The sequence below is a fragment of the Pseudoflavonifractor sp. AF19-9AC genome (assembly GCF_003478995.1).
Taxonomy (GTDB): Bacteria; Bacillota; Clostridia; order Oscillospirales; family Oscillospiraceae; genus Lawsonibacter.
The window spans coordinates 48720-106199 of the sequence record NZ_QUGI01000001.1 but is presented as its reverse complement, the minus strand read 5'-3'; the positions used below and the strand labels follow the sequence as shown (position 1 = coordinate 106199).

Genomic DNA, 57480 nt, shown 5'->3' with positions numbered 1-57480 from the left:
GCCCGCCGCCTCCAGCTCCGCCAGCTTCCGGTGGGCGGGGTTGGGCTGGGCGTCCAGGCAGAGCATCTTGTCCCGGTAAAAGCGGTAAAACTCTCCCGGACGGGCGTCAAAGAAGCTGCGGCTCAAAATCTCCTCAGGCGGGTAGTCGTACTTCTGGTGATACAGCCCATCCACGCTGCGGAAGTCCGGAATCCCGCTCTCTGTGGACACGCCTGCCCCGCCGAAAAAGACAATGGCCCGGCTGTCGTCAATCCACTGCTGTAAAATTTTTTGTTCCCCTTCCATTTCCTTCCCACTCCTTTCAACAGGTCTCACCAGGCAGCCAGCAGCTCCTCCCGCTGCCCCTCCAGCCGCTTGCTCTCCTCCTCCAGCCGTTTTCCCTCCAGGTCCAGGCTACTGAGGAGCCAATTCACCTGCTCCAGGCTGTGGTTCACTCCGGCCTGGGCATCGGAAATCTGCCCCTGGATGTAGAGATCGGCAAACAGTCCGTCAAGCAAATAATCCGCCATGGCGGCAAAGCCTCCCAGTTCCACATCGGGCACTTCCACTGCCGACACGTCGGCCAGCTCCGTGCGGAACCGGCTCAGTGCCTGCCGGGCCTGGTCTCCAAGCCGCTGAGCGTCATCCAGCGCACTGTGCTTGGCCATGGTAGCCAGCATGCCGCCCCCCAGAATATCCCAGGTGCCCCACCCGGAGGCACTGTCCAGGGCGGAGGCCATCTCCTCCAGCGCCCACCGGGCGTTGGTGCCCGCCGAGACCGCCTCCTGGACCTCCCGCATCTGCCGCCGGACCTCTCCGGCGCTCTCCTCCAGCTGAATCAGCGCCCGGGCCTTTTCCCCTCCGGTCCGGCGCAGCAGATCCTCCTTCTCCTGCAGCAGGTCCCGGTAATGGTCCTCTTGGAGCAGCAAGCTGTCCCGCTCCTGCCGGGCCGAAGTCAGGCGGCGCTCCAAATCCTCCCGGTCCCGCCGGGCCGCGTCGTAGCGAGCCTTGGCCGCCAGTGCCTCCCGGCGCTCCTGGTCCAGCCGCTCCTCCCGGTCTCCCTTCAGGCGGGCCCAGAAGGAGGCCAGGGACACGCCCTCCAGCTCCTCCACATTCGCCTGCTCCCGGGCCAGCACAACCCGCGTCTCGTCCTCCGCCTGGCCGCACTGGGCCAACTGTGCCTCCAGCTCCGGAAGTTCTGCCTCCAGCTTCCGGATCCGCGCCAGGGCCTGCCGGGTCTGCTTCAACTCCCGATCCAGTTCCTCCAATGACCGCATCGCCGCTTCCCCTCTCCCGGCGGACCTGCCGCCTCTATTTGCCGCCATTATAGCACGTTTTTTCCCGGGACGCAATTTGGAGCACCCCCTCCCCGCTGGACATTTCTCCCGTTTTCCGCTACACTGTCAGGGATATCATGTTCACCAAGGAGACTGCTATGGACATCATTGTTGAGACACTGGCCCGGGAGCTGGGACGCTCCCCGGAGCATGTACAAAATGTGGTCACCCTCCTGGATGAGGGCGCCACCATCCCCTTCATCGCCCGCTACCGCAAGGAGTTCCACGGCTCCATGGACGACCAGCTGCTGCGCCAGCTCTACGATAGGCTTCAGTACCTGAGAAACCTCCAGACCCGGAAGGAGGAGGTCAAGTCCTCCATTCAGAACCAGGAGAAGCTCACCGACGAGCTGGCCGCCGCCATCGACGCCGCCGCCACTCTGGCGGAGGTGGAGGACCTGTACCGCCCCTACAAGCCCAAGCGCCGCACCCGGGCCACCATCGCCCGGGAGAAGGGCCTGGAGCCCCTGGCCCGGCTGCTCTTCGACAAGGGGCCCGCCGTGGTTCCCCAGGAGGCGGCAAAAGACTTTGTGGACCCAGAGAAGGGGGCTGAGACGGTGGAGAACGCCCTTCAGGGGGCCAGCGACATCATCGCCGAGGAAATTTCCGACGACGCGGACATCCGCAAGGACCTGCGCCAGCTCTATTTGCGCCGGGCCCTGCTGGTGTCCCAGGCTGCGGACAAGGAGCCGGAGGACACGGTGTACCGCCTCTACTACGACTTCAAGTGCCCGGTGCACAAGATTCAGGGTTATCAGGTGCTGGCCGTCAATCGTGGCGAGCGGGAGGGCGTTTTGAAGGTCTCCGTGGCTCTGGACCCCGAGACCGCCCACGTGGCGGTGCGCCGGGGCGCTGTACCCGGGGCGGCGGCCATGGACTTCGTCCGCGCCGCGGCGGATGACGCCTACGACCGGCTCATCGGCCCCTCCATGGAGCGTGAGATCCGCGCCCACCTCACCGAGCAGGCCGACGAGGGGGCCATCCACATGTTCGCCCTGAACTTAAAGCCCCTGCTGATGCAGCCCCCGGTGAAGGGCAAGGTGACTATGGGACTGGATCCGGGCTACCGCATGGGCTGCAAGGTGGCCGTGGTGGACGGCACGGGCAAGGTGCTGGACACGGCGGTAGTCTACCCCACCCACGGAGAGCGTCAGAAGCAGGAGGCTATCGCCAAGCTTTCTCAGCTGGTGCGCCGCCACGGGGTGGAGCACATCGCCATCGGCAACGGCACCGCCAGCCGGGAGACCGAGCAGATGACGGTGGAGCTCATCCGCCAGCTGGGTGGCAAGCTCAGCTACATGATCGTCAGCGAGGCGGGGGCCTCGGTGTACTCCGCCTCTAAGCTGGCCGCAGAGGAGTTCCCCCAGTACGACGTGAACCTGCGCTCGGCCGTATCCATCGCCCGGCGCCTTCAGGATCCCCTGGCAGAACTGGTCAAAATTGACCCCAAGGCCATCGGCGTGGGCCAGTACCAGCACGACATGCCCCAGGCCCGGCTGAGCGAGGCCCTGGACGGGGTGGTGGAGGACTGCGTCAACGCGGTGGGTGTGGACGCCAACACCGCCTCCCCCTCCCTTCTCCAGCGGGTCAGTGGTCTCACCGCCGCCACCGCCAAAAACGTGGTGAAGTACCGGGAGGAAAACGGCCCCTTCACCGCCCGCAAGCAGCTTCTGAAGGTGCCTAAGCTGGGCCCCAAGGCCTTTGAGCAGTGTGCGGGCTTCCTGCGAGTGCCCGAGAGCAAGAGTGTGCTGGACAACACCGGCGTCCACCCGGAGAGCTACGCCGCGGCGGAGCAGCTGCTCTCGGCCTGCGGCTTCACCCTGGAGGATGTGAAGGCGGGGAACATCGCCGGACTGAAGGAGAAGGCGGAGGAGATGGGTCTCGACCGCCTGGCGGAGACCTGCGGCGTGGGCGCCCCCACCCTGGCGGACATTCTCAAGGAGCTGATGAAGCCGGGCCGGGATCCCCGAGACGAGCTGCCCGCCCCCATTCTCCGCACCGACGTGCTGGAGGCCAAGGATTTGAAGCCGGGTATGGAGCTCAAGGGCACGGTGCGCAACGTCATTGACTTCGGCGTATTTGTGGACATCGGCGTCCATCAGGACGGCCTGGTCCACATCAGCAAGCTTCCCCGGCGAGTGCAGCACCCCTCGGAGCTGTTAAGCGTAGGCGACGTGGTCACCGTCTGGGTCATTGACGTGGATGAGAAGAAAAAGCGCATCAGCCTGACCATGAAAAAGCCGCAGTAAGCTGGTTCCATTTCCATTCCGCAGGACATACAATACGGTAATGTTGAATTGGAGGAGGCCCCCACATGCCCAGCTGTACTGTCTTCGATCTCCACTGCGACACCCTAACCGCCTTTATGGATCCCACCCGCTGCCCGGATACGCTCATCGACCCGGCCTCCGCTTTCGCCCTGTCCCGAATCCCCCGTGGGGTACGCTGGTGTCAGTGCTGCGCGGTGTTTATCCCCGACGGTTTAACGGAGGAGGAGGCCTGGGGGTACTACCGCTTCCACCGGGACCGTTTCTTCCGCCAGATGGAGCTTTTTTCCGCCTGCGCCCTCCCCTGCCGCACCGCGGAGGACGTGGAGCGGGCCTGGGCAGAGGGGAAAACCGCCCTCATCCTTACGGTGGAAAACGCCTCCTTCCTGGGCGGCGGCCTCAGTCGGGCAGAGGAGCTCCGCCGGGACGGCGTGCGCATCGCCTCCCTCACCTGGAACGGGCCAAACGCCCTGGGCTCCGGCCATGAGACGGAGGAGGGGCTCTCGCCCCTGGGCCGGGATGCGATAGGGGCCCTGGAGGACTGCGGCATTTTCCTGGATGTGTCCCATCTCAACGACGGCGGGCTCCGGGATGTGCTGGATGTGGCCCGCCGCCCCTTTCTGGCCACCCACTCCAACGCCCGGGCCATATGTCCCCACCCGCGGAACCTCACCGACGAACATTTGAGGGAGCTCATCGCCCGTGGCTGCCTCGTGGGCCTCAACTACTACTCCCCCTTCCTGCGCTCGGAAGGCGAGGCCAGCTTTGACGACCTGCTCCGCCACGCCCGGCATATTCTGGACCTGGGCGGGGAATACTCCCTGGGACTGGGCTCCGACTTTGACGGGGCCGATTTGCCCCCCTGCCTGGACGGCTGCGAGAAGGTACCCCAACTGGGCGCCGTTCTGGCCAATCAGCTGGGTTACGGGGCGGCGGAGCGGATTTTATGGCGCAATGCCCTGGACTTTTTCGCCAAAAATTGAACCGTGCCCTTGCAGCTCCCTTCACCCCGGGCTATACTGGAAAAAAGGGGGCGATTGCTGTGCGGGACACGCTGGATACACTGGATTTTCTGTCCGATTACCGGGAGGACAACCGCATTGAGGCCAAACGGGCCCAGGGCGGCCTGCCCCACAGCCTGTGGGAGACCTACTCCGCCTTTGCCAACACCCTGGGCGGTGTCATTCTGCTGGGGGTGGCGGAAGGGGACGACAAATCCCTCTATTCCGTTCCCCTCTTCGACCCTCAGGAGCTGGTGGACGAGTTCTGGTCCATGGTGAACGACCCCAAGGTGGTCAGCACCAACATTCTTCAGCCCGAGGACGTGCAGATTGTGAGCAGCGGGCACAATCCGATTGTGGCCATTTTTGTGCCCCGGGCGGACTTCCGACGCCGGCCGGTCTACCTGGGGGAGGACCCCTTTACCGGTACCTACTACCGCCGGGGCGAGGGAGACTGCCGCTGTCCACGCCACGAGGTGGAGGCCATGCTCCGTGACCGGACCGACCCCAATCCCCTGGCGGGACTGGGCCCCGTTTCCCGCTGAACCCCGGCCGTTCCGGTCCGGAAGCCTTTTTTCGGGCTTCCGGACTTTTTTCATCAAATTTCTTCTCCTTTGGCAGCATTTCCAACCCATTTGATTCTTTACGGTCATTTCTCTTTCTGTTATACTAAGGTGAAACTTGAGGTCTGGAGAGGGGGCGCAGGACGTGATTCGAATTGCCATTGCGGAGGATGAACCTTCGTACGCCAAACAGCTGCAGGGCTATATTCAGGATTTCAGCCGGGAGTCCGGCCTGGCCGTGGAGGTCACCTCCTACTCCGACGGGGATGAGCTGGTCGAGAGCTACAAGGCCCAGTTTGACATCATCCTTCTGGACGTGGAGATGCCCTTCCTAGATGGAATGACAGCCGCCGAGCTCATCCGCCGCCAGGACCCCGAGGTGGTCATCATTTTCATCACCAACATGGCTCAGTACGCCATCCGGGGCTACGCTGTGGACGCCATGGACTACGTGCTCAAGCCCGTGAGCTACTTTGCCCTCTCCCAGCGGCTCTCCCGGGCCATCCGTCGGATGAAAACCCGTCAGCGGCACTTCATCACCGTCCCCATCAAGGGCGGTGCGCTGAAACTGGACGCGGGTGAGCTCTACTACCTGGAGAGTCAGGGCCACCGGCTTGTCTTCCACACCGCCGGCGGTGACCATGTCTCCGCCGGTTCCATGGGGGAGTGGGAGGAAAAGCTGGTTCCCCTGGGCTTCTTCCGCAGCAACAAGGGCTATCTGTTGAATCTGGAGCATGTGGACGGCTTTCAGGATGGCTGCGCCCTGGTAAAGGGGGAGCGGCTGGTGGTAAGCCGCCCCAGAAAGAACGCCTTTCTGGAGGCGCTGGCCGGCTATGCAGGCGGGGTGAGCAAATAATGGAGGACCTTTTTCCCAACATTCCCCGGCTCTTTACCGCCCTGGCCGAGTGGTTGTCCTGTCTGCTCTTTATTCTCTCCTCTCCCCGGCGGCTGTCCGGCGGACGGCTGGCGCTGGCCTGCGGGGGCGCGCTGGTGGTCCAGTGCATCTTCCTGGAGGTGACCGACCCCCTGCCGGTTGTCTTCTGGATCCCGGCCATGGCAGCGGCGGTGGGCCTCATGTATCTGCTCATTTGGGTGTGCTCCGACCTGTCCCCCCTCTCCGCGGGGTACTGCACGGTGCGTGCCTTCCTTCTGGCGGAGTTTGCCGCCTCTTTGGAGTGGCAGCTCTATTTTTACACTGCTTATCGGCTGAACCGGTACAGCACCGTCCTGTCCTGGGTCTTCATGGCCGCCACCTACCTGGTGGTGTTTGCTCTGGCCGGGCATCTGGAACGGCGTATGTCCTCTCCTGTCCCTCTGGCCGTCACCCCGGTGGAGCTGAGCTCCGTGGCCCTCATCGCCCTGAGTGCCTTCTTTGTGAGCAACCTCAGCTTTGTCTACTCCAACACTCCCTTCAGCTCCTCCCTGGTCCCGGAGATCTACAACATCCGCACTCTGGTGGATCTGGCCGGCCTGGTGATTCTCTGCGCCTACCACCTGCAGCGCCAGCAGTTCCACACCCGCCGGGAGCTGGACGCCATCCAGAACATTCTCCAAACCCAGTACGCCCAGTACCAGCAGTCCAAGGAGAGCATCGACCTCATCAACCGAAAATACCACGATCTGAAGCACCAGATCGCCCTGTTGCGGGCGGAGAACGACGCGGACCGACGCACTGCCTTCCTGGACCAGATGGAGCAGGAGATCCGCACCTACGAGGCCCAGAACAAGACGGGCAGCTCGGTGCTGGACACGGTGCTCACCAGCAAAAGCCTCTCCTGCGTTCAGGACCATATTCAGCTCACCTGCGTGGCCGACGGCTCCCTGCTCTCCTTTCTGGAGGTCATGGACCTGTGCACCATCTTCGGAAACGCCCTGGACAACGCCATGGAGTGCGTCCGCTCCATCCCCCAGGAGGAGAAGCGGCTCATCCATGTGACCGTGTCCGCCCGGAAGGGATTTGTGCTGCTGCGCTTTGAAAACTACTGTCCGGACGAGCCCACCTTTGCCGACGGACTCCCCGTCACCACCAAGGGGGACACCAGCTATCATGGCTATGGTCTCAAATCCATCCGCTACACCGCCCAGAAGTACGGCGGTTCCATCTCCGTCAGTGTAAAGGACCACTGGTTTGAATTGGACGTGCTTCTCCCCCAGCCCCAAGTCACAGCGGGATAGCAGAAAAACCCGTGTTGTTTGATTTGTCAAATGGCACGGGTTCTTTTTGTGTAAATCGCAGTTATCTGGATACAATTTACGGTGGAAATCGGACAGTTTGCGAGAAATGCGTTCACCGAGGTAAAAAACAGGTTAAAATCCGGTACAGAACTCAGCCCGGACGCGCGTATGCCGGCTGAACTTACACTGCAGGAGGATTGATGAAATGTTAGCCATCAACATTGAGGACGTCTTAAACGTCCTGAACACCGTCAAGCCCTATCTCATCGGGCTGGGCGTGGTGCTGATTCTGGCCATCGCAGCCATGATCGGTGCCAGCAAAATGTCCCGCTCCAAGAAGTTCCTGGTCCGGGGTGAGGCCGCCCTGGCCATGGTGCTGGCCATTGCCGTCACCGTGAACCTCATCTGCTTCGGCCCCATGAGCAGCCTCATCTCCCTGGCTATGGGCGACGGCTCCGTCACCGAGGAGACCGCTGCCTCCGCCAACGAGCTGTGCCAGACCATCGCCGAAGAGGGCATCGTCATGGTGAAGAACGAGGGTGCCCTGCCCCTGAGCAACACCAAGCTGAACGTCTTCGGCTGGTCCTCCACCAACCCCGTCTACGGCGGCACCGGCTCCGGCGGCCTGTCCGACTCCTATCCCACTGTCTCTCTGCTGGAGGGTCTGAGCAACGCCGGCATTGAGTACAACACCACCATCTCCGATTTCTACACCCAGTTCCGCGACTCTCGGCCCACCGTGGGCATGTGGGGCCAGGACTGGACCATCCCCGAGCCCACCATGGAGGAGTATGACGCCGCCGGCATCTTCGAGAATGCCAAGGAGTTCTCCGACACCGCGCTCATCGTCATCTCCCGCTCCGGCGGTGAGGGCGCCGACCTGCCCACCAGCTACGACGGCGAGGACACCTTTGAGGAGGGCGGCACCTGGGGCGCCTCCGGCGTGCGCCTGAGCTCCCAGACCGACGACCTGGACGCCAGCAAGCACTACCTGGAGCTCTCCAACCGTGAGATCGCCATGGTGGAGCGCGTCACCAGCGAATTTGACAACGTCATCGTGGTCATCAACGCCGCCAACGCCATGGAGCTGGGCTGGCTGGACCAGTACGACTCCATCAAGGGCGCTCTGGTGATGGCCGGCCCCGGCCAGACCGGCTTCAACGCCCTGGGCGAGATCCTGGTGGGCAATGTGAACCCCTCCGCCAAGATGGTGGACACCTATGTCTATGACCTGACCGCTACCCCCACCTGGAACAACTTCGGCCACTTCGCCTATGACAACGTCAGCGAGTTTGAGATCGAAGGCGCCACCCCCACCTTTGTCAACTACAACGAGGGTATCTATGTGGGCTACAAGTTCTATGAGACCGCCGCTGCCGAGGGCCTCATTGACTATGACGCCACCGTCCAGTATCCCTTTGGCTACGGCCTGAGTTACACCACCTTCACCCAGGAGATGGGTGCCATCTCTGAGAGCAACGGCACCATCACCTTTGATGTGACCGTCACCAACACCGGCGATGTGGCCGGCAAGGACGTGGTCCAGGTCTACTACAATCCCCCCTACACCAACGGCGGCATCGAGAAGGCCAGCGCCAACCTCATCGCCTTCGACAAGACCGACCTGCTGGAGCCCGGCGCTTCCCAGACTCTGACCCTCTCTTTCAACGTGGAGGATATGGCCTCCTATGACACCTACGGCGCCGGCGCTTACGTGCTGGAGGCCGGTGACTACGTCATCTCCATCAACTCCGATTCCCACACCATTATCGATTCCCAGACCTACAACGTCGCCGATACCATCACCTACGGCGAGGACAATGCCCGCTCCACCGACGCGGTGGCCGCCACCAATCAGTTTGCCGCTGCCGAGGGCGACGTGACCTACCTCAGCCGTGCCGACGGCTTTGCCAACTATGCCGAGGCCACCGCTGCTCCCGCCAGCTACTCCATGAGCGACGAGGCCAAGGCCACCTTCCTCAATAACAGCAACTACGACCCCAACAACTTCAATAACCCCGACGACGTCATGCCCACCACCAGCGCCAAGAACGGCCTCACCCTGTCCGACCTGCGCGGCGTGGACTATGACGACCCCCAGTGGGACTCCCTGCTGGACCAGATGACCGTGTCTGAGATGGACACCCTCATCGCCATCGGCGGCTACCAGACCTCCGCCATCTCCAGCATTGGCAAGGTGCAGACCATCGACTGTGACGGCCCTGCCTCCATCAACAACAACTTCACCGGCAAGGGCTCCATCGGCTTCCCCGCCGCCGTGATGATTGCCGCCACCTGGAACGTGGATCTGGCCAACGACTTTGGCGAGCGCATCGGCAAGATGGCCGACGAAATGGGCGTGTCCGGCTGGTACGCCCCCGCTATGAACACCCACCGCTCCGCCTTCGCCGGCCGTAACTTCGAGTACTACTCCGAGGACGGCATTCTGGGCGGCAAGATGGCGGCCAGCGCCATCCTGGGTGCCCAGGAGCACGGCGTGTACGCCTATATGAAGCACTTCGCTCTCAACGACCAGGAGACCAACCGCGACGTGATGCTGTGCACCTGGTCCAATGAGCAGGCTATCCGTGAGATTTACCTCAAGCCCTTCGAGATCGCTGTGAAGGAAGGCGGCTGCCAGGCGGTCATGTCCTCCTTCAACTATATCGGCACCGTCTGGGCCGGCGCCTGCACCGAGCTTTTGAACAACGTCCTGCGGGACGAGTGGGGCTTCCAGGGCTTCGTCCTCACCGACTACTTCGGAAACTCCACCTATATGGACTCTGACCAGGCCATCCGCGGCGGCACCGACTGCATGCTGGTTGCCTATGACACCGCCACCAACCATGTCACCGACACCACCAGCGCTACCTCTGTGCTGGCCATGCGTCAGGCCTGCAAGAACATCCTGTACACCACCGTGAATTCCCGCGCTTATGACCCCGCCAATCTCTCTGGCGGCGGCCTCCAGGGCTGGCAGATTGCCGCTATCGTCATCGATGTAGTGGTTGCCGCCGCTCTGCTGCTGGGTGCCGTGGCGATCCTGAAAAAGTCCCGCACCATCGCTCAGTCCGAGCCCGTCATTCCCACCGAGACGGATGACACCCAGAATTAACACCCACCCCTATTTTCACCGGCAGGTCCCTTCCTCAGGGGCCTGCCGGCCAATCACAAGGAGGACGCCATGAAGCATCCGGAACTCATTCAAGCCCTCACGTTAAAACAAAAGGTGGCCCTCCTGTCCGGGCGGGACATCTGGAGCACCTACCCCATTCCCCAGCAGGACATCCCCGCTATGTACCTCTCTGACGGCCCCCACGGGGTTCGAAAGCAGCTGGGGGCCTCCGATCACTTGGGCCTCAATGCCAGTCAGCCCGCCACCTGCTTCCCCACTGCCGCCGGCGTGGCCAACAGCTGGAACCCCGACCTGGCAGAAGAGATCGGCCGGGCCATCGGCAAGGAAGCCGCCTGTCAGCAGGTCAACGTGCTGCTGGGCCCGGGCCTGAACACCAAGCGCAACCCCCTGGGCGGACGAAACTTTGAGTACTACTCCGAGGACCCCTACCTCTCGGGCAAGATGGCCGCCGCCCTCATCCGGGGCATTCAGGAAAACGGCATCTCCGCCTGCCCCAAGCACTTCGCCGCCAACAGCCAGGAGCTGCTGCGCATGGCCAGCGACAGCGTGGTGGATATGCGGGCCCTGCGGGAGCTGTACCTCACCAACTTTGAAATTGCGGTGAAGGAGGGCCACCCCAAGTCCATTATGTCCTCCTACAACCGCATCAACGGTACCTACGCCAACGACGACGCCTGGCTGCTCACCGATGTACTGCGGAAGGAGTGGGGCTTTGACGGCTTTGTGGTCACCGACTGGGGCGGCTCCAACGACCACGCCCAGGCGGTCCGGGCGGGCGGCAACCTGGAGATGCCCGGCACCGGCGGCGACAGCGACCGGGAGATCTTTGCCGCCCTGGAGTCCGGTACCCTCACGGAGGCCGAGGTGGACCAGCGGGTGGATGAGCTGCTGGACGTGGTTCTCTCCACCCACGCCGCCACCGGCGACGGCCCCAAGGAATTTGATGTGGAGGCCCACCACGCCCTGGCCCGCAAGGCCGCCGCGGAAACCGCCGTACTGCTGAAAAATGAGGAGGACATCCTCCCCCTGGCCCCCGGCACCCGGGTAGCCGTTCTGGGCGACATGGCCCTGGAGCCCCGCTATCAGGGGGCCGGCTCCTCGGTGGTCAATCCCACCAAGCTGGATAAGCCCATCGACTGCCTGCGGGCCTGCGATCTGGAGATCACCGGCCAGGCCCAGGGCTACCGCCGGGACGGCAAGGAGGACCAGGCGCTGCTGGACAGCGCGGTATCCGCCGCCCGGAACGCCGACGTGGTGCTGCTCTACCTGGGTCTCACAGAGATCAGCGAGAGCGAGGGCATGGACCGCCAGCACATGCGGCTGCCCGCCAACCAGGAGAAGCTCCTGTACGCCGTGGCCGAGGCCAACCCCAACCTGGTGGTGGTCGTCTCCGGCGGCAGTGCGGTGGAGCTGCCCTGGGTGGACCAGTGCAAGGGCCTCATCCATGGCTACCTGTCCGGCCAGGCCGGGGCGGGCGCCATAGCCGACCTGCTCACCGGAGCGGTCAATCCCTCCGGCAAGCTGGCGGAGAGCTTCCCCATCTGCTATGAGGACACCCCCAACCATACCTACTTCCCCGGCCGCCAGCGCACCGCGGAATACCGGGAGTCCATCTATGTGGGCTATCGCTATTACGAAACGGTGGGCAAGGCTGTCCGCTTCCCCTTCGGCTTCGGCCTGAGCTACACCACCTTTGCCTATTCCGACCTGAAGGCCTCCCGTGACGCTGTCTCCTTCACCCTCACCAACACGGGGAAGTGCGCCGGTGGGGAGATCGCTCAGGTGTATCTCTCCGCCGTGAACAGCGGCATTTTCCGCCCCGCCCGGGAGCTCAAGGGCTTTGCCAAGGTGTTCCTGGAGCCCGGCGAGAGCCGCACCGTCACCATCCCCCTGGACGACAAGGCCTTCCGTTACTTCAACGTGAAGACCAATTCCTGGGAGGTGGAGGGCGGCGAGTACTCCGTCCAGGTGGGCGCCAGCGTGCAGGACATCCGCCTCACCGCTTCCCTCACCGTGGAGGGCACCGGCGCCCCCCTGCCCTACGACTCCAAGGAGCTGCCCTCCTACTTCAGCGGCCACGTGGAGACCGTGGGCAGCCAGGAGTTTGAGGCTCTGCTGGGCCGTCCCCTGCCCGAAAGCCACTGGGACCCCAAGGCCCCTCTGGGCTGGAACGACGCCCTGCTCCGCCTGCCCGACGCCAGAAATCCCCTGGCCCGTCTGGCCGGCAAGATCATCGTGGGCAAGATGGAAAAGAGTCTGGCAGGCCGCTCGGCTGACCTGAACATCCTCTTCGTGTGCAACATGCCCTTCCGGGGCATCGCCAAGATGACCGGCGGCATGGCCACGGAGAAGACCGCCCGCTCCATCCTGCTCATCGTCAACGGACACTTCTTCCGGGGACTGGGCGGCGTCATCCGCGGCCTGCGGGACGGCCGCAAGCTGAAACATGAGAGGAGAAATGGGATCTGATGGAAGCCTTTCGCAAGTGGAAGAAGGAGCATCCCGACCTGTGGGAGTTCATTCTGTTCAATATTTTGTCAAACTGCGCCACGGTAACCAACTTCGTGGTTCTGTGGCTCTCCTCCGCCTTCCTGTTCGGCTCCATGACCGAGCCCTTCCAGTTTTTTATCTTTGACTACACCTCCTCCGCCTCCGGGGGGCTGGGCGGCTTTTTGGCCTTCCTGCTGGCCTATGTATGCGCCCAGATTGTCAACTATATTGTCCAGCGCAAGCTGGTCTTCGGCGCCACCATCGACATCAGCAAGACCATCGGCTGGTATATTCTCACCGTGGTGGTGGCCGGCATCATCAGCGTGGCCCTGCCCGGCTACCTGGTCCCCGTGCTGACCCCCTATCTGGGCGGCTTTTCCGCCACGGTGGCCAATGTGGTGAACATCGTACTGCAGGTGGCCATCAACTACCCCATGATGAAGTTCGTCATCATGAAAAAGAAATAACACAAAAGGACCCCGGATCACACGTCCGGGGTCCTTTTTTATCCCTCCATGTGGCGGCCCAGAAAGCCGGCAATGGACTGGGCCAGCTTGTAGTCCACCTCGCCGCCCTCGGGCTCCTCGCCCTGGCTGGCAAACACCACGCAGCCCAGCACATCGCCCTCTGACAAAATGGGGGCCGCTGTGGACAGGGAAAACCGTCTGTCCTCCGCCAGCAGGGGAATGGCGGTCTCCCCCGCCTTGTGCTGATAGATCTGCCGTCCCTCCATCAGCCGCTCCAGCTCCGGGGAGATGGCCCGCTCCAAAAGCTCCCGGCGGGGCGCTCCCGTGGCGGCGATACAGTTGTCCCGGTCGGTAATAATGGTCAGGTGGCCGGTGGTCCGGTTCAGGGTGTCACACAGTTGACCGGCAAACTCCGTGATTCCCCCCATGAGGGAATACTTTTTAAAAATAACGCCGCCGTCCTTGTCCGTGTAGATCTCCAGCGGGTCGCCCTCCCGGATCCGCATGGTTCGCCGGATCTCCTTGGGGATGACGACCCGGCCCAGATCGTCAATGCGGCGCACAATGCCTGTTGCCTTCATATCATAAATTCCTCCAATGGCTGTGAATTTTAGGAAGCAGAGTTTAGTATCCGCAGGAAAAGATGGGATATGCAGGAATTTGTCTGGATTTGTTTCCCAGCTGACAAGATACGCCGGTTTATTCCCCCATCCGCTTTCGGCCCTCTGTCCTGCTTCCTCCCCCCGGCTCCAGCTCCTCCGGCGGCACGCCTAGCAGCAGCAGGGCCCCGGCTATGGCCAGAGCGGACAGCGCCCGGGTCCCCTTGGGGACCTCCAAGGGAAACTCCTGCCGCTCCACCACCTGTCCGTCCACCGTCACCAGCTCCCGCTGCAGCGCTGCCCACAGCCGGTCTCCCTCCCGGCTGGAGATGGTCAGGCTGTCCCGGGGGGATGCGCCGTAGCTCACCGCGCTGGCCGCCCGCACCCCTTCCAGAAGCTGCCCCGCGTCCCCCGGCAGCAGCACCGTCCGGCAGGCCGCCGGCAGCTGCAGACCCCGCCGGGCCGCCTGGGGCGACACCACCAAAAGGGTGGGATGGCTGGCACTGACGCCGCCCCGGCCCGTCCGTCCCCGCAGGCCCTGCCGGATGGCCCGGCCAATTCCCTCATCCTCTTCCACCACACAAAATTGTTCCATACCGAGCCCCCTTACATAGGGACAGTGTTTGAATTTTTTCCCGATTTATACTCCCGCCTCCCCGCTCCCATCCCCCAATTCCTTGACTTTCGACCTCATCTTTTGATATCATTATGCTGTATAGTTGCGCACATTGCACATGTTTGAAAGAGTGAGGAAGGAACAACATGGCCCAGAAGAAAACCACCTACGACAACGAATCCATCTCCGCCCTGAAAGGCGCTGACCGCGTCCGAAAGCGCCCGGGCGTTATTTTTGGCTCCGACGGCCTGGAGGGTTGCGAGCACGCGGTCTTTGAAATTCTGTCCAACGCCATCGATGAGGCCCGGGAGGGCCACGGACAGCTCATCACCGTCACCCGCTACCTGGACAAGTCCATCCAGGTGGAGGACCAGGGCCGGGGCTGCCCGGTGGACTGGAACGAGAAGGAGCAGAAGTACAACTGGGAGCTGGTCTTCTGTGAGCTGTACGCCGGCGGAAAGTACGGCGGCGACGGCGACAATTACGAGTACTCCCTGGGTCTCAACGGCCTGGGCTCCTGCGCCACCCAGTACGCCAGCGAATACTTTGACGCCACCATCCGCCGGGACGGCTTTAAATACTCCCTCCACTTCGAGAAGGGGGAAAACATCGGCGGGCTCCAGAAGGAGCCCACGGACCGGGGCAAAAAGACGGGCTCCACCTTCCGCTGGAAGCCCGACCTGGAGGTCTTTACCGACATTGACATCCCCGTGGAGTACTACCAGGATGTGCTCAAGCGCCAGGCCGTGGTCAACGCGGGCGTGGTGTTCCGCCTGAAGGTGGAGACCACCCCCGGCAAGTTTGAGACCACCGACTTCTGCTATGAAAACGGCATCGTGGACTACGTCACGGAGCTTGCCGGAGAGGACGCCCTCACCACCCCCGTGTTCTGGCAGACCGAGCGCCGCGGCCGGGACCGGGCGGACAAGCCGGAGTACAAGGTGAAGCTGTCCGTATCCTTCTGCTTCTCCAACCGGGTCCAAATCATCGAACACTACCACAACTCCTCCTGGCTGGAGCACGGCGGCTCCCCGGAGAAGGCCATGCGCTCCGCCTTCGTCTCCGCCATTGACGCCTGGCTCAAACAGCAGAACAAGTACACCAAGACGGAGAGCAAGGTCACCTTCAACGACATTCAGGAGTCCCTGGTGCTGGTGAGCAACAACTTCTCCACCCAGACCTCCTACGAAAACCAGACCAAGAAGGCCATCAACAACAAGTTTGTTCAGGAGGCCATGACCGAGTTTCTCCGGGCCCAGCTGGAGGTCTACTTCATCGAAAATCCCCAGGACGCCCAGAAGATCGCCGAGCAGGTGCTCATCAACAAGCGTTCCCGGGAGACGGCGGAGAAGGCCCGGCTGAACATCAAGAAGAAACTCACCGGCTCCATGGACATCTCCAACCGGGTGCAGAAGTTCGTCCCCTGCCGCACCAAGGACGTGACCCGCAGCGAGCTCTATATTGTAGAGGGCGACTCGGCTTTGGGCAGCGTGAAGCAGGCCCGGGACGGGGAGTTCCAGGCCATCATGCCCGTGCGGGGCAAGATCCTCAACTGCCTCAAGGCCGACTACGGCAAGATCTTCAAGAGCGAGATCATCACCGACCTTCTCAAGGTGCTGGGCTGCGGCGTGGAGGTAAAGGACAAGCGGGCCAAGGATATGGCCGCCTTCGACCTGTCCGCCCTGCGGTGGAACAAGGTGGTCATCTGTACCGATGCCGACGTGGACGGCTTCCAGATCCGCACCCTCATCCTCACCATGCTCTACCGCCTCACCCCCACCCTCATCCAGGAGGGCTACGTGTATATCGCCGAGTCTCCCCTCTATGAGATTACCTGCAAGGAAAAGACCTGGTTTGCCTACTCCGACAAGGAGAAAAATGACATTGTGGCCACCCTCCAGGGCAAGAAATACGACGTCCAGCGCTCCAAGGGTCTGGGCGAGAACGACCCGGAGATGATGTGGCTGACCACCATGTCCCCCGAGACCCGCCGTCTCATCAAGGTCATGCCCGAGGACGTGGAGCGCACCGCTCAGGTCTTTGACCTGCTGCTGGGCGACGATCTCACCGGGCGGAAGAATCATATTGCCGACAATGGGTATAAATATCTGGACCTGGCAGACATCAGTTGACCGCCTGCTTTCCCTTATTTGCTTTGGTAAGGAGTGTGTCCATGAACCTCTTTGACATTCTGGGGCCCGTGATGGTGGGCCCCTCCAGCTCCCACACCGCCGGGGCTGTGCGCATCGGCCGGGTGGCCCGGGCCCTGCTGGCCCAGAAGCCCATTCGGGCCCAGCTGCTGCTCCACGGCTCCTTCGCCTCCACCGGCAAGGGCCACGGCACTCATCAGGCCCTCATTGCCGGCCTTCTGGGGCTGGCCCCCGACGACAGCCGGGTGCCGGACAGCTTTGCTCTGGCCAAGGAGCAGGGACTGGAATTCTCCTTCGGCACCTGCACCCTGCGGGACGTCCACCCCAACAGCGTGCTCATCACCCTGGAGGGTGCGGAGGGGGGACGGCTGGAGGTAGGCGCCTCTTCCCCCGGCGGCGGACGCATCCGGGTCTTTCAGGTGGATGGGCTGGACACCTCCTTCAGCGGGGAACTGCCCACCCTGGTGGTCCACAACAGCGACCAGCCCGGCTGCGTCAGCCAGGTCACCGGCGTGCTGGCAAACCGTGGCATCAACGTGGCTACCCTTCAATTAAACCGGGGCGGTCGGGGCGGCAGCGCCGTCATGGTCATCCAGTGCGACCAGCCCATTCCCCAGGAGGCCGCCGGGGAGATCCGGGCTCTGCCCGGCATCCTCCGGGTGAGCCGCTACACCCCCACGGAGGAGGCTGCCCAATGATTGAGTTTACGTCCATTCACCAGATGCTGGAATCCGCCCGGGAGGAAGGGCTTCCTCTGTGGGAGGCCATCCTGCAGGCCGACTGTCAGAGCCAGGGCATTTCCCGGGAGGAGTCCCTCTCCAAAATGGCTGGGATGCTCCGGGCCATGAAGGAGGCCGACGGGAACTACCGCGCCCAGGACCGCTCCCAGAGCGGCCTTGTGGGGGGCGACGGCGGCAAAATGGCCGACTACGCCCGGCAGGACAACACCCTGTGCGGCCCCTTTCTCTCCGAAGTGATGGCCGGGGCCCTGCGCATGGGGGAGTGCAACGCCTGCATGAAGCGCATTGTGGCCGCCCCCACAGCGGGGGCCTGCGGCGTACTGCCGGCGGTGCTGCTGCCCTACGCCCGCCACTTCGGTGCTGAGGATAACAAGCTCATCGAGGCTCTGTATGTGGCCTCCGGCTTCGGCATGGTCATCGCCGCCCGGGCCTCCATCTCCGGAGCCGAGGGCGGTTGTCAGGCGGAGATCGGCTCCGCCGCCGCCATGGCCGCCCCCGCTCTGGTCCATCTCCAGGGGGGCTCGCCGGAGCAGATGGCCAACGCCTGCGCCATGGCGGTGAAAAACCTGCTGGGGCTGGTGTGCGACCCGGTGGGCGGTCTGGTGGAGGTTCCCTGCGTCAAGCGAAATGTCATCGGGGCCATGGACGCCCTGTCCGCTGCCCAGATGGCTCTGGCAGGCATTGAAAGCCGGGTACCCCCCGACCAGGTGCTGGACGCCATGGCCGAGGTGGGCCGTTCCCTCCCCCACACCCTGCGGGAGACGGGCAAGGGCGGCCTGGCCGCCACCCCCTTCGGGCAGCAGTATATGCACAGGGAGGAATAACCCATGGAGCGACTCATGCCAACATTGTTTGGAATTTTTACCGCCATCATGTTTCTTAACGTGCTGTGGGATGGGTTTCCCACCCTCCCGGTGCTGTATGGCGTCATCACCGCCGCCTCCCTTCTGTTTGGCCGGGCCTGCCTGATGTCCCGGGCGCTGCCCGACTCCCAGGCGAGCAAGCAGGTCCCGGCGGAAGTGCGATGGAAATGGTGCCGGGTGCTTGGGATCCTGTATTTGCTCAACGCCGCCCTGTGCCCCCTGGGATTTCTGCTGTGGTACGTTGTGCGCTTCGATTCGGATTTGATTCTGGGCGCTCAGATGCTGGGCTTTTTTATCATTTGTTTCGCGAGCCTGATTCCCACCTTCCATCGGGCGCGGGCTTAGCTCTGCACGCACAGCATCTCTGCCTGCCCATGCAACCTGACTTCTCAACTGGAAATAGATAAGGACTGATACCAATGGCTAAAAAAAAGAACCCGGAGGACGCTAAGCCCCGGGTAGACAGCAGCAACGTGATGGGCCTGCGGGCCGAGGTGCTGGAGCAGCCCATCACCGAGACGCTGGAACTCAATTACATGCCCTACGCCATGAGCGTCATTGTCTCCCGGGCCATCCCGGAGATTGACGGCCTCAAGCCCTCCCACCGCAAGCTTCTCTACACCATGTACCAGATGAAGCTGCTGGGCGGGGCACGCACCAAGAGCGCCAACGTGGTGGGCCAGACCATGAAATTAAACCCCCACGGCGACGCCGCCATCTACGACACTATGGTGCGCCTCTCCCGGGGCTATGGTGCCCTGCTCCACCCCCTGGTGGACTCCAAGGGTAACTTCGGTAAGGTTTACTCCCGGGATATGTCCTGGGCCGCCAGCCGGTACACGGAGGTGCGGCTGGACGCCATCTGCGCTGAATTCTTCCGGGATATCGACCAGGACACCGTGGACTTCGTGGACAACTACGACGGCAAGATGAAGGAGCCCACCCTCCTGCCCACCACCTTCCCCAACGTGCTGGTCTCCGCCAACCAGGGCATCGCCGTGGGCATGGCCAGCAACCTGTGCGGCTTCAACCTGGGGGAGGTGTGTGACACCACCATCGCCTACATCAAGAATCCAGGCCACGACATCATGACCACCCTGAAAGCCCCCGATCTGCCCACCGGCGGCGAGCTTCTTTACGACGAGGCCGCCCTGGCGGACATCTACCGCACCGGCCGGGGCTCCTTCAAGGTGCGCTCCAAGTGGCGCTATCTCAAAAGCGAGAACCTCATCGAGGTCTACGAGATTCCCTACTCCACCACCACTGAGGTCATTATCGACAAGGTGGCCGAGCTCATCAAGGCGGGCAAGGTGCGTGAAATTGCCGACATCCGGGACGAGACCGACCTCTCCGGTCTGAAGCTGACCATCGACCTGAAGCGGGGCACCGACCCGGACAAGCTCATGCAGAAGCTCTTCCGCCTCACCCCCCTCATGGACAGCCAGTCCTGCAACTTCAACATCCTCATCGCCGGCATGCCCCGGGTGATGGGGGTGCGGGAAATTCTGGAGGAGTGGGTGGCCTGGCGCATGGAATCGGTACGCCGGCGGATATACTACTCCATGACCAAGAAGAAGGAGAAGCTGCACCTGCTGAAAGGTCTGCGGCGCATCCTGCTGGACATTGACCGGGCCATCAAAATTATCCGTGAAACCGAGGAAGACGACCAAGTGGTCCCCAACCTGATGATTGGCTTCGGCATCGACCAGGTCCAGGCGGAGTACGTGGCCGACATCCGCCTGCGCAACATCAATAAGGAGTACATCCTCCGGCGCACCCAGGAGGTGGACGCCCTGGCGGATGAGATCGCCGACCTGGAGGATACCGTCAACTCCCCCAAGCGCATCCAGAAAATCATCATCTCCGAGCTGGAGGACGTGAAGAAGAAGTACGCCCAGCCCCGGCGCACGGACATCCTCTACGACGTGGAGCAGGAGACCGCCGCCGTGGAGGAGGATGAGACCCCGGATTACCCGGTGACGGTGTTCTTCTCCCGGGAGGGCTATCTGAAAAAGATCACGCCCCAGTCCCTGCGCATGGCCAGCGACCAGAAGTACAAGGAGGGAGACGGGCCCTTCCTCCAGTGGGAAGCTACCAACCGGGACGAGCTTCTGGTGTTCACCGACAAGCAGCAGTGCTACAAGACTCGGATGAGCGACTTCGACGACTCCAAGGCCAGCGTGCTGGGCGACTACCTGCCCACCAAGCTGGGCATGGAGTCCGACGAGCGGGCCATCTGGGCCTGCATCCCCGGGGACTACTCCGGCAGCATTCTCTTCTGCTTTGACAACGGCAAGATCGCCCGGGTGGAGGTAGCCGCCTACCAGACCCAGACCAAGCGGAAGAAGCTCACCGGCGCCTACTCGGACAAGGCCCCCTTGGTGGCCGCCTATTTGGTGAAGGAAGACTTTGAGGCCGCCCTCATCTCCACCGAGGGCCGCTGCCTCATCTTCCACACTGCCAGCCTCAACCCCAAGACCACCCGCACCACCCAGGGCGTCAACGTCATGACTCTCAAGCCCAAGTACCGGGTGGAAAAGATGCTGCCCCTGACGCAGACCCCCATCGTCAACACCGCCCGCTACCGCTCCCGCTCCCTGCCGGTGGCCGGAGCCCTGCTGAAGGAGGAGGACCGAGGCGAGGAGCAGATGACCCTTCTGTAACAGGGGAAAGGAGTGAGTCCCTTTGCTGCGGAATCTTCTTCGGCGCTATGCCATCATTACTCTGGGCTGTCTTGTCTACGCCCTGGCCTTTGACTGGTGCTATGCCCCCAACGACATCGCCTACGGAGGCTTCACCGGTGTGGCGCAGATTCTCAACAGCCTTGGCGGCTTTCTCTCCGTGGGCACGCTGGTGTTTTTTCTCAACCTGCCCCTGTTCCTGCTGGGCTGGAAGCTGCTGGGCGGACAGCTGCTCCTCTCCTCCCTGTACGCCATGACCCTCTCCTCCCTGTTCATTGATCTTTTGGCGGCACTGGTCACTTTTTCCCCTATGGAGCCCCTGCTGGCCTGCATCTACGGAGGCGCCCTGCTGGGGGTGGCGCTGGGGCTCATTCTGGGCCAGGGTGCCACCACCGGCGGCACGGACCTGCTGGCACGGCTTTTAAAGCTGCCCCTCCCCTGGCTGCCTATGGGCAAGCTGCTGCTGGGCCTGGACCTCATTACCATCGTCGCCTGCGCTCTGGTGTTCCAGAACCTGAACACCGCCCTGTATGGTCTGGTGGCGCTCTACCTGTCCACCACCGTCATGGATACGGTGCTCTACGGCCTGGACACCGCCAAGGTGGCCTATATCATCACCAGCCAGCCCGGCCCCGTGGCCCAGGCGCTTACCCAGAAGCTGGAACGGGGCGTCACCCTCCTCCACGGAGAGGGTGCCTGGTCCGGGGAGGAGCGCCCGGTCCTCATGTGCGCCTTCAAGCAGCGCCAGATCGTCTCCCTAAAGGAACAGGTCAAGGCACTGGACCCCGACGCCTTTCTCATTGTATGCAACACCCACGAGGTACTGGGCAACGGCTTCCGCCGCTACCACAGTCAGGATATTTAACTATGAGGTGACGTTTTATGGCTGACCTTACAAAAACCGTACAAAATCTGGAGCAGCGCGGCTTTGTAGTCCACTGCTTTGACACCGCTGAGCAGGCTGCCGACTATCTGGACCAGCAGATCGATCAGACCTCCGTGTCCTTTGGCGGCTCCATCACCGCCCAGCAGATGGGTCTTTATCCCCGGCTGGCCGCCCACAACCAGGCCATCTGGCACTGGGAGGGCGGAAGTGCCCTGGATGCCATGACCACAGACGCGTACATCACCTCGGTCAACGCCCTGGCGGAGACGGGGGAGCTCATCAACATCGACGGCACCGGCAACCGGGTGGCCGCCACCTTCTTCGGCCACCGCCGGATCTATTTCGTGGTGGGCATCAATAAGCTGGCCCCCGACTACGATGCCGCCCTGTGGCGAGCCCGCAACATTGCCTCCCCCAAAAATGCCCAGCGGCTGGGCCGCAAGACCCCCTGTGCCGCGAAGGGGGACCGCTGCTACGACTGCCAGAGCCCCGAGCGCATCTGCCGGGGACTGAGCGTACTGTGGGGCCCCCTGATGGGCGCCCAGGTCACTGAGGTCCTGCTCATCAACCAGGAGCTGGGCTACTGATTATCTACTGCTCGGGGACCTACTCCCTGCTTCCATCCTCTTCGCCCAAAGGAGGCCTCTATTTCTATGAAGCGACAACTGCTGGCGGGTATGACCGCCCTGACCCTCCTGCTTACGCCGGGCTGCTCCCTTATGCTCAGCCGGGACTATGTGGATGTTTCTGCCCACAATACCACTGCCCCCACCGCCGAGGGTGATCCCTCCATTCTGCGGGCGGAGAGCTATCAGGAGCTGGTCAACGCCCTCATCTACCTCATCAGCCAGGGCGTGGAGACAGGGGCCATCCGCCTCTACATGGACACCGAATCCATGGAGAAGGAACTGGAGGAGGCCTGTCTGGAAGTGCAGGAGGACCCTCTGGGGGCCTACGCGGTGGAGTACATCAAGTACAGTGTCAGCCCGGTGGTCACCTATCACCAGGCTGATGTACAGATCACCTACCGCCGCAGCAAGGAGCAGATTGCCTCCATCGCCTCGGTCACGGGCATTACCGCCATCCGCAGCGAGCTCAAATCCGCGCTCACCGAGTTTGCGCCGGAGCAGGTGCTGCGCATCAGCTACTTTGACGGAGACGAGGACTACATTCAGGAGCTGGTGCGGGAGGCCTACTACGACGCCCCGACCGCCGCCCTGGGCATGCCCCAGGCAGAGGTACATATCTACCCCGACAGCGGACGGCAGCGGATTGTGGAGATTCTCCTCACCTATCCCATGGAGACATCCGAGCTGGAGAAGCGCCAGGACCTGCTGGAACAGGAAGCGGCCCGGCTCAGTCAGCCTCTCTCCTCCCTGCAGGGCGACGCCGCCTTCCTGGCTGCCGGGAAAGCGGTACTCAACGCCGGGGGCTACCGCGCCTCCGGCGGGAGCACGGCCTATGACGCCCTGCTGGAGGGCGGTGCGGACAGCGAGGGGCTGGCCCTGGCCATGGCCCTGCTGTGTGAGGATCTGGGGCTCTCCTGCCAGGTGATCTCCGGCACGCTGAACGGGCACTCCCATTTCTGGAACGTGGTGGAAAGCAGCTCAGGCCGGCGGCATGTGGACCTCACTACCTTCGCCACCGCAGGCCAGTCCCTCTGGACGGATGAGGAGTTTTCCTCCCTGGGCTATAGCTGGGACAGCACCTTTCCGGCCGGCGGATCTTAATTTAAATTTTTTTCATTTTTCTATTGACATTGCTCGAATATCTGCTATAATAACCTTCGTCGCCGCGAGTGTAGCTCATCTGGTAGAGCGCCACCTTGCCAAGGTGGAGGTAGCGAGTTCGAGCCTCGTCACTCGCTCCAATTTAAAATCCCACCCGTTCCCGGGTGGGATTTTTTTTTGCAGGCAGACCACGTTTGCTTCCCCGTGGATGGGAACAATGGCTTTACGAAAAGAGGAGTTTGTATGGACCTGATTCGCAAATGGAACCGCATTCACCTGGTGATTCGCATTGTGCTGGGCCTGATCTTCGGCGTGATTCTGGGCCTCACCCTTCCCCAGGCAACCGCCATCGGTATGCTGGGCACCCTGTTCGTGGGCGCTTTGAAGGCTCTGGCCCCCCTGCTGGTCTTCTTCCTGGTCATGGATTCCCTGTCCCGGCAGCGGAAGGGCTCCCGAAGCAACATGAGCACCGTCATCGTGCTCTATCTCGTGGGCACCTTCCTGGCCGCCCTCTGTGCCGTGGCGGCCAGCTTTCTGTTCCCCTCCACTCTCATTCTGGCGGAGGGTGCCACCTCCGAGGCCCCCGGCGGCATTGCCGAGGTCTTGACCACCCTGCTGAACAATGCGGTGAGCAATCCCATCTCCGCCATCTCCAGCGCCAACTACATCGGCGTGCTGGTGTGGGCGGTGGTCTTTGGTCTGGCCCTTCGTGAGAGCAGTGAGAACACCAAGCGCATCCTCTCCGACCTGTCCTCCATGCTCTCCACCGCCATCCGCTGGGTCATCCAGTGCGCCCCCTTCGGCATCCTGGGCCTGGTGTTCACCACCGTGTCCACCACCGGCTTTGACTCCTTCAAGACCTACGCCCAGCTAATCTTTGTGCTGGTGGGCTGTATGTTCTTTGTGGCGCTGGTGGTCAATCCCATCATCGTCTTCCTGTGCATTCACCGCAATCCCTATCCCCTGGTGTTCCGCTGCCTCATTCAAAGCGGCATCATGGCCTTCTTCACCCGCAGCTCCGCTGCCAACATCCCGGTGAACATGAACCTGTGTAAGGAGCTGGGACTGGACGAGGAGAAATACTCCGTCTCCATCCCTCTGGGCGCCACCATCAATATGGCCGGTGCCGCCATTACCATCACGGTGCTCACCCTGGCCACCGCTAACACCCTGGGCCTCACGGTGGACTTCCCCACCGCCTTCCTGCTGAGCCTGGTGTCCTCCGTGGCCGCCTGTGGCACCTCCGGCGTGGCCGGCGGCTCCTTGCTGCTGGTCCCCCTGGCCTGCAGCCTCTTCGGTATCTCCAACGACATCGCCATGCAGGTGGTGGGCATCGGCTTCATCATTGGCGTCATCCAGGACTCCTGTGAAACAGCCCTTAACTCCTCCTCTGACGTGCTCTTCACCGCCGCCGCGGAGTTCCGCAGCCGCCGCAAGAACGGTCAGGATATGGGCTATTAAGTCCTGTCCCTTGTGGATAAAAAGCCGCCCCTTCGGATTTGATCCGAAGGGGCGGCTTTTTTTACTCTTAGAGCAGAACCAGGACAAAGTATGTGACATAGCTGGTCAGCAGGGTCAGGCCGCTTCTGTGGGAGAGGCGGGAGTGATGCTGACAGCACAGCAGGAGCAGGACGGCCGCCACCACGGCGATGATCGTATCGCTGAGGAAAGCGTGGGCAAAGGGCACAGGAGTCACCAGAGCGGAGGTGCCCACCACAAAGAGGATATTGAAAATATTGCTGCCCACAATGTTTCCGATGGCGATATCCGCGTTGCCCCGCCGGGCCGCGGAGACAGAGGTGAACAGCTCAGGCAGGGAGGTACCCAGGGCCACAATGGTCAGGCCGATGAGCCGCTCGCTCAGCCCCAGGATGCGGGCAATGTTGGAAGCCGCGTTGACGGTCACATTGCTGCCCGCCACGATGCACACCAGACCCACCACAGTCCAGAGCCCCATCTGCCACAAGGGGCGGTCCGCCTTGATCTCCTCGCTCTCCCCGTTCCCGGCGCGAGCCATGCGGAACAGATAGAAGAGGTAGAGCAGGAAGAAGGCCCACAGAATCACGCCGTCCAGCAGGGAGATGGTCCCGTCCAGGCCCAGCGCCAAAAGCAGAAGGGTGGCAAAGATCATAAAGGGGATCTCCCGGGTGATAGTGGACTTGGCCACGGCAATGGTGGTCAGCGTGGCGGCCAGGCCCAGGATCACCAGAACGTTAATAATGTTGCTGCCCACCACATTGCCGATGGTGATATCCGCGCTTCCCTTCAGGGCGGCGGTAATGCTCACCGCGGCCTCAGGGGCGCTGGTGCCCATGGCCACAATGGTCAGGCCAATGACCAACTGGGGGATGCCCAGCCGGGAGGCCAGTCCGGCGGAGCCGTCCACAAACCAGTCCGCACCCTTGACCAGCATCACAAAGCCCACAACTAAGAAAAGAAGTGAAATTAACATTTCCATTTTATCTCGTTCCCTCCAATATTTACCGCTCAGGGTCCCGTTTGGGCAAACAAAAAACGAGGCCTTCGCTGTATGCAACAGCAAAGTCTCGTCACTGAAATACATGACCGGATGCTCTTGGGGGAACAACGCGATGACGGCCATGCAGACACGGATGACCCGTGCGGACTACTCCCTTTTGCGTCTTTATGCTACCTAAAATCCGTCTCCAATTCAAGTATCAGATTGGACAAAAAAAGTGGTTTTTTCCCCTGGTTCTCTGACGGTTCCTCAGGGAGTTCTCCCCGCAGTCTGGGAAATGGGCAGCGCTTATCAAAATCAGGCCCCAGGCACGCCGAAAAGCGCGTCTGGGGCCTGATCATCTTCTTGCTCACCGGTTCTGCCCGGAAGCGTATTCTGTTTTCACAACTTCCCCGTTGTTCACCGGGCGGAGGGTAAAGAGCCCCTCCAACCGGTCTCCGCCGCCAAAGAGGTTATTGTACTGCACCCTCTGGTAGTCCTCAATGAGGGGGGTGAAGTCGTTGGTTTCCAGGTGGCTGTAGGCCTGGCCCTCCTCGTCCACATAGCCCACAAAGGTGACGGCGGGCAGTTTGCTCTGGAGCTGCCACAGGAAGCTATCATAGGCGGTGGCCTCAATTCCCGCATAGCGCAGCACATACTGCCCCAGGAAATTCAGGCTGGTCACCTCAGGTCCTTCCTCCGGCAGGTCATAGTTGGCCCAGATCACAAAGGGGACATAGTACTTGCCCATGTACTGCTCCATGGTCATCTCCCCCTGGGTGACGCCGTAGGCCTTGTCCAGGAACTCCTGCTCCACAGAGGGCTGGTGGTCCCCAAACATGACGATGATGGTGGGCTCCTCCTGCTGCTGGAAGTACTCCACCAGGGTGCGGAAGGCCTCGTCCGTCTTGTTGGCCAGGGTGAGATACTGCTCCGCCATGGGGTACCGGCCCGGCGCATCGGTGAGGGTCACCTCAGCCGGGTAGTCCTCCACCGTGTAGCCGCCGTGGTTTTGAATGGTGACGTTGAACAGGAAGAGAGGCTGTCCGTCTTCCTTATGCTCAAACTCCCAGATGATCTGGTCAAAATCCGACTGGTCGCTCACATACCCGTGCTCAAAGGTCTGGGGCACGTCCATGAGATCGCCGTACTTGTAGTCGTCAAAGCCCAGATTGGGATAGGCCCGGTCCCGCTGCCAGGAGGTCTGCTCCCCGGGGTGGAAGGCCAAGGTATCGTAACCCAGCTCCTTCAGGTGGGAGGCCAGGGAGGCGGTGGGCCCCAGTACGTACTGCTGATAGGGAATGCTGCCCGAGGGCAGGAAGGCCATGGAATTCCCCGTCAAAAATTCAAATTCACTGGCGCTGGTCCCCGCGCCGAACACGGAGGTATAGGCGTGTCCGAAGATGGCGTTGTCCAGAGAGCGGATGTAGTCGGTGACGCTCTCGCTGAGGGAGAGGGTCCCGTAGTCCTCAAAGTCGGCCCAGGACTCGTTCATAATGGCCACAATGTTGGGCCGGTCCACCGAAACCTCCACCGGCTCCGGCTGCTCCACCAGGGACACGATCTGCTGCAGCCGCTCCACAGAGGTGTCCTCTGGCTCCTCCACCTCCAGAAATTCTGTGTTCCGTAGGAAGGTGGCGAGACACCCTCCCGTTTGGTAGGACCCGGCCTGATCCCACACGTCGGTCTTTACGCCCAAGTTCCCCAGCTTCTGGGTGGGGAGCAGCAGCGCCAGGCAGAGAAGTCCCGTGCCCACACAGGCCAGCCGTACCCCCCACTGCTCTCTGCTCAGATGGAGCATGGCTCTCTGCTTCTTTCTCAGGAGGAAGGCCCCGAGCGCCACAATGAGAGCCAGGGCCCCCAGCATGGAGAGGGTGGGTACAAAGCGGTAGCTCCCCGCCACAGCGGCGGCGGTGCCCAGGGCCGACAGGTCCCAGGGCAGAATGGGGGTGCCCCGAAAGGCGTTGACAAAATAGTTGGCCGCGCCCCAGAGGCCGGCGGCAAGGTGAATGCCGATGCAGCAGGGGGCAATCCGCCCCGTCAGTCCGCACAGCGGCCAGTACAGCAAGGCAATACACAGGGCATTGGCCAGAGCCGCGGCGGGGGACAGGGACCAGGGTGCGGCGCCGTAAGCCAGCTGCGTCAGCCACACAGCCGTCAGCGGCGCCAGCAGCAGAGCCCCTGCCTGCCAAATCCACTTTTTCAAATTATTTCCTTTCATTCGCTCCATATCGTCCATTTCATTCATAAATCCGTTTTCTGCAAGAAACAGTACAGTTGGGCATTATACTCCATTCCTCTCCTTTTGTCAAAAAAAGTCGTTCCCAACCTTTTATTCGGTCCTTCTTCTCCCATTCTATGTTTAATTTTCAGAAAAAGAGACGCTGTCCGGATGATCCGGACAGCGTCTCTTTTTCCATTTTCATTGGATATTCCAGCGGGAGAGCCTGTTTATACCCCCTCGGGTGCTTCGCCGGAATCGCTCCAGGCCTGTGCAGCCCTAGCCGTCTCCTCCCGGCGCTCCTCAATGGCCTCCTTCAGGATCATATCCTTCACCTTCATGAGCCGGATGGTGTTGGCACGCTCGTTCTCGTCCAGCTTCATAGTGATATACTTGATACTCTCCTGCATCTGGGGAATCTTCACGTACTCCAGGGCGTTGACGCGGCGGCGGGTCTTTTCAATCTCCTCCGCCAGCAGCTGGGAGCTCTTTTCCACCTCCGCCAGCCGCAGCATATCCTGAAATACCTTGGACATGGCGTCCACCGCGTCGTCCAGCTCGCCGCTGGTCTGGGCAAAGCCGTAGGGATAGACCTCGCCAGGGTCCTGGCTGCTGGTGTGGAAGCGGTACTGGGGCACATCCACCGACATGACGTTCTGGAAGGTCATCTCCAGCTCCACGCTCTGCTTGGGGTACAGGAGGGACTGCTCCAGCATCTCGGGGGACATGAGGGCCGCAGCCACGGTGAATGAGCCGTGGGCCCGCATGAGCCCTTCCTCCACCCGCTTGCGCAGTGCCCGGTTTTCCCGGACCACGTCCATAAACTGCTTCATCAGCTCGTCCCGCTTGTCCTTCAGCAGCTTGTGGCCCCGCTGGGCGGTCTTCAGCCGGCCCTTCAGCCGGGTCAGCTCCATACGGGTGGGATTTATGGTTGTGGAAGGCATTCAAATCCCCCCTTAATCCTTCTTGGGCAGATACTTGTCAATGAGCTCCGGCTTGATTCGCTTCAGCTCGCTCCGGGGCAGGATGCTCAGCAGATCCCAGCCCAGGTCCAGCGTCTCAAAGATAGAGCGGTTTTCCTCCGTCCCCTGGGCCACGTAGCGCTTTTCAAACTCGTCGGCGAACTTGGCGTAGAGAAGGTCGGTGGGGCTCAGGGCGGCCTCGCCCAGGATGGACATGAGCTCCTTGTTCTCCTTGCCGGTGGCATAGGCGGCGAAGAGCTGGTTCATGGTGCCGGAGTGGTCCTCACGGGTCTTGCCCGCGCCGGTACCCTTATCCTTCAGACGGGACAGGGAGGGCAGCACATCCACGGGGGGATTGATGCCACGACGGTAGAGCTCGCGGGACAGGATGATCTGGCCCTCGGTGATATAGCCGGTCAGGTCGGGGATGGGATGGGTCTTGTCGTCCTCGGGCATGGTCAGGATGGGAATCATGGTGATTGAGCCCTCCTTGCCCATCTGACGACCGGCGCGCTCGTACATGGTGGCAAGGTCCGTGTACAGATAGCCCGGGTAGCCGCGACGGCCGGGGACCTCCTTCTTGGCGGCGGAGATCTCACGCAGGGCCTCGGCGTAGTTGGTGATGTCGGTCAGGATGACCAGCACGTGCATATTCTTCTCAAAGGCCAGGTACTCCGCAGCGGTGAGGGCCATACGGGGTGTGGCGATACGCTCGACGGCGGGGTCGTTGGCCAGGTTGGTGAACAGCACGGTACGGTCGATGGCGCCGGTGCGCTTGAACTCGCTGACGAAGAACTCAGACTCCTCGAAGGTGATGCCGATGGCGGCAAAGACCACGGCGAAGTTGGATTCGCCGTCCAGCACCTTGGCCTGACGGGCGATCTGAGCAGCCAGAGCGGCGTGGGGCAGACCGGAGCCGGAGAAGATGGGCAGCTTCTGACCGCGGACCAGGGTGTTCAGTCCGTCGATGGTGGAGATGCCCGTCTGAATAAACTCGTTGGGGTAGTTCCGGGCGGCGGGGTTCATGGCCAGGCCGTTGATGTCCCGGTACTCGTCCGCCAGGATGGCGGGGCCGCCGTCAATGGGCTGGCCCATGCCGTTGAACACCCGGCCCAGCATATCCTCGGACACACCCAGCTGTAGGGGGTGACCCAAAAAGCGGATCTTGGAGTCCTTCAGGTTAATTCCGGCGGAGCTCTCAAAGAGCTGCACCACGGCGGAATCGCCGTTGACCTCCAGCACCTTACAGCGGCGGATGGTGCCGTCGGTAAGCTGGATTTCGGCCAGCTCGTCGTAGGTGACGCCCTTGACCTTGTTTACCACCATCAGAGGGCCGGAGATCTCCTGGATGGTCTTATATTCCCGAATCACAGCTCATCCTCTCCCTTCTCTGCGATGGCGTTGATCTCGTCCTCCATCTGGGCCGTCAGGTCGGCATAGGCCTGCTTATACTGGTCGGCAGGAACAGCCTTGGCACGGCCGATGCCCTCACGGGAGGGAATGGTGAACAGAGCGTTCAGCTCGCCGCCCCGCTCGGAGGCCGCGCGGCACTGGGTGTCATACTGACGGATCATGGCCAGCATCCGGGCCTGGCGGTCGTACTCAGAGTAGGAGTCAATGTCCACGAAGGAGTTCTGCTGCAGGAAGTCCTCCCGAATCATCTTGGCCACTTCCAGGGTGATCTGGTCCTTGGCGGACAGGGAGTCCTTACCGACCAGCTGCACAATCTCGTTCAGGTTGGCCTCCTCCTGGAGGACGGCCATGGCCCATTCCCGGTTCACCAGGAAGTCCTTGCCCAGGTTCTCATCGTACCAGGGCTTCAGGGAATCCAGATACAGGGAGTAGGAGTTCAGCCAGTTGATGGCGGGGAAGTGACGGCGGTAGGCCAGGGAAGCGTCCAGGGCCCAGAACACCTTAACAATCCGCATGGTGGCCTGGGACACGGGCTCGGACAGGTCGCCGCCCGGAGGGGACACGGCGCCTACAGCGGTCAGGCTGCCCCGGCGGTCCTCGTCGGAGCCGATGCAGGAGACGGAGCCGGCGCGCTCGTAGAACTGAGCCAGACGGGAGCTGAGGTAGGCGGGGTAGCCCTCCTCACCGGGCATCTCCTCCAGACGTCCGGACATCTCACGCAGAGCCTCAGCCCAGCGGGAGGTGGAGTCGGCGATGACGGCCACGGCGTAGCCCATGTCGCGGAAGTACTCGGCGATGGTGATGCCGGTGTAGATGGAGGCCTCACGGGCGGCCACGGGCATATCGGAGGTGTTGGCAATCAGCACGGTCCGCTTCATCAGGGACTCGCCGGTCCGGGGGTCCACCAGCTCGGGGAACTCACGGAGCACGTCGGTCATCTCGTTGCCGCGCTCGCCGCAGCCGATATAGACCACCAGGTCCACGTCCGACCACTTGGCCAGAGCGTGCTGCATGACGGTCTTGCCCGAACCGAAGGGGCCGGGGATGGCGGCGGTGCCGCCCTTGGCCACGGGGAAGAAGGTATCCACAATCCGCTGGCCCGACTGCAGGGGGATAACGGGGGGATACTTGTGCTTGTAGGGACGACCCACACGGACGGGCCACTTCTGCATCATGGGCAGCTCCACCTTGGAGCCGTCCTCCTGCTCCAGCACGGCCACCGTCTCGGTGACGGTGAAGGAGCCGGACTGGATGGAGACAATCTTGCCCTTCATCTTGGGGGGAATCATAATTTTATGGAGAATGGACGCGGTCTCCTGAACGGTGCCGATGATGTCGCCGCCGATGACCTGGGTACCGGGCTCCACCGTGGCGGTGAACTCCCACTTCTTCTCCCGGTCCAGGGCAGGAACCTCCACGCCGCGGGGCAGGTTGTTGCCCTGAACCTTCTCCATAATGACCTCCAGCGGGCGCTGGATGCCGTCGTAGATGTTTTCCACCAGGCCGGGGCCCAGCTCCACGGACAGGGGGGAGCCGGTGGTGACTACCTCCGCCCCGGGGCCCAGGCCGGAGGTCTCCTCATAGACCTGGATGGAGGCCGAATCGCCGCTCATGTTCAGGATCTCGCCAATCAGGCGCTGCTCTCCTACGCGGACCACGTCGGCCATGTTGGCCTCCTCCATGCCGGTGGCAACCACCAGCGGGCCGGAGACCTTGACGATCTTTCCCATAGGCTAAACCTTCTTTCTCGACTGCAGAACGCAGAATCAGTGCCCTTCGGCCCATTCTGCATTCTGCATTTCTGCATTCTGCACTCTTACAGGATGTCCGCGCCCACGGCCCGCTCCACAGCGGTTTTCACGTTGGCCATTCCAATGCCCAGCGAGCCTTCCTTGCCGGGGATGAGAATGATAGCCGGGGTCAGGGCGTCCTTATACCGGGCAATGTCGCTGCTCAGCTTGGCAGCCAGCTGCTCGGTCATATAGATGATGGCGTAGTTCTCCTTGGCCATGCGGTGGAGGGCCTCATGCCCCTCCTCGGGGGTGCTCACCGGGCACACCTCCAGGCCCAGGGCCTTGAAGCCCAGAACGCTGTCCATGTCGCCCATGACGGCAATCTTATACATCTTCCCTCCACCCCCTTACACATAGGTTTCCCGCAGCCGGGCGCGGATGGTGTCGCCGTCCAGACCGGCGGCCCGTCCTGCAAAAATGGTGCGGATGGCGGTCAGCTCTGCCTCCTTGGCGTAGAGGTAGCCGATGACCGTCTGCTCCCCGAAGGGAATCCGCCGGGCGGCGGACAGATAGGCGGTCAAAGCATCGTCGCAGGCCTTCTCAAAGCCGGTCAGCGCTCCGCTGCCCGGCTGGGTCAGCTTGGCGCCCATCTCCGCGGCCTGGGCCAGGGGCCCGGTGCGGAAGACCTCACCCAGGGCGTCCCCCCGGGCGGCGGCAATGGACTGGGGCGAGACGCTGCCGCCCTCCAGCAGAACCTGGCGCAGGAAGTCGCCCTCCTTGCCCATGCGGTACACCCGCACGGCGGCGCGCAGGTTGGCCACATCCACCGACAGGCGGACATAGCCCCGGAGAAACTCGCTGTCCAGCTCGTTAGCCAGCACACCCATCTCGCCATAGCAGGCCTGATCCAGAATCAGATCCGCCTGCTGGGGGTCCCGGGTGTCGGCCAGAACGGCCTGGGCCTGCTTCATGGCCTGCTGGAAGCGCTCCGAGCAGCCCCGAAGTTCCTCCCGGCGCCAGCCGTCCAGCAGCTGCTGGGGGTCGTACCGGCCCCCGGGCAGCAGCAGCCGCTCCGGGTCCGCCCCCACAGCCTTGGCCTTAATAAGCACCTTGGCATTGTGGTAATCATATTTTAGTTGGAAAATCTCCGTCAGCCGACGGTCCGGGGAGGCGTTCTCCATATCCCGGAAGGTGTCTGCCCGGGCCTGGGCCAGCACGGCGTCCAGACTGCCGCCCCCGTCGGGGTAGCCGCACTCCGTCAGCACCTTCATGGCCTCGCTGTTGTCCCGGGCCTCAATCATCCGGTCCATACGCTCCCGGGTCAGAAGCCGGTTCTCCATGGCCCGGATTCGGGCCGAGACGGAGAGATAATCCGTATCTTTGCGGTGGGACAAGATATCCCTCCTTTCGTCGTCGTCGCAAGCTTCATATCCCTCACTTCCGCCTTACGGCGAAAGCTCGCTCATTCCGCTGCTCCTCCTCTCCAAACCGGACCCACTCCGTTGGGCTCCGGTTTGGGGCGGCGTTCCGCCGCCATTTTCTCGCAAGCCTTGTATCCCATGCCTCCGCCTTACGGCGAAGGCTCACTCACCCGGCTGTTCCAACTCCGCACTGAGTGCCGTCGGGGCTTCACAGCTCGGTGGTATGGGACGCAAAGCACTTCTATGTTCCGCTGGGGCTCAGGCCTTGGGGAACAGCACCTGGTCCACTTCCTTCTCCAGCTTTTCACGCTGCAGACGGACCAGGGTCTCAAAGGCACAGTTGACCTCCACGTCTCCGTCTACCAGGACGAAGCCGCCCTTCATGGGCCGGGTCTCCTCACTGAGGGTGAGCATACCCGTGCCGGTGACCATGGCGGTGGTGGAATTCACTACCTTGCCCAGGAATGCCCCCACCTTGGTGTCGGTGATGGCGTCGGGCAGCTCGGGGGCTACCTGCTTGACCATGGCCTCGTTGGCGGCCACGACCACCTGCTTGCCCACCCGGGCGCGGTCCTGGGGAGAGAACACCAGCTGTTCCTTCCCGGTGGTGGAGGCTTCCAGCACCAGGCGGGTCAACAGCTGCACATATTCCTCCTCAGGCAGGGAGCACAGCTTCTCCAAAGCCAGATCGAAGGCCTGGGCCAGCATCTCCTGCCGGGCGGCCAGCTCCAGCTTGCGCTGTTCCATCTTGGCCGCGGACTTCAGCCGCTCCAGACGCTCCTGGGCGGCCCGCTGTCCCCGGGCCAGGGTCTCGGCCGTTTCCTTGTCCGCCTGAGCCTGGGCTGCCTCCGCGATGCTCCGGACCTTCTCGTCGGTCTCCTGGTTCATGCGGGTAATTTCAGCCTGGGCGTCCTGGACAATTTTGGCCGTAATTTTTTCAATACCTTCCATAGAGCCGGTTCCTTTCCCAGCCTTAAGCGCTGATGTTGATGATCATCAGCATGGAGGCCAGCAGAGACAGAATGGCGTAGAACTCAACGGTGATGCAGAGCACCATGCCCTTGGACCAGTCGTCGGGCTTCTTGGCCAGGATGTTGATGGAGCCGGCAGCCACGCGGCCCTGAGCGATGGCGGAGAACAGGCCGCCCAGCGCCATGGGCAGGCAGGCCACGAAGTACTGCATGCCCTGAGCCACGGTCAGATCGGGCAGGGTGCCGGACAGCAGGCCCATGCGGAACACGGCGAAGAACCAAACCACCAGGCCGTACAGGCCCTGGGTGCCGGGGATAACCTGAAGAATCATGACCTTACCAAACTTAGAGGGGTCCTCACACAGCAGGCCGGTGCCCGCCTCGCCGGCGATGCCGGTACCCTTGGCCGAACCGATGCCGCTCAGGACCGCCGCCAGACCGGCGCCCAACAGGGCGATGGCCAGACCGCCGATTGTCTCCAGAAAACTCATGACTATGTCCTCCTTTAATCTTTTACAATGTCGTAATATTTGGTATTCCAGGACAGGGGACGGAAAGGCTTTCCGCCGTCCTGATAAAACTTGCCGAAGTACTCCAGACACTGAAGACGCAGGTCGTGCACGTAGCAGCCCAGCAGGTTCAACGCGAAGTTCAACGTGTTGCCCACCAGGGAAATGATCAGGAAGATGATCACATTCCCGGGGATGGCGCCCAGGGTATTGAACACCTGGGCAATGACCGAGCCGGCCAGCATGAGGGCCATCAGACGGGAGTAGGACAGGATGTCTCCGAAGTAGCCCGTCACGTGGTTATAGAGGGAGCCGAACACGGCCGTCACCTTGCCGAAGCCCTTGGCGTTCCAGCCCGAGCCCACCAGCACCATGACACCGCCCACGATGAGCACCACATTGGTGATACCCAGGATGGCCAGCGCCGCGCCGGCAAACACGATCCACCAGGTCAGCTCCTCCCAGATGGCATCCATCACCTGGCCGTCCCGCAGCTTCTTATAGAAGCTGATGGCCATACCGGTGATGATCTGCACCGCGCCCAGACACATGGCACCCACCAGAATCATCATGGTGTCATTGAGGGGGGTGAAGAGGGCGGGCAGAACGATGGGATTGTCCGGGTTAATGAGGGTGCTGATCTGGGTCAGGAAGTCGCCGAAGAAGCCGCCGGTGAGAATACCCATCACAAAGGTACTCACACCGCACAGACCCAGCAGTCCGAAGAAGTGGGCCATGCCGCCCTTGGGCTTTTTCTTGGTCAGCACCACCACCGAGGCCAACATCATGAGAAGGCCGTAGCCCATGTCCGCCATCATAATCCCGTAAAACAGGATGAAGAAGGGGGCCATGAGGGGGTTGGGGTCCAAAGAGCCATAGGCGGGCAGGGAGTACATCTCCGTGACCATGTTCAGCGGCCGGGTGAACCAGTTGTTCTTCAGCTTCACCGGCACACTGGGGTACTCTTCCTCTGTGGGATCGCTGACCTCCCAGGCACAGGGATAGGGAGAGATGGCCTTCTGAAGGCCGGGCCAGTTTTCCGCCGGCACCCAGCCCTCCAGGTAGAAGGTCTGCCTGGTGTCCAGCAGACGGCCCCGGGCCTCCTCCCGGCTGACCTCCACCGCGGTGCGGTCGGCCAGCCGCCGGAGATCTGCCCGGCGGTCTCCCATGCCGGAGAGCTTCTCCTCCAGAGCTGCCGCCTCCTGGGCCAGCTGCTCCAGTTCCTGGTCCAGCCGGGCGGTGTTCTCCGCCGCCGTGCCGCTCCAGTCCCGGAGATTGGCCCGGGACCAGCCCAGGTCCTTCACCGTCTGGAGGACTGCCTCACTCTGGCTCACATGGCACACCAGAAGCAGATACTGCTGCTCCCGGTCCGTGGAGACCAGGGTGAGCTGGGACAAATCTCCTGCCGCCAGCACCTCCCCCTCCGCCTGAGCGAAGGGCACGTTGGCGGGCAAAGTTCCCAGCTGAATGACCACCTGTCCCGTGGACTGGGTGTCCAGAGGCAGGTCCAGGCTCAGCCAGGGAGCCAGCGTCCCTTTCTGAGCGAGTAATTTCGTTTCTTCTGCGTGGATGGCATTGAGGCGGCGGTCCATCTCGTTGATCTCCTCCGCCTCCCGGAGTGCGGCCTCGGCCGCCCGCTCGTCAAAGAGCTCCTTCTCCGTCAGCCCCGGCTGGGGCTTCAGCAGAGGGTCCTTGGCCGGCGCGCTCCGCTTGAGTACCGCCAGCGCCCGTTCCACGGCACTGTGCCGGTCCCGAGCTACGGACAGATTTCCTGCCTCAGGCCGGGTCAGCCCCGCCCAGGCCGGATTGCTCTCGTCCACCGACGGTTCATCGATCTCCACGCAGCCCATGCGCTGGAGCAGACGGAGCAGGGTATCCCGGTTCTCCCTCATGGCGACCAGACGCAGATGCTTCATTTTGACGATGGCCATCAGCGATTCACAACCTTTTCTACAATCAACTGTGCCGCCTGGTCCAGACGCCGGCGGGCATTTTCCTTCATTTCCTCACACGCCTGACTGGCCTGTGCCATCAGCTGCTGGGCCTCCTGGGCCGCCTCGGCCTCCGCCTGTGCCAGCACCTTGCGGTTTTCGGCCTCCGCCTGGGCACGAACCTGCTCCAGCTTCTTTTGGGCCTCCCGCTGTGCGGTCTGGAGCCTCTGTTTGTTTTCTGCGGCGGCCGCCTCACGGCGCCGCTTCTCCTCCTGCTCCACCTGAGTTACCTTTTCAATGGCCTCTACTGCCACAATCCTCACCACCTTTAAACTCAAGTACTACCTCGTCATTTTCTTTTCCACTTTAAAATAGTATCTAGGGCCTATTTTAGGTGAAATCCCCGCAAAATGCAAGCGCTATTTTCGTGTTCCTTCGTGGCGTCGTCGCCCCAATCCCTCTCATTTCGTCACCTTGCTTTTTCTTTTCATGGAGCTTCCTAGTTTTTTTCTCATTTTTTACAGCTTTTATGCTTCGAGAGCAAATATTCTTTTTTCTTGCCAGTCCGATCTGCATAAAAAAAAACTTCAGACTGCACAATGGCAGTCTGAAGTTTTGCATAAAAACAGGGTTAATCTGTCAATTCAGCCTGAGCACTCTCAGCATTTGGATCGATTTGCGGCACAATTTCCACCAGACGCTCCTGGGCAGCCGTCACACCAGCCTGAAGCAAAATTTCCGAAAGGTCTTCCTCTCCGCCGCCATCCACCCATATGCGTCCCTCCTGCTTCTCCAGCAGGGCAGCCGTGACGCCGCTTTCCGGAAGGGTTCCTGTAAGGGTACCCGCCTCCACCCGCAGGGAAATCCGCGTGTCATAGGGGGCCACAGCCTCTTCCACCCGGGTCAGAAAGGCAGATACCGTCTCTTCCCGGCTTCCATCTCCCGACGTAATGGCCTCCACAGAGCCCGCGGTGGGAAATCCGGGACACTCCAGCAGAATCTCATCAAAGCCCATGGCGGCCAGTTCGCCGCACAGATCCGCCAGGTAGGTCTGGGCTCCCTCGCTGGCCGGGTTCAGCCAGCGAAGTCCTTCCTCATCCCGCCAGTTGCCGTAGCTGGCCCGCATAGCCAGATCGTTGCGGTGATAGGGAATGGTATTATCCCGGAAGCAGCACACCCGGGCCACCGTATAGACCTCACCCTGGTTCCAACTCACCAGCTGCTCCTGAATCGCTCCATCTGCGGCGTTGACCCCGCAGCTCCGGGCCAGGGATTGCTGGGCGTCCCAGGCCAGCATGCCCTCCTCATCCTTCATGGTGAGCACCAGGGCATTGGCCCCGGCCTGCTCCAATTGGGCCGCAGCGCTGCCATCCTGTATGGCGGAGAGAGGCAGCTCCAGCGCCGTCAGGGCGCTCTCCTGCTCCGGCTCCTCCTCGGAAGAGGCCGGCTCCTCCGGTTCCCCCTCCGTTCCCGCCGGATCCGTCCCTTCTCCCTGGACGTCCTGGCCGCTGCCGGACGGCTCATCCTCCTGCTGGGAGAGAATGGGCAGCTTCAGGGGAAACCCGTTCTCCCCGCGGCTGAGCCAGATCACCGCCAGCAGCACAACCACCAGCACGCCCAGCACAGCGGCCACAATCTTCAAAACGTCGGTCAATGTCCGGCGGCCCCGATAGCTACTGTATCCCCTTTGAGACCGGCGCACGGCACGCCCTCCTTTCCCAATGGCAGGCTCCTTCGCTCCCCGGCGGGCCATGGGTCCTTCCAAAGGGGCGGTTTTCTTCATTTTTTACCAAAACCAGCGTTTTACAGCATCTTACAGAAATAATCTCTCCTGCAGGAGAACGTTTTAATTATATCAAGTTTTTCCTGTTCTGGCAATCCAATTTTTCCCATTTTTAAATAACCATGCCGCCGTCGGCCAGCAGCACCTGGCCGGTAATAAAGGAGGCCTGGTCCGAGGCCAGAAAACAGATGGCTGCGGCGGCCTCCTCCGGTGTTCCGATGCGGCCAAGGGGAGTCTCCTCCCCAAGGGCGTCCAGATCCGCCCGGGAGAGGTGAGCATTCATCTCGGTGTCAATGACGCCGGGGGCCACGCAGTTGACCCGGATATTAGAGGGACCCAGCTCCTTGGCCAGGGCCCGGGTCAGTCCGATCACCCCCGCCTTGGCTGCGGAGTAAGCCACCTCGCATGAGCCCCCCGTCACCCCCCACATGGAGGATACGGTGACCACAGCGCCCCGCTTGCGCCGGACGAAGAAGGGGACGGCCGCCCGCAGGGTATAGAACACCCCGTCCAGGTCCACCCCCATCACCTGCCGCCACTGCTCATCGGTGGTGTCGGTAATGAGCTGCTGAGGCAGTGCCACTCCGGCGCAGCACACCAGAGCGTCCAGCGGCCCCAGCTCCGCCTCCGCCTGCTCCACCATGCCCCGGGCCTGTTCCGGATCGGCCAGGTCCCCCTGAACCACCAGGGTCCGCCGTCCTAAGGCCTCCAGCTCCCGGGCCAGCTCTTCCGCCCGGTCTCTCCCGCTATGGCAGCCCAGGGCCACGTTCCAGCCCAGCGCACCGAAGCGTCGGGCTGCAGCGGCGCCGATGCCCCGGGAGGCGCCGGTAATGAGTACATTTTGTTCCATGGCTTCTCCCTTCTCAGGCAAACACCGCCTGCACCAGCACCATATAGAGGCCGGTGGCCCCGAAGATGGACAGCAGGTCGTTGCCCTTCCACAGGTGGAGCAGCACCGCCGTCACACCGGCCAGGACGGAAGGCACCCAGCCCGCCGGAGCGGAGAACGTCATGCCCCGCAGGCAGTAGACGATGAGCATGGCAATGATGGCGGGCGGCAGCACCCTGCCCAGGTAGAGCACCAGCTTGGGTGGGTGATCTCCCCGGTCAAAGAGCAGGAAGGGCAGGGCCCGGGTGAGGAAGGTGACCACCGCCATGACCGCAATGGAGGCCAGGGCCTGTCCGGTTGTCAGCGTCATGGGAGCACCTCCTGTTCCGTCTTCTCCGTCTTCTTTTTCTCTGCCTCGCGCTCCAGTCTGGGCCGGAGCACCACCAGCGTCATGATAATGAGGCCCAGGGCGGGCAGCAGCATGTCGTCCGCACCCACCGCCCACAGGCTCAGCAGGGTGGCGGCAATGCCCAGCAGGGCAGGCAGGTGGCTGCCTGCCGCCTTCCACTGTCCCACGGCGATCACCAGGAACAGGGCGGTCATGGCAAAGTCCACCCCTGTGGTGTCAAAGCCCAGAGCCGTCCCCACCAGGGAACCGATCACTGAGCCCAAAATCCAGTAGCTGTGGTCCAGGAACGCCACGGAAAAATAAAAGGCGTGCTCATCCACGCCCTCCGGGGCCTCAGCTGAGCTGAGGAGAGCATAGGTCTCATCGGTGAGGGAGAACATCATGTAGAGCTTCCGCAGTCCCATTCCCCGGAATTTCTCCAGCATCGACAGGCCATAGACCAGATGACGGAAATTGATCATCAGAGTCAGGAAGGCCACCTGGGTCAGCGGCGCCCCCGAGGCCAGCAGCGAAACGCCCAGATACTGTCCGGACCCCGCATAAATGGTCAGGCTCATCAAAAAGGCCCAACCCACTCCGTATCCAATGGACTGAAGCATCAGTCCAAAGGCCATTCCAATGGCCAGATAGCCCATCAAAACCGGTACGGTCACCGGAAAGGCCGCGGCCAGCGACGTGCGATTCATAGGAAAACGGTCACCTCATTGACAAATTTTTTCATCATATTCTACCTGTTTTTTCTCGCCTGTGCAATCCCCTGTTCTGTCTTGTGGACACAGACATTAAGAAAGGGTAAAATTCATGAATTTTACCTTGATTTTTCCTTTTTTTAACCTATAATAAGGTCTGCTGATTCTAATACTGCGCCTGGCTGCCTACCCCACAGGCGGACAGTTTCACCGCGCGCCGCAAATTTTAGGAGGTTCCATCTTGGATCATCTTCTCTTTATCTACAATCCTACCGCCGGAAAAGGGCAGGTAGCGGAAAAGCTGTCTTCGGTGGTGGACGTCTTTACCAAGGCCGGCTGGCTGGTTACCGTCTGCCCCACCCAGAGCAAGGGGGACGCCACCCGCATCGCCCGGGAGTTGGGTCCCTCCTTTTCCCGGGTCGTGTGCGCCGGAGGCGACGGAACGCTCAGCGAGACGGTCACCGGTCTCATGGATCTGAAGGACCCGCCGCTGCTGGGCTATATTCCCTCCGGCTCCACCAACGACTGCGCCACCACCTTCGGCCTGTCCAAGGTGCCCCGCCAGGCCGCCCTGGCCGCCGCGGAAACCGGAATCCCCACTCCCATCGACATCGGCCGGCTTAACGGCTCTCCCTTTGTCTACGTGGCCGCCTTCGGCGCCTTTACCAAGGTAGCCTATGACACCCCCCAGGACCTGAAAAAGACCTTCGGCCATCTGGCCTACGTCATGGAGGGTATCGTCTCCCTGCCCACCATCTCCCCCATTCACCTGAAGGTAGAGTACGACAACGGAGTCATTGAGGACGATTTCTTTTTCGGCATGGTGAGCAACGCCCTGTCCATCGGCGGCATGCGGCCGCCCAACAGCTCCAACGTGGTGCTGGATGACGGCCTGTTCGAGGTCTATCTGGTGAAAAAGCCTGTCACCCTGGCCGACGTGGCCAACGGCTTCCAGGCGTTCCTGAGCATGAAGCCCGGCGACCCCGGCTCTCTCATTCAGTTCCAGACCTCCCGTCTGGTCATCACCGGCCAGGAGCCCCTCCACTGGACCATCGACGGAGAATATGGCGGCGGCGAGGTCGTCAACGTGGTGGAGAACTGCCGCAAGGCTCTGACCATTCTTCGGGGCAAATAATAAGGTAAACAAGACATAAAAACCGGCAAGCGGATGGCTTGCCGGTTTTTCTTATTCGGGCTGAAGAACCTGGGTCAGATCCACGGCCTGGGCGTCGCCCCACAGCCGCTCCAGGTCGTAAAACTTCCGGGCCTCATCGGTGAACACATGGACCACCACCGAGGAGAAGTCCATGAGCAGCCAGGTGCCGCCCCGGTGGCCCTCAATGTGGTGGGCCGTCTCCCCCTCTTTCTCCGCAGTCTCCTCACAGGCGTCGGACATGGCCTTGATCTGAGTATTGGAAGTCGCGGTACACAGGACAAAGTAGTCGCACAAGGTGGTCAGATCCTGGGTCTTGAGCACCTTGATGTCCTGTCCCTTCTTGCTGTCCAGAGCCTTGGCCAGCAAAAGCGCCAATTCATAAGAGGTCACTGTAGTTTGCTCCTTTCCTTACGCGGCCGGCCGTACCGGCTCGGGCTGAGGCGGCAGTACCGCCACGGTGTGATCGGTATCGCTGGTTTCATTTCCCTGGGCCACGTCCTGACCGGAATTGGACTGGCTGCTGTCCGGGGTGGTGTTGCCCTCCTGGCCTCCGCCCTGTCCCTGGCTGCCGCTCTCGCCGCCGCCCTGGGAGGTATCTCCTCCGGTCTGGGAACCGTCACCGGTCTCGCCACCCTGGGAGGTGTCCCCTCCGGTCTGGGAGCCGTCGCCGGTACCGCCGCCCTGGGAGGTGTCCCCTCCCGTCTGGGAGCCGTCGCCGGTACTGCCGCCCTGAGAAGTGTCCCCTCCGGTCTGGGAGCCGTCGCCGGTCTCACCGCCCTGGGAGGTATCCCCCGTTTCTTCCGAGGTATCAGGCGGCTGCGTGGTTTCTCCCGAATTTCCACCCGACGAAGAGGAAGAGGAGGAGGAAGACGAGGACGAGCCCTTCCCCATCTTGGGGTCCTCCAGTTCAGCGTTGGTCACACCGAAGCTGCCGTTGCTGTTGCGGTAGACCAGCTGCAGGTCCCGTTCCTCAATGTCTCGCTGGTAGGGGTTCATGCCGTTATTGACAATCTCCAGAATTCCCTCCGGGTCCAGAGTAATCAGAGCCGCACTATTATACTTGAAGGAATCGGCAATGGGAGCCGTCTCAAAGCTCACGCCGGTCTCCGGGTCCATCCCGTAGGCCATCTGGGCAAAGGCCAGAATGTTGCCCACGGACAGGTCGGTATATACCTTTTCGGTAAAAATTCGGGCCAGCTCAGGGATTTTCAGGAAGGTGGTGGGCTTGAGGCACTCAGTGGCCACAGCCTTCAAAAATTCCTGCTGAATCTCCAGGCGGGCAACGTCACCGCCGGAATTGCTTCCATCGCTGTTCTTCCGCCAGCGGATGACCTGCATGGCGTCGTCACCGTTCAGCTCGCGGTAGCCCGCCTCCTGATGGATGTGCAGATCCTGATAGGGATCGTCATAGTCCATATCAAAGGGCACGTCAAAGTGTACGCCGCCCAGAGCATCTACCAGCTCACCAATGGCCTCCCACTCCACCAGCACATAGAAGTCAGGCGTAATGCCGGTGACCTTGGCCACTTCCTTCCCCAGGGCCTTCATGCCCTGGGCCACCCGCTCATCCTCGGGCAGGTCGGAGGAGCCCCGGTTGCGGGCATAGACCGAATTGATGCGCTTGCTGTTGGCGCTGGTGTTGATCATGGTATCACGGGGAATGTTCAGACCCCGGATCGTCTTGTTGTTGGTATCATAGGAAAGCAGCAGGATAGTATCCGTGGAACTGCTGACCACGTCCCGTCCGGCCACTAAGAAGGTGTAGATGCCCGGCTTACGGCCGCTGAGGGCTATGTCGGGCACATCCGCCCCGTCAAAGGTCAGATCTGCCACACCGTCGCCGTCTGCATCGATGGTAAAATCGGGCACATCCGGCACCCGAATCCAGGCGCTGAGCACCAGCCATAGTACGATGACTAAAATGGCCAGAATGGTGGCCGTCTGAAGCAGTCGATAGCGGATGCGCTGGCCCCGGCTCATTCCGGCCAGCCATTCTTTATACTGTCTCCGATATCGTCTGAGCGCGCTCTCTCCGTGGGAACGCTCCCGCTTGCCGTGTCTGTTTAAATCACTCATTAGGTTCCTTCCTCTGTTGTTACACCGTGGCTACGCAGCCACTGACGGGCTTCTATGGTCTTTTGATGAATGGGCTGCCGCCGCTCCTCCATCTCCTGGATGGTGGTCTCCACCCCCAGCAGCAGGGCCTTGTCCAAATCGGTATAGGCCAGCTCCCGCAGGCGCTCCACCCCTTCAAAATCCCGGTTTGGCTCTATGTAGTCGGCCATGTAGATGATCTTCTCCAGCAGTGACATGTCCGCCTTGGCGGTGGTGTGCCAGTAGATGGCCTCGTACACCTCATCAGGTTCTCCAAAAACCCACCGGGCAATACACGCCCCGGTCTTGGAGTGGAGCAGCTTTACCATCTGCTGCTCCAGGGGGTCCAGCTCCAGGCTGTACTGTCCACAGAGGGCCAGCTGCTCCTCCAGCCCCAGGTACTTGGTGCAGTCGTGGAGGATGCCTGCCCGCCGGGCCAGCATGGGGTCCGCACCCCAGAATTCCGCCAGGCGAACTGCCTCCTCCTCCACGCCTATCACATGAGGCACTCGTTTCTGCTTCATCATGGCGTAGGAACAGGCCCGCAGCTCGGGCAGGTCCAGATGCTTGAGATCTGCATGGGTGCCGTACAGGTTGTGCATCAGGATGTAGCCGTACACCGCCGGGGGCAGATACTCCCGCCCCTCGCCCCGGGCCAGCAGGTCCCGCAGCCGGGTGGAGGAGATGTCCACCAGATCGGGCAGGGTAATGGTGGTCACCCGGGCGTTGAATTTTTCGGCCAGATACTCTCGCTGAGGTGCGAAGAGCTCCTCCCCGTCCTGCTGCGTCCGGCCAAAGGCACAGATACCGGCCAGCCGAAGGATGGTCTCCGGGTCATGCCACAGGTGCAGGGTCAGGAACATGTCCGTCCCCATCAGCAGCCACAGCTCCGCCTCGGGATACTGCTCATGGATGCGCTCCAGTGTCTCCGAGGTGTAGCTCTTCCCCGTCCGCTCCAGTTCAATTCCCGAGGTCTCCACCACCTTGGGCATAGCTATGGCGTCAGCCATCTTCTCTACCATAGCCAGCCGGTGCTCCGGAGGCGGGGTCTCCTGAGGCAGCTCCTTGTGGGGCGGCACCGCCGCCGGTATAAACAGCAGCTTATCCAGCCCCAGAGCTGCCACCGCCGCCCTGGCCGCCGCCATATGCCCCAGATGAGGAGGATTAAAGGTTCCGCCGTAGATTCCAATTTTCATACAGGCACCACCTTATTTTATTTTTGTTGCTGGTTCCTTCTGTCCCCAGGAAGCAACCCATAGGACAGCATATCCGGACAAATGCTCCGGTTACTTCCGCTTTTTGTCCGCCACCAGAACAATTCTGTCCTTCTTGTCCTTGTTATGACTTGGACGATACAGAACAAATTTTGTTCCGATGACCTGCACCACCTCGCTGCGGGTGAGGGGAGCCAGCTGCTCGGCAGCCTCTCGAGGGGAGAGCATGGAGTTCTCCAGCACCCGGCCCTTGATGAGCTCTCGGGCCTCCAGGGCATCGTCGGCCTGCTTGATGAGGTTATCCCCAATGCCGTCCTTGCCCACAATCAAAATGGTGTCAATGCTGTTGGCCAGGCCGCGAAGCTGGGCCCGCTGCTTGCTTGTCAGTTCCATTTGTCACGCTCCATATGAATTATCATTTCTGATTGTTCAGATATTCCTCCAGCTTCACCTGGAATGCTTCCAGGGCCTTGCCCCGGTGGGAAATGGCGTTTTTCTCCTCCGCCGTCAGCTGGGCGAAGGTCTTTTTCAGAGAGGGTACAAAGAACACCGGGTCATAGCCGAAGCCGCCCTCCCCCATGGGGGCGAAGGCGATGGTGCCGGGGCACTCCCCCCGGGCGGAAATCACATCTCCGTTGGGGAAGCAGCAGGTGATGACCGAGACGAACTTGGCCGTCCGGGGCATCTGGCCCCGCATGTTCTCCAGCAGCAGGCGGTAGCGGCCGGTGTCGTCCAGCCCCTCCCCGCCGTACCGGGCGGAGTACACTCCGGGGGCGCCGTTCAGGGCGTCCACGCACAGTCCGGAGTCGTCGGCCACGGCGGGCAGGCCGGAGGCCTCCATCACCGCTTTGGCCTTCAAGAGGGAATTTTCCTCAAAGGTGGTTCCGGTCTCCTCCACCTCCACGTCCACACCCGCGTCGGCCTCGGAGCACACTTCCACGCCCAGCTGGGAAAGGATGGTGTCCAGCTCCACCAGCTTCTTTTTATTCTTGCTGGCCAGCACCAGTTTCATGGTCAAACACCCTCCTCCAGCACCTTACGCTGCAGAGCCTGAATTTCCCGGATGCCCTTGGCGCACAGCTTCACCAGCTTCTGCTGCTCCTCCAGGGTGAAGGGGCGCTCCTCGCCGGTGCCCTGGATTTCAATGAGCCGTCCCTGGTCATCCATGACGCAGTTGAGGTCCACCATGGCGGAGGAGTCCTCCTCATAGCACAGATCCAGCATGGGCACATCGTCCACGATGCCCGCGGACACGGCGGCCACATAGCCGCTGATGGGGTACTCGCTGAGCTGACCGGCCTCCATCATCTTCCGGAAGGCCAGCATCATGGCCACAAAGCCGCCGGTAATGGAGGCGGTACGGGTGCCGCCGTCCCCCTGGAGCACGTCGCAGTCAATGGTGATGTTCCAGGGGCCCAGCTTCTTCCGGTCCACCACGGAGCGCAGGGCCCGGCCGACCAGGCGCTGGATTTCGGCACTGCGGCCGTTCAGCTTCAGCTTGGAGATGTCCCGGCGGGAGCGCTCCCGGTTGGCCCGGGGGAGCATGGAGTACTCGGCAGTGACCCAGCCCTCCCCCTCGGGGACGTGGCGGGGGGGCTTGTCCTCCACGCTGGCGGTGCACAGCACATAGGTGTTGCCGCAGCGAATGAGGCAAGAGCCCTCGGCAAACTTATTGATGTTGGGAATGATCTCCATAGGCCGGAGCTGGTCATTTGTACGGCCGTCAATTCGGGACATAAAATACTTCCTCTCCGCAAATTTTTCCATATTGTATCACAATTCTTCAAAAGAATGTATGGATAGAATGTAAATTAAAAGGGGGATTCTCCAGAAACTTGTGTTTGTTTTTTAATCAATCTGCCAAAATAGCACACCCAGGAACAACAGAGACAGCAAAACACCCAGTCCTACCAGATTTTCCCGCCGCTGTTTCGCGCTTACCCCCTCACCCTGCAGGCGCATGGAGCGCAGGAGATTTCTCGCACCATCCCGCCGAATCCAGCGCACGATTTGAATGGTCAGTTGAATGGTAAACAGGACTGCAAACAGCTTCCAGTTCCAGTATGGCACGGACTGCACCCCCGATTTTCAATTCTGAATGCCTGCCTCCTGATTTCTGACTTAAATGAGCGCCTGGGCAAAGTCGGCGGCGTCAAAGGGCTTCAAATCGTCGATGCCCTCACCCACACCGGCGTACTTCACGGGCACGCCCAGCTCCTTGGCGATGGCAATGGCGATGCCGCCCTTGGCGGTGCCGTCCAGCTTGGTGAGGACGATGCCGGTGATGCCCGCCGCCTCCTTGAACTGCTTGGCCTGGATGAGTCCGTTCTGGCCGGTGGTGGCGTCCAGCACCAGCAGGGTCTCCCGGGCGCAGTCGGGCAGCTCCCGGTCGATGACACGGGAAATTTTGTTCAGCTCATTCATCAGGTTCTGCTTGTTGTGAAGCCGTCCGGCGGTGTCCACCAGCACCACATCGCTCTTTCTGGCCCTGGCGGCGCTCATGGCGTCAAAGACCACGGCAGCGGGGTCGGCCCCCTCGTGCTGCTTGATGATGTCCACCCCGGCCCGGTCACTCCAGATGGTCAGCTGCTCGGCGGCGGCGGCCCGGAAGGTGTCGGCGGCGCAGAAGAGGACCTTCCTGCCCTCCCCCCGCAGCTGGGCGCCGATTTTTCCGATGGTGGTGGTCTTGCCCACCCCGTTCACCCCGATGAACAGCACCACCGAGGGGGTGGTGGACAGGTTGAGCTCCCCGTCGCCCGCGTTCAGGGCGTCGGCGATAACCTCCACCATACAGGAGCGGGCCTCCTCCAAAGTCTTGATGCCTTTCTCCCGCACCCGGCGGCGAAGCTCCTCCACCAACTCCAGAGTGGTGTCCATGCCGGTGTCCGCCAGGATGAGGGACTCCTCCAGCTCGTCGTAGAAGTCGTCGTTCAGCTCCGAGCCGAAGCTGGCAAAGATGTTGATTTTTTTCAGCTTGTCAAAAAAGCCCATGATGTCTGATTCCTTCCTTTAAAACAGCTTGGTGTTCTTCTTCCCGCAGAAGGGGCACTTGGGACTGTCCAGCTCATAGCGCTTGCCGCAGGCGGGACAGGCCGTCATGGCAATTCCGCTGCCCTCCGGGTCCTCCAGCTCCGACCAGCCCCCCCCGGAAAAATTCCAGCTTTCCGCAATCCGGACAGGTGAGGATATCCACATCCAGTCCACCGGAGAGCAGATTGTCCAGATCTCCCGCAATCCATCCCGTCTTGCCCAGCTGAAGATACTCCCGCTTGAGAAGGACCATGGGTGTTCCGCAGCGCAGACAGTTTAATGCCTTGCCCATATGGTTTCCTCCTTTAGGGGGTTACGCTCTCCCCGCAGAAGGGGCAGTACTGCCCCCACTGGAAGGAGTCGTTCAGCTTCTCGCCGCAGTAGGGGCAGTAGCTGGGGGCGGGGCTGTCCGTCTCCACGCTCTGGCTCTGGGATGTTCCGGCGTCCGAGCTCTGGCTGGCAGAGGTTCCAGGCTTATCCTGGGGGATAGCCGCCTCCAGAGCGGCAAAGGCCAGCTTCACTCCCACAAACAGCACCAAAATCAGCGCCACCAGGCCCACAATGGACCACAGGTTGCTCTTTTTCTCTTTGTTCTCGTCGTTCAAATTGTACCTCCAAGCCCATTTCACGCCGGTTTTTACCGGATATTCAGCTCTTTCTCCACATCGTTCAGGTTAATGGTCAGCATGCGGCTCTCGTCGGCGCAAAGTCCGCTTCGTCTCGGAACGCCCTGTCGGGCATTCCTTACCCGCTCCCTTGCGCCTCCTCTCCAGACCGAACCCGCTCCGCTGGGCTTCGGTTTGGGATGCTTCCTCCTCCGGGGTATGCCGCTTTCCACGTCCGGCATCATCGCTTCCGGACGTGCTCTCCGACGTCACCGGATGTTCAGCTCCTTCTCCACGTCGTTGAGGTTGATGGTCAGCATACGGCTGACGCCCTGCTCCTGCATGGTGACGCCGTAGAGCACGTCGGCCTCCTCCATGGTGCCCCGTCGGTGGGTAATGACGATAAACTGGGTCTTCTCCGCCATGGAGCGCATGTATCGGGCAAAACGCACCACGTTGTTGTCGTCCAGGGCAGCCTCGATCTCATCCATCACCACGAAGGGGGTAGGCCGCACCTTTAGGATGGCAAAATAGAGGGCAATGGCCACAAAGGCCTTCTCGCCGCCGGAGAGAAGGGTAATGATTTTCAGAGCCTTGCCCGGGGGCTGGACCTTGATTTCGATGCCGCAGTTCAGAATGTCCTCCGGGTCCTCCAGCTCCAGGGCTGCCTTGCCGCCGCCGAAGAGCTCCAGGAAGGTCTGACCAAAGGCCTCGTTGATGCTCTTGAACTCCCGGGCAAAGATGGTCTTCATCTCCCCGGTGATGTTGGCGATGATCTCCTCCAGCTCGCTCTTGGCCCGCTGGACGTCATCCCGCTGGTCGGTGAGGTAGGTATAGCGCTCGTTGACCCGGTCAAATTCCTCGATGGCCCCCACATTCACATTGCCCAGGACGGACACCGCCCGCTTCAGCTCTGCAATGCGGCGGCTGGCTTTCTGGACCGACTCAATCTCCACCCGCTGCTGCTTGGCCGCCTCGTGGGACAGCTCGTAGTTCTCCCACAGCTTGTCCAGCAGCTGCTTCTCCTCCATGGAGGCGGACACCTTCCGCTGCTCCAGGCGGGAGACCTCTCCCTCCATGCGCAGCAGCTCCTCGTTGCGGCTCTGGCTCTCCTTGGTCGCCTTCACCCGCTGGCCCTCCAGCTCCAGCTTCTCCTGGTTGAGCTGAGAAATGGCCTCGTTCTGGGCCTGGTTCTCCTGCCGAAGGGCCTCCAGGGCCGCTTCCTTCTCCCCGATCTCCCGGGTGATGCCCTCATTTTTGCTGTGGTAGTCCTCCACCAGAGCCCGGCTCTGGTCCCGGTCCCCGGCGATGCTCTCCTTGAGTCCCTCCAGCTCCGTGAGGCCCGAGCGGGTGGCGTCCCGCTCCGCCTCCAGTGCGGCCAGGGAGGCGGTGAGCTCGGCCACCTCCTGGGCGATGCGGGCGGAGCGCTCCTGCAGGTCGCTCTGGCCCTTGGCCTTACCCTCGGCCTCGCTCTTCAGGGCGGCGGCGGTGCCCTCCAGGGTCTGGATACGCTCCCTGGCGCTCTGGGTATCCGCCTCAATCTGAGCCGAACGGGCCTTGAGCCCCTCCAGCTCCTCCTTCTGGCTCTCCTCCTGCTCCTCCAGGGTGGACACCACGCTCTTGCAGTGGGCCAGCTGGGCCTCCGCCTTCACAATGGCGTTCTCCCACTCCCGCAGCTGTCCCTGGGCGCTCTCCAGCTCGTAAGCGGAGGCGGTGGCCTCCCGCTGGGCCTCCTCCAGCTCCCGGGCAGCCTGACTGAGCTGCTCCCGGATGCCCTTGGCCTGCTCCCCCAGCCGTTCCAGCTCGTTGGCCCGACTGAGGATGCCCGCGCTCCGGCTGGCCGAGCCACCGGTCATGGATCCGCCGGGGTTCAGCACCTGGCCGTCCAAGGTGACAATGCGGAACTGATAGCCGTACTTCCGGGCCACCGCAATGGCGGCGTCCAGGTTCTCCATCACCGCCACCCGGCCCAGAAGGTTGGAAAATACGTTCTGATACTGGGGATCAAAGCGGACCAGCTGGTCGGCAATGCCCACAAAGCCCGGCTCACCCGCCAGCCGCTCCCGCTCCCGCAGGTTGCCGGGACGGATGGAGCTCAGGGGCAGGATGGTGGCCCGGCCGCCCTCCCGGCGCTTCAGATACTGGATAACGGCCTTGCCGTCCTCCTCCCGGTCCACCACCAGGTTCTGCATGGCGCCGCCCAGGGCGATCTCAATGGCCACAGTGTACCGGTCGGGCACCTTCAAAAGGTCGGCCACCGGTCCATGGATGTTCTTAAGGGTGCCCCGCTGGGCCTCCCCCATGACCAGCTTCACCGCCTTGGAGTAGCCCTCGTGCATCTGCTCCATCTCGGTGAGCAGCTTGATGCGGGAGGTGAGGGCGTTTTCCTCCATCTGCAGCTTGACCTGCCGTTCCTTTAACTGCTCAGCCTTCTTCTGCCGGGACTGGGCGCGCAGCTGGTAGCCGCTGATCACGTTTTTGGCCGCGTCCCGCTCCTCCACCGCGTCGTCGTACTGGCGGCGGGCGGTGCGGGCCTCCTTCCGGGCCTGCTCCAGGCGCTCCTCCAGCTCGGCGCTCTCCCGGCGCACGGTCTCGTCCCGGTCCAGCACCTCCTGGGCGGCGGCGGCCAGGGCGGAGAGCAGAGCCTTTGCCTCGGCGGCGTCGGCGTTCTCCAGATCCGCCCGGCTGCGCAGCTGCTCCAGCTCCTGGGCCAGGGTGCCAGCCGAGTGGGCGGCCTCCTGGGCCTGACGGCTGCGCTCCTCCAGACTGGCCCGAGCCTGGGTCAGCTGGCCCTCAATCTCCTCCAGCCGGGTGCGGCGCTGCTCGATCTGGGCGGCCAGGGAGCCCTCCCGGCCCTCCTGCTGCTCCAGGTCCGCCTGGATGCGCCGGGCGGACTCCAGGTTGTGCTCCACGCTGCTCTTCAAAACGGCGATGGCCGACTCCAGCTCGTTGGCCTTGGCCTGCCGGCCCTGCATCTCAAAGCGCAGCCGGTCGGCCTCCACGTCCTTCTCCCGCATCTGCGCGGAATAGTCCTCGGCGGCGGCGTAGGCCTTCTCCTGGGCCACCTTGGCCTCCTCCCGCTGGCGCACGGCCTCCTGATAGTCGGCCTCCAGCTTGATGTTCCCCGCCCGGATGCGCTCCAGGGTGTCCAGCCACACGGAGATCTCCAGACCCCGCAGCTCGTCCCGGAGGATGAGGTACTTTTTCGCCTTCTCGCTCTGCTGGCGCAGGGGCTCCACCTGCAGCTCCAGCTCGGAAATCTTGTCGTTGATGCGCACCAGGTTCTCGTCCGTGCGCTCCAGCTTGTGCTCGGCCTCCTCCTTGCGGTGGCGATAGCGGGAGATACCCGCCGCCTCCTCAAAGATCTCCCGTCGGTCAGCGGACTTGACGGAGAGGATCTCGTCAATTTTACCCTGTCCGATGATGGAGTAGCCCTCCCGGCCAAGGCCCGTGTCCATAAACAGCTCGTTGACATCCTTCAAGCGGACGGACCGGCGGTTGATGTAGTACTCGCTCTCCCCCGAGCGGTAGTACCGCCGGGTGACCATCACCTCCGACTCCTCCATGTCAAAGAGGTGGGAGGTATTGTCCAGCACCAGGGACACCTCGGCGTAGCCCGTCTGCTTGCGCTTGGCGGTGCCGCCGAAGATCACGTCCTCCATCTTGCCGCCCCGGAGGGCCCGGGTGGACTGCTCCCCCATCACCCAGCGGATGGCGTCGGAGATGTTGGACTTGCCCGAGCCGTTGGGGCCCACAATGGCGGTGATGTCCTCACCAAAGGTGAGCACCGTCTTGTCGGGGAAGGACTTGAAGCCCTGAATTTCCAATGCTTTCAAATACAACAGACACACCTCAATCTCGCCCGGGACCGGGCCGTCACCGCCGCAGGGCGGCGGACATACTCATAGATGATATATTATAGCAAAATCCCCGCACAATTGCAACGAGGTGACGGAAAAAGGGTTCTCAAACAGCCTGGGAGTCCCGGGGCAACAGACTCAAAAATCAATGGAATTTTAGGAGAATTTTAATCCGCCCTTTACCGGGGTTTAGACCGGCGCTGGTACCATGGGAGCAAAAAAAGAAGGGAGGCGCCTTCCATGGCGGAGCGCACGGTCTATATTCTTCTCACCCGGTCCGGGACCTGGTTTTCCCGGCTCATCCACCTGGCCACCCAGGACAGCTACACCCACGCCTCCATCGGCCTGGACGGCCCGGACGGGCCCTTTTACAGCTTTGCCCGGAAGCACCCCCATCTGGCCCTCCCCGCCGGACTGGTGGAGGAGACCCCCGCCGCGAAACGGGGCTTGAAAATGCCCTGCCGACTCTATGAGCTGAAGGTATCCGAGGATGTCTACCGACGGCTCCGGCGGCGGCTGGCCTGTATGTACGGCCAGCGGGAGCGCTACCACTACAACCTGCTGGGCGCCCTGGGCTGCTTTATCAACCTGCCCCTCCGGCGGCGGCACCACTTCTTCTGCTCCCAGTTCGTGGCCGGACTGCTGGAGGAGTGCGGCGCGGTCACTCTGGACAAAAGTCCTGACCTCACCCGCCCCACCGATCTGTGCCGGGTGGGAGGTGTGAGGGCGGTGGCATAAGGAGAGTTGTGGATTCTTTTTCTTGGAAGAAAAAGAATCAAAAAGAACCTTTGGAAAAAACTTCGTTTTTTCTCCCTTCTCTAAAAAATATGGATATCCAGAAAAAAGCGGCGGCCGATTCAAAATCGGCCGCCAGGCTCGGTTTATTCGGGCAGTCCCCCGCGCTAACAGGTTTCAGATATTCACATAGAAGAAAAGCCGCCGGAAAGTGCATCCCTCCGGCGGCTCTTCTTTATTCCAGTTCTTCCACCTTGGCTGGTCCGTGTCCGGTCCGGGTATGGCAGCGGCTTTTCCAGTGCTGTACTCCAAGCCACACCACCAGCAGCGCCAGGATGGGCAGACCGCCCTGCATCAGCACCTCGTCCATGCGGAGGGGCCAGGCGCCGTAGGCCTGGTAATAGCCTAGCACCGACACTCCCATCACGCTCCCGTACAGCGCGGGAATGACCAGCCCCGCCCAGACGGGCCCCATGCCGGAGACGCAGATCTGCACCGCCAGAGCCAGGATAAACAGGACCATTGCAGCCTCCTTGCCCATAACAGACAAGCTCCTTTCTTACTCCAAATCCTCAATTTTCATCTTTTTCAGGTCGTCCCGGAAGTCCCGACGGCTCTTATAGTGCAGCCAGATGCCCCCGAAGACCACCGTGGGGATGTTGCTCACCAGAAACAGGCCCACCAGAGCCCCCACCGCACCGGGGGTAATGCTCACATGGTGCTCCTCCTGGTGGTGTCCCCACTCCTGGGCGGGAACCTCGATGTAGGTGCCGTCCTCAGCTATCACCGTCATCTGGGTGCTTCCCGCAGTGGTCATGGTCTGAAGCGCCCCCAGGCTGAACACCATAAGTAGGGACAGCAGGAAGGACAAAATGGGAAGAATCAGCCCCAGCTTCAGGCTCTTCTTGCACAGCCACACCTGGAGTACCACCAGCAGGGCAATGGGCACCAGCAGCATAAAAATTCCGAAGATCAGGCTGACTCCAACAGCCGACATCAGCATGTTCATCTTTTGTCTCCTCCTCGCTTACAGCTCCGGCGAATGCCGGGTTTTCTTGTACTCGGATATGAGCACCTTGGCGGTGTCAAAGTCCAGCTTCTCGTTGACCACCAACCGCTTGATGGTGGCAATATAGGGGTCGGCGGCGGTGTCCTCACCAATTTTAATCTTCTGGATCAGCCGGTCCAGCCGCAGGCGCACTGTGGGATAGGTCACCCCGTATTGGGCGGCTACCTCCTTCAGAGATCCGGAAGCCAGAATGAACTTTTTGATGAACACCACGTCCTCCTCTTCCAGGCCCGCCATCCACTCGGGCAGCACCTCCAGGGACATCGCGCTCCCTCCTTTCTTGTATCTGCATTATAAACTTTAATATTATTAAAGTCAAGCTTTAATTTTATTTTTTATTTTCTTTTATGAAAACAAAAAACAAGCCCGCGGCCGAAGCCGCGGGCTTGGAGAGGAAGGGTTATTTTTCCGCCTCGCTCAACTGGGGGCGGGAGGAGCGGCGGAGGAAGGAGAACTTGGTCTCCGAGCACACCACAGCCACAAAGATGAGGACGAAGCCCATGAGCAGCCGGGGCGTCACCGGGTCGCCGTAGAAGATGACCGAGAACAGCACACCAAACACCGACTCCAGGGAGAGGATAACCGAGGCGGAGGCAGGGTCGGACCACACCTGACCCACATTCTGGAACAGTAGAGCCACGGTGGTGGCCATGACACACAGGTAAGCGAGGGGGAGGAACACCTGTGGATCGGTCAGGGCCTGGGCGGGGAAGGTCTCGGTGAGCGCTCCCCCAATCCAGGCAAACAGCCCGGCAAAGGCGAACTGGAAGACGGTGAGCAAGGTGATGTCCTTCCCGGGCGACACCTTCTCCACCGCCACAATGTGGCTGGCGTAAAAGATGGCGCACACCAGGGTAAGGAGGTCGCCGGTGTTGATGGACAGCTGCTCATTGAGGGAAACCAAGCCCACGCCGGTGACACACAGCAGGGCAGCGGCGATGTTATACCGGTCGGGGCGTTTCTTCACCACCGCCCAGGTGAGGAAGGGGACGAGGACGCAGTAGACCGCCGTGAGAAAGGCGTTCTTGGAGGGGGTAGTCATGGACAGTCCGAAGGTCTGCACCGAGTAGGCCAGGCACAAAAAGCCCCCCATAATAGCCCCCCGCCACAGATAGTCGGGGGTAAAGGCCTTCCAGCGCCGCCCACACACCAGGGCCAGCAGCACCGCTCCGGCGGTAAACCGGATGGCCAGCAGGAAGAACACCGGCACCGCATCCAGGGCATTTTTCATGATAAAGAAGGACGTGCCCCAGATCAGGGCGGCGGCAAAGAGCATGGGCTTTGCCAGCATGTGCATGGTCCTGTGAGACATGGGAATCAACTCCTGATTGAAAAATAGGGACAAGCTGTGATATGATATTGCGCAAACAACGGCTGTGAGGCCGGACACTGGAGGTGGCTTTTGTGGACATACTTCCCCGCGCCTTTTACGACCGGGACACCCTGACGGTGGCCCGGGAGCTGCTGGGCAAGCAGATTGTCCGTGTACTGCCGGATGGAGAGCGGCTGGTGTGCGCCATCACGGAGACGGAGGCCTATGTGGGCCCCATTGACAAGGCCTGCCACGCCTACGGCTACAAGCGCACGCCTCGCACGGAGACCCTCTTCGCCCCGCCGGGCACCGCCTACATCTACTTTATCTACGGCATGTACCACTGTCTCAACTTCGTTACCGAGCCGGAGGGTGAGCCCTGCGCGGTGCTCATCCGCGGGGTACGGGCCGTGTCAAACGGGGACATTATAGCAAAAAACCGTTTTGGATGCAAGATGGAGGACATGAGCGCCTATCAGCGCAAAAACTTTCTCAACGGACCCGGAAAGCTGTGCCGCGGGCTGCTGCTCACCCGGGAGCAGAACGGCCTGGACCTCACGGACCCCGCTGGGCCTCTCTATGTCTGCGATGGGCCCGCCCCGGAGCACATCGGTACCGGCAAGCGCATCGGCATTGACTACGCCCAGGAGGCGGTAGACTTCCCCTGGCGGTTTTACACGGAGGACTGGCATGTATTTTTTTGATTTGGACGGCACGCTGCTGGACTCCAACGGCATCTGGCTGGACATTGACATCGACTTTCTGGGCCGGCACGGCATCTCTCCCGTTCCGGAGGATTACACCGAGTATGTGACTCACCACGCCTTCAGCGAGGCGGCGGAGTACACCCGCCGCTGCTTTTCCCTGCCCCTCACCCCGGAAGAGATTGTGGCCGCCTGGCACGCCATGGCTCAGGACGCCTATGCCAACACCCTTCCCCTGAAGGAGGGGGCCCGGGACTTTCTGGAGCGGGCCAACCAGGCGGGGATCCGCTGCGCCCTGCTCACCTCCTGCATGCCCTCCCTGTGTGAGGCGGCCCTCCGCCGCCACGCTCTGGAGCCCCTGCTGGAGCGGGTACTCACCACCGCCAGCCTGGGGGCGGACAAGAGGGACCCGGAGCTCTTCCGCCGGGCTGCCGCGGCCTGCGGGGAAGCACCGGAGCACTGCGTCCTCTTTGACGACTCCCCGGTGTACTGCGCCGCCGCCAAGGAGGCGGGCTGGCAGATTTACGGCGTGACCGACCCGATTTTTGAGGACCGGCGGGAGGAGATGGCCGCCCTGTGCGGCCCCGGCCGGTTTCCCTTCTCCTTTACCGGACCTCTGCCGGAGGACAGCGCTACATCTGCTGTCTCCCGATCATCAAGTTCAACTGCATAGAAAACGCACAGCGGGGGCG

At 61.8% G+C, this 57480-nt stretch carries 55 protein-coding genes and 1 tRNA gene (1 of these 56 cut by a window edge); 22 read left to right on the top strand and 34 right to left on the bottom strand.

Going from position 1 to position 57480, the window contains the following annotated elements:
• Both DWX58_RS00490 and DWX58_RS00485 read right to left on the bottom strand, forming a co-directional pair.
• A protein-coding gene (locus tag DWX58_RS00490) for an NAD-dependent protein deacylase (protein ID WP_118640816.1) crosses the window boundary here: on the bottom strand, window positions 1-285 show its 5' portion. 441 nt of this gene lie to the left of the window's left edge; only the first 285 of its 726 coding nucleotides appear in the window; it begins with the start codon at window positions 283-285; its stop codon lies beyond the left edge, outside the window.
• A 26-nt stretch (window positions 286-311) separates the two neighbouring features.
• The gene (locus DWX58_RS00485) at window positions 312-1256 is read right to left on the bottom strand and encodes a hypothetical protein (RefSeq protein WP_118640814.1); all 945 of its coding nucleotides are present in this window, start codon (window positions 1254-1256) and stop codon (window positions 312-314) included.
• Window positions 1257-1414: 158 nt separating this feature from the next.
• On the opposite strand from DWX58_RS00485, the gene DWX58_RS00480 reads away from it, so the two are divergent.
• From DWX58_RS00480 to DWX58_RS00445, 8 genes are all read left to right on the top strand, one after another.
• Complete coding sequence (locus tag DWX58_RS00480) at window positions 1415-3565, top strand: Tex family protein (RefSeq protein WP_118640813.1); 2151 nt, start codon at window positions 1415-1417, stop codon at window positions 3563-3565.
• A 65-nt stretch (window positions 3566-3630) separates the two neighbouring features.
• The gene (locus DWX58_RS00475) at window positions 3631-4566 is read left to right on the top strand and encodes a membrane dipeptidase (RefSeq protein ID WP_118640811.1); all 936 of its coding nucleotides are present in this window, start codon (window positions 3631-3633) and stop codon (window positions 4564-4566) included.
• 59 nt (window positions 4567-4625) lie between these two features.
• Complete coding sequence (locus DWX58_RS00470; protein ID WP_243093200.1) at window positions 4626-5129, top strand: ATP-binding protein; 504 nt, start codon at window positions 4626-4628, stop codon at window positions 5127-5129.
• Between the two features lie 163 nt (window positions 5130-5292).
• A complete protein-coding gene (locus DWX58_RS00465; protein ID WP_118640807.1) occupies window positions 5293-6003 on the top strand; it encodes a LytTR family DNA-binding domain-containing protein in 711 nt (236 codons plus the stop codon).
• Window positions 6003-7322, top strand: a complete 1320-nt coding sequence (locus tag DWX58_RS00460) for a GHKL domain-containing protein (RefSeq protein ID WP_118640805.1) — start codon at window positions 6003-6005, stop codon at window positions 7320-7322. The genes DWX58_RS00465 and DWX58_RS00460 overlap by 1 nt, the downstream gene beginning before the upstream one ends.
• Window positions 7323-7527: 205 nt before the next feature.
• The gene (locus tag DWX58_RS00455; RefSeq protein WP_118640803.1) at window positions 7528-10437 is read left to right on the top strand and encodes a glycoside hydrolase family 3 N-terminal domain-containing protein; all 2910 of its coding nucleotides are present in this window, start codon (window positions 7528-7530) and stop codon (window positions 10435-10437) included.
• Window positions 10438-10506: 69 nt separating this feature from the next.
• On the top strand, window positions 10507-12927 hold the full coding sequence (locus tag DWX58_RS00450) for a glycoside hydrolase family 3 C-terminal domain-containing protein (protein WP_118640801.1): 2421 nt from the start codon (window positions 10507-10509) through the stop codon (window positions 12925-12927).
• The gene (locus tag DWX58_RS00445; protein WP_118640799.1) at window positions 12927-13415 is read left to right on the top strand and encodes a GtrA family protein; all 489 of its coding nucleotides are present in this window, start codon (window positions 12927-12929) and stop codon (window positions 13413-13415) included. Before DWX58_RS00450 ends, DWX58_RS00445 begins: the two co-directional genes overlap by 1 nt.
• 38 nt (window positions 13416-13453) lie before the next feature.
• On the opposite strand, the gene DWX58_RS00440 is transcribed toward DWX58_RS00445, so the two are convergent.
• Together DWX58_RS00440 and DWX58_RS15165 are read right to left on the bottom strand one after the other, a co-directional pair.
• On the bottom strand, window positions 13454-13996 hold the full coding sequence (locus DWX58_RS00440) for a stage V sporulation T C-terminal domain-containing protein (RefSeq protein WP_118640797.1): 543 nt from the start codon (window positions 13994-13996) through the stop codon (window positions 13454-13456).
• Window positions 13997-14114: 118 nt separating this feature from the next.
• A complete protein-coding gene (locus tag DWX58_RS15165) occupies window positions 14115-14609 on the bottom strand; it encodes a hypothetical protein (RefSeq protein ID WP_158579173.1) in 495 nt (164 codons plus the stop codon).
• A gap of 167 nt (window positions 14610-14776) precedes the next feature.
• On the opposite strand from DWX58_RS15165, the gene DWX58_RS00430 reads away from it, so the two are divergent.
• From DWX58_RS00430 to sstT, 10 genes are all read left to right on the top strand, one after another.
• Window positions 14777-16762: a toprim domain-containing protein gene (locus tag DWX58_RS00430; protein WP_118640793.1), complete on the top strand. Its 1986-nt coding sequence runs from the start codon at window positions 14777-14779 to the stop codon at window positions 16760-16762.
• Window positions 16763-16803: 41 nt separating this feature from the next.
• Entirely contained in the window at window positions 16804-17478 is a 675-nt protein-coding gene (sdaAB, locus tag DWX58_RS00425) for an L-serine ammonia-lyase, iron-sulfur-dependent subunit beta (protein ID WP_118640791.1), read from the top strand.
• A complete protein-coding gene (gene sdaAA / locus DWX58_RS00420; protein ID WP_118641486.1) occupies window positions 17478-18344 on the top strand; it encodes an L-serine ammonia-lyase, iron-sulfur-dependent, subunit alpha in 867 nt (288 codons plus the stop codon). The genes sdaAB and sdaAA overlap by 1 nt, the downstream gene beginning before the upstream one ends.
• 3 nt (window positions 18345-18347) lie before the next feature.
• Complete coding sequence (locus DWX58_RS00415) at window positions 18348-18728, top strand: hypothetical protein (protein WP_118640789.1); 381 nt, start codon at window positions 18348-18350, stop codon at window positions 18726-18728.
• A gap of 74 nt (window positions 18729-18802) precedes the next feature.
• Complete coding sequence (locus tag DWX58_RS00410) at window positions 18803-21046, top strand: DNA gyrase subunit A (protein WP_118640787.1); 2244 nt, start codon at window positions 18803-18805, stop codon at window positions 21044-21046.
• Between the two features lie 22 nt (window positions 21047-21068).
• Window positions 21069-21929 (top strand): YitT family protein, encoded by an 861-nt coding sequence (locus tag DWX58_RS00405; protein WP_118640785.1) that lies wholly within the window; start codon window positions 21069-21071, stop codon window positions 21927-21929.
• Between the two features lie 17 nt (window positions 21930-21946).
• Window positions 21947-22537 (top strand): lactate utilization protein, encoded by a 591-nt coding sequence (locus tag DWX58_RS00400; RefSeq protein WP_118640784.1) that lies wholly within the window; start codon window positions 21947-21949, stop codon window positions 22535-22537.
• A 66-nt stretch (window positions 22538-22603) separates the two neighbouring features.
• On the top strand, window positions 22604-23680 hold the full coding sequence (locus DWX58_RS00395) for a hypothetical protein (RefSeq protein WP_118640783.1): 1077 nt from the start codon (window positions 22604-22606) through the stop codon (window positions 23678-23680).
• A 64-nt stretch (window positions 23681-23744) separates the two neighbouring features.
• Window positions 23745-23820: transfer RNA gene (locus tag DWX58_RS00390), tRNA-Gly, on the top strand.
• A gap of 103 nt (window positions 23821-23923) precedes the next feature.
• Window positions 23924-25141 carry a serine/threonine transporter SstT gene (sstT, locus tag DWX58_RS00385; RefSeq protein WP_118640782.1) on the top strand — a complete coding sequence of 406 codons (1218 nt, stop codon included), beginning with the start codon at window positions 23924-23926 and terminating at the stop codon, window positions 25139-25141.
• A 67-nt stretch (window positions 25142-25208) separates the two neighbouring features.
• Here the strand turns inward: sstT and DWX58_RS00380 are convergent, their stop codons facing one another.
• From DWX58_RS00380 to DWX58_RS00310, 15 genes are all read right to left on the bottom strand, one after another.
• Entirely contained in the window at window positions 25209-26132 is a 924-nt protein-coding gene (locus DWX58_RS00380; protein ID WP_279229846.1) for a calcium/sodium antiporter, read from the bottom strand.
• Window positions 26133-26508: 376 nt separating this feature from the next.
• On the bottom strand, window positions 26509-28344 hold the full coding sequence (locus tag DWX58_RS00375; protein WP_243093198.1) for an LTA synthase family protein: 1836 nt from the start codon (window positions 28342-28344) through the stop codon (window positions 26509-26511).
• A 245-nt stretch (window positions 28345-28589) separates the two neighbouring features.
• The gene (locus DWX58_RS00370) at window positions 28590-29303 is read right to left on the bottom strand and encodes a V-type ATP synthase subunit D (RefSeq protein WP_118640780.1); all 714 of its coding nucleotides are present in this window, start codon (window positions 29301-29303) and stop codon (window positions 28590-28592) included.
• 12 nt (window positions 29304-29315) lie between these two features.
• Window positions 29316-30692, bottom strand: coding sequence for a V-type ATP synthase subunit B (locus tag DWX58_RS00365; protein WP_118640778.1), 1377 nt, complete (start codon window positions 30690-30692; stop codon window positions 29316-29318).
• On the bottom strand, window positions 30689-32464 hold the full coding sequence (locus DWX58_RS00360) for a V-type ATP synthase subunit A (protein WP_118640776.1): 1776 nt from the start codon (window positions 32462-32464) through the stop codon (window positions 30689-30691). The genes DWX58_RS00365 and DWX58_RS00360 overlap by 4 nt, the downstream gene beginning before the upstream one ends.
• A gap of 86 nt (window positions 32465-32550) precedes the next feature.
• Complete coding sequence (locus tag DWX58_RS00355) at window positions 32551-32859, bottom strand: V-type ATP synthase subunit F (RefSeq protein WP_118640774.1); 309 nt, start codon at window positions 32857-32859, stop codon at window positions 32551-32553.
• Between the two features lie 15 nt (window positions 32860-32874).
• Window positions 32875-33861, bottom strand: coding sequence for a V-type ATPase subunit (locus tag DWX58_RS00350; RefSeq protein WP_118640772.1), 987 nt, complete (start codon window positions 33859-33861; stop codon window positions 32875-32877).
• A 285-nt stretch (window positions 33862-34146) separates the two neighbouring features.
• Window positions 34147-34839 carry a V-type ATP synthase subunit E gene (locus DWX58_RS00345; protein WP_118640770.1) on the bottom strand — a complete coding sequence of 231 codons (693 nt, stop codon included), beginning with the start codon at window positions 34837-34839 and terminating at the stop codon, window positions 34147-34149.
• Between the two features lie 22 nt (window positions 34840-34861).
• Window positions 34862-35350 (bottom strand): V-type ATP synthase subunit K, encoded by a 489-nt coding sequence (locus tag DWX58_RS00340; RefSeq protein WP_118640768.1) that lies wholly within the window; start codon window positions 35348-35350, stop codon window positions 34862-34864.
• A gap of 14 nt (window positions 35351-35364) precedes the next feature.
• A complete protein-coding gene (locus tag DWX58_RS00335) occupies window positions 35365-37299 on the bottom strand; it encodes a V-type ATP synthase subunit I (RefSeq protein WP_118640766.1) in 1935 nt (644 codons plus the stop codon).
• Complete coding sequence (locus DWX58_RS00330; RefSeq protein WP_118640764.1) at window positions 37299-37613, bottom strand: hypothetical protein; 315 nt, start codon at window positions 37611-37613, stop codon at window positions 37299-37301. The genes DWX58_RS00335 and DWX58_RS00330 overlap by 1 nt, the downstream gene beginning before the upstream one ends.
• A 317-nt stretch (window positions 37614-37930) precedes the next feature.
• Entirely contained in the window at window positions 37931-39001 is a 1071-nt protein-coding gene (locus DWX58_RS00325; protein WP_158579172.1) for a putative glycoside hydrolase, read from the bottom strand.
• A 193-nt stretch (window positions 39002-39194) separates the two neighbouring features.
• Window positions 39195-39932, bottom strand: a complete 738-nt coding sequence (gene fabG / locus DWX58_RS00320) for a 3-oxoacyl-ACP reductase FabG (protein WP_118640760.1) — start codon at window positions 39930-39932, stop codon at window positions 39195-39197.
• 13 nt (window positions 39933-39945) lie between these two features.
• On the bottom strand, window positions 39946-40281 hold the full coding sequence (locus DWX58_RS00315; RefSeq protein WP_118640758.1) for an AzlD domain-containing protein: 336 nt from the start codon (window positions 40279-40281) through the stop codon (window positions 39946-39948).
• Window positions 40278-41006: an AzlC family ABC transporter permease gene (locus DWX58_RS00310; RefSeq protein WP_118640756.1), complete on the bottom strand. Its 729-nt coding sequence runs from the start codon at window positions 41004-41006 to the stop codon at window positions 40278-40280. The genes DWX58_RS00315 and DWX58_RS00310 overlap by 4 nt, the downstream gene beginning before the upstream one ends.
• A 244-nt stretch (window positions 41007-41250) precedes the next feature.
• Between DWX58_RS00310 and DWX58_RS00305 the strand changes: the two genes are divergently transcribed.
• Complete coding sequence (locus DWX58_RS00305) at window positions 41251-42144, top strand: diacylglycerol kinase family protein (RefSeq protein WP_118640754.1); 894 nt, start codon at window positions 41251-41253, stop codon at window positions 42142-42144.
• A 51-nt stretch (window positions 42145-42195) separates the two neighbouring features.
• Here DWX58_RS00305 and rsfS read toward each other — a convergent pair whose 3' ends face one another.
• The 11 genes from rsfS to smc form a co-directional block, all read right to left on the bottom strand.
• Window positions 42196-42555, bottom strand: a complete 360-nt coding sequence (gene rsfS / locus DWX58_RS00300; protein ID WP_118640752.1) for a ribosome silencing factor — start codon at window positions 42553-42555, stop codon at window positions 42196-42198.
• 18 nt (window positions 42556-42573) lie between these two features.
• Window positions 42574-44241 carry an LCP family protein gene (locus DWX58_RS00295; RefSeq protein ID WP_118640750.1) on the bottom strand — a complete coding sequence of 556 codons (1668 nt, stop codon included), beginning with the start codon at window positions 44239-44241 and terminating at the stop codon, window positions 42574-42576.
• Entirely contained in the window at window positions 44241-45455 is a 1215-nt protein-coding gene (gene nadD, locus DWX58_RS00290; protein ID WP_118640748.1) for a nicotinate (nicotinamide) nucleotide adenylyltransferase, read from the bottom strand. Before nadD ends, DWX58_RS00295 begins: the two co-directional genes overlap by 1 nt.
• A gap of 90 nt (window positions 45456-45545) precedes the next feature.
• A complete protein-coding gene (yhbY, locus tag DWX58_RS00285) occupies window positions 45546-45866 on the bottom strand; it encodes a ribosome assembly RNA-binding protein YhbY (RefSeq protein WP_118640746.1) in 321 nt (106 codons plus the stop codon).
• Between the two features lie 22 nt (window positions 45867-45888).
• On the bottom strand, window positions 45889-46485 hold the full coding sequence (locus DWX58_RS00280; protein ID WP_118640744.1) for an XTP/dITP diphosphatase: 597 nt from the start codon (window positions 46483-46485) through the stop codon (window positions 45889-45891).
• Window positions 46486-46487: 2 nt separating this feature from the next.
• Entirely contained in the window at window positions 46488-47210 is a 723-nt protein-coding gene (gene rph, locus DWX58_RS00275) for a ribonuclease PH (RefSeq protein WP_118640742.1), read from the bottom strand.
• Between the two features lie 111 nt (window positions 47211-47321).
• The gene (locus DWX58_RS00270; RefSeq protein WP_147382199.1) at window positions 47322-47543 is read right to left on the bottom strand and encodes a hypothetical protein; all 222 of its coding nucleotides are present in this window, start codon (window positions 47541-47543) and stop codon (window positions 47322-47324) included.
• A 51-nt stretch (window positions 47544-47594) separates the two neighbouring features.
• On the bottom strand, window positions 47595-48464 hold the full coding sequence (gene ftsY / locus DWX58_RS00265) for a signal recognition particle-docking protein FtsY (protein WP_118640738.1): 870 nt from the start codon (window positions 48462-48464) through the stop codon (window positions 47595-47597).
• Between the two features lie 73 nt (window positions 48465-48537).
• The gene (locus tag DWX58_RS00260) at window positions 48538-48795 is read right to left on the bottom strand and encodes a hypothetical protein (protein WP_118640736.1); all 258 of its coding nucleotides are present in this window, start codon (window positions 48793-48795) and stop codon (window positions 48538-48540) included.
• 13 nt (window positions 48796-48808) lie between these two features.
• Window positions 48809-49108 (bottom strand): zinc ribbon domain-containing protein, encoded by a 300-nt coding sequence (locus DWX58_RS00255; protein ID WP_118640734.1) that lies wholly within the window; start codon window positions 49106-49108, stop codon window positions 48809-48811.
• A gap of 269 nt (window positions 49109-49377) precedes the next feature.
• Window positions 49378-52944, bottom strand: coding sequence for a chromosome segregation protein SMC (smc, locus tag DWX58_RS00250; RefSeq protein WP_347559140.1), 3567 nt, complete (start codon window positions 52942-52944; stop codon window positions 49378-49380).
• A 264-nt stretch (window positions 52945-53208) separates the two neighbouring features.
• Between smc and DWX58_RS00245 the strand changes: the two genes are divergently transcribed.
• The gene (locus DWX58_RS00245) at window positions 53209-53706 is read left to right on the top strand and encodes a hypothetical protein (protein WP_118640731.1); all 498 of its coding nucleotides are present in this window, start codon (window positions 53209-53211) and stop codon (window positions 53704-53706) included.
• 232 nt (window positions 53707-53938) lie between these two features.
• Here DWX58_RS00245 and DWX58_RS00240 read toward each other — a convergent pair whose 3' ends face one another.
• The 4 genes from DWX58_RS00240 to DWX58_RS00225 all read right to left on the bottom strand — a co-directional run bounded on the left by DWX58_RS00240 (window position 53939) and on the right by DWX58_RS00225 (window position 56084).
• The gene (locus DWX58_RS00240) at window positions 53939-54226 is read right to left on the bottom strand and encodes a hypothetical protein (protein WP_147382198.1); all 288 of its coding nucleotides are present in this window, start codon (window positions 54224-54226) and stop codon (window positions 53939-53941) included.
• A 36-nt stretch (window positions 54227-54262) separates the two neighbouring features.
• Complete coding sequence (locus DWX58_RS00235) at window positions 54263-54712, bottom strand: hypothetical protein (protein ID WP_118640727.1); 450 nt, start codon at window positions 54710-54712, stop codon at window positions 54263-54265.
• 18 nt (window positions 54713-54730) lie between these two features.
• Window positions 54731-55036: a DUF2089 family protein gene (locus tag DWX58_RS00230; RefSeq protein WP_118640725.1), complete on the bottom strand. Its 306-nt coding sequence runs from the start codon at window positions 55034-55036 to the stop codon at window positions 54731-54733.
• Window positions 55037-55172: 136 nt separating this feature from the next.
• On the bottom strand, window positions 55173-56084 hold the full coding sequence (locus DWX58_RS00225; protein ID WP_118640723.1) for a DMT family transporter: 912 nt from the start codon (window positions 56082-56084) through the stop codon (window positions 55173-55175).
• Between the two features lie 92 nt (window positions 56085-56176).
• Here DWX58_RS00225 and DWX58_RS00220 point away from each other — a divergent pair, with 92 nt between their 5' ends.
• Window positions 56177-56788, top strand: coding sequence for a DNA-3-methyladenine glycosylase (locus DWX58_RS00220; RefSeq protein ID WP_118640721.1), 612 nt, complete (start codon window positions 56177-56179; stop codon window positions 56786-56788).
• Window positions 56775-57461 carry an HAD family phosphatase gene (locus tag DWX58_RS00215; RefSeq protein WP_118640719.1) on the top strand — a complete coding sequence of 229 codons (687 nt, stop codon included), beginning with the start codon at window positions 56775-56777 and terminating at the stop codon, window positions 57459-57461. Before DWX58_RS00220 ends, DWX58_RS00215 begins: the two co-directional genes overlap by 14 nt.
• Window positions 57462-57480: the final 19 nt, after the last annotated feature.

Excerpts from the sequence above, each read along its gene's own strand:
- DWX58_RS00345 (WP_118640770.1), bottom strand. The coding sequence starts at position 34,839 with ATGGAAGGTATTGAAAAAATTACGGCCAAAATTGTCCAGGACGCCCAG.
- DWX58_RS00475 (WP_118640811.1), top strand. The coding sequence starts at position 3,631 with ATGCCCAGCTGTACTGTCTTCGATCTCCACTGCGACACCCTAACCGCC.
- DWX58_RS00370 (WP_118640780.1), bottom strand. The coding sequence starts at position 29,303 with ATGCCTTCCACAACCATAAATCCCACCCGTATGGAGCTGACCCGGCTG.
- DWX58_RS00395 (WP_118640783.1), top strand. The coding sequence starts at position 22,604 with ATGAAGCGACAACTGCTGGCGGGTATGACCGCCCTGACCCTCCTGCTT.
- DWX58_RS00235 (WP_118640727.1), bottom strand. The coding sequence starts at position 54,712 with ATGAACATGCTGATGTCGGCTGTTGGAGTCAGCCTGATCTTCGGAATT.
- rph (WP_118640742.1), bottom strand. The coding sequence starts at position 47,210 with ATGTCCCGAATTGACGGCCGTACAAATGACCAGCTCCGGCCTATGGAG.
- DWX58_RS00440 (WP_118640797.1), bottom strand. The coding sequence starts at position 13,996 with ATGAAGGCAACAGGCATTGTGCGCCGCATTGACGATCTGGGCCGGGTC.
- DWX58_RS00215 (WP_118640719.1), top strand. The coding sequence starts at position 56,775 with ATGTATTTTTTTGATTTGGACGGCACGCTGCTGGACTCCAACGGCATC.
- DWX58_RS00460 (WP_118640805.1), top strand. The coding sequence starts at position 6,003 with ATGGAGGACCTTTTTCCCAACATTCCCCGGCTCTTTACCGCCCTGGCC.
- DWX58_RS00410 (WP_118640787.1), top strand. The coding sequence starts at position 18,803 with ATGGCTAAAAAAAAGAACCCGGAGGACGCTAAGCCCCGGGTAGACAGC.
- DWX58_RS00295 (WP_118640750.1), bottom strand. The coding sequence starts at position 44,241 with ATGAGTGATTTAAACAGACACGGCAAGCGGGAGCGTTCCCACGGAGAG.
- DWX58_RS00315 (WP_118640758.1), bottom strand. The coding sequence starts at position 40,281 with ATGACGCTGACAACCGGACAGGCCCTGGCCTCCATTGCGGTCATGGCG.
- DWX58_RS00450 (WP_118640801.1), top strand. The coding sequence starts at position 10,507 with ATGAAGCATCCGGAACTCATTCAAGCCCTCACGTTAAAACAAAAGGTG.
- DWX58_RS00230 (WP_118640725.1), bottom strand. The coding sequence starts at position 55,036 with ATGTCCCTGGAGGTGCTGCCCGAGTGGATGGCGGGCCTGGAAGAGGAG.
- DWX58_RS00245 (WP_118640731.1), top strand. The coding sequence starts at position 53,209 with ATGGCGGAGCGCACGGTCTATATTCTTCTCACCCGGTCCGGGACCTGG.
- DWX58_RS00415 (WP_118640789.1), top strand. The coding sequence starts at position 18,348 with ATGGAGCGACTCATGCCAACATTGTTTGGAATTTTTACCGCCATCATG.
- DWX58_RS00445 (WP_118640799.1), top strand. The coding sequence starts at position 12,927 with ATGGAAGCCTTTCGCAAGTGGAAGAAGGAGCATCCCGACCTGTGGGAG.
- DWX58_RS00225 (WP_118640723.1), bottom strand. The coding sequence starts at position 56,084 with ATGTCTCACAGGACCATGCACATGCTGGCAAAGCCCATGCTCTTTGCC.
- sstT (WP_118640782.1), top strand. The coding sequence starts at position 23,924 with ATGGACCTGATTCGCAAATGGAACCGCATTCACCTGGTGATTCGCATT.
- DWX58_RS00240 (WP_147382198.1), bottom strand. The coding sequence starts at position 54,226 with ATGGTCCTGTTTATCCTGGCTCTGGCGGTGCAGATCTGCGTCTCCGGC.
- DWX58_RS00480 (WP_118640813.1), top strand. The coding sequence starts at position 1,415 with ATGGACATCATTGTTGAGACACTGGCCCGGGAGCTGGGACGCTCCCCG.
- ftsY (WP_118640738.1), bottom strand. The coding sequence starts at position 48,464 with ATGGGCTTTTTTGACAAGCTGAAAAAAATCAACATCTTTGCCAGCTTC.
- DWX58_RS00355 (WP_118640774.1), bottom strand. The coding sequence starts at position 32,859 with ATGTATAAGATTGCCGTCATGGGCGACATGGACAGCGTTCTGGGCTTC.
- DWX58_RS15165 (WP_158579173.1), bottom strand. The coding sequence starts at position 14,609 with ATGGAACAATTTTGTGTGGTGGAAGAGGATGAGGGAATTGGCCGGGCC.
- sdaAB (WP_118640791.1), top strand. The coding sequence starts at position 16,804 with ATGAACCTCTTTGACATTCTGGGGCCCGTGATGGTGGGCCCCTCCAGC.
- DWX58_RS00280 (WP_118640744.1), bottom strand. The coding sequence starts at position 46,485 with ATGAAACTGGTGCTGGCCAGCAAGAATAAAAAGAAGCTGGTGGAGCTG.
- fabG (WP_118640760.1), bottom strand. The coding sequence starts at position 39,932 with ATGGAACAAAATGTACTCATTACCGGCGCCTCCCGGGGCATCGGCGCC.
- DWX58_RS00360 (WP_118640776.1), bottom strand. The coding sequence starts at position 32,464 with ATGGGAAAGATCGTCAAGGTCTCCGGCCCGCTGGTGGTTGCCACCGGC.
- DWX58_RS00340 (WP_118640768.1), bottom strand. The coding sequence starts at position 35,350 with ATGAGTTTTCTGGAGACAATCGGCGGTCTGGCCATCGCCCTGTTGGGC.
- yhbY (WP_118640746.1), bottom strand. The coding sequence starts at position 45,866 with ATGGAACTGACAAGCAAGCAGCGGGCCCAGCTTCGCGGCCTGGCCAAC.
- DWX58_RS00260 (WP_118640736.1), bottom strand. The coding sequence starts at position 48,795 with ATGGGCAAGGCATTAAACTGTCTGCGCTGCGGAACACCCATGGTCCTT.
- DWX58_RS00485 (WP_118640814.1), bottom strand. The coding sequence starts at position 1,256 with ATGCGGTCATTGGAGGAACTGGATCGGGAGTTGAAGCAGACCCGGCAG.
- DWX58_RS00455 (WP_118640803.1), top strand. The coding sequence starts at position 7,528 with ATGTTAGCCATCAACATTGAGGACGTCTTAAACGTCCTGAACACCGTC.
- DWX58_RS00400 (WP_118640784.1), top strand. The coding sequence starts at position 21,947 with ATGGCTGACCTTACAAAAACCGTACAAAATCTGGAGCAGCGCGGCTTT.
- nadD (WP_118640748.1), bottom strand. The coding sequence starts at position 45,455 with ATGAAAATTGGAATCTACGGCGGAACCTTTAATCCTCCTCATCTGGGG.
- DWX58_RS00430 (WP_118640793.1), top strand. The coding sequence starts at position 14,777 with ATGGCCCAGAAGAAAACCACCTACGACAACGAATCCATCTCCGCCCTG.
- DWX58_RS00335 (WP_118640766.1), bottom strand. The coding sequence starts at position 37,299 with ATGGCCATCGTCAAAATGAAGCATCTGCGTCTGGTCGCCATGAGGGAG.
- DWX58_RS00310 (WP_118640756.1), bottom strand. The coding sequence starts at position 41,006 with ATGAATCGCACGTCGCTGGCCGCGGCCTTTCCGGTGACCGTACCGGTT.
- DWX58_RS00380 (WP_279229846.1), bottom strand. The coding sequence starts at position 26,132 with ATGTTAATTTCACTTCTTTTCTTAGTTGTGGGCTTTGTGATGCTGGTC.